The organism is Paenibacillus sp. Soil750 (assembly GCF_001428045.1).
Lineage (GTDB): Bacteria > Bacillota > Bacilli > Paenibacillales > NBRC-103111 > Paenibacillus_E > Paenibacillus_E allorhizoplanae.
On record NZ_LMSD01000019.1, the window covers coordinates 1 to 57,671 of the forward strand.

Below are 57,671 nucleotides of genomic sequence, written 5' to 3' on the forward strand. Positions count from 1 at the left end.
TGTCTTGATTCGCTCATGGAAAGTGTCTTGATTCGCTCATGGAAAGACACCTCTTAGTTAATAGTTAAGATTATTATCACTTCTACACTAAGAGACGTCCACTATTAATTCTAAGTGCAAAAAGGTAGTTATTTTCTGCATATTCGCCTGTACTGATGAAAATGGGTGGAATTAACTACGTATTATCCAGTTATTTGATTATAAGGTGAAAATATTGAGGATTTAACTGTACTTTTTCCCTCTAATTGGCTGATCCGGGGCATTAGCAGCTATAACAGTGGGGGAGAGAAGAGAAAAAGAGGGAGTGGTTTGGGGAATTAAGTGGGATAGGAGTAGTAAAGGTAAATCAGTAGTAAAGGTAAATCAGTAGGCTAGGAGCAGGATGGTAGCGGGAAGTGAGTGGGTGGTCTAGGAGTAGCTAGTAGTGGGAATTAAGTGGGATAGGAGTAGTAAAGGAAATCAGCAGGCTAGGAACAGAATAGTAGCAGAATAAATGGTCTAGGAGTAGCTTAGAGGGGGAGGAAATGAACTTCATCAATGCAAATAAGAGCGGATGATCCGCTCTTATCACACTCAACTAGTTCGTGCTATCCGCCAAATGCGTCGCGAAACGCCTCATTCAAGGTTTCCAGCTCTACGTTCCATATAGGAGCGACCTCGGGCGCAACATGTTCGCCGAACCAGTCAGCTAGCAATCGACGGTTGCTGCCATTTTCGACGATGAAGGGGAGATTGAGCATCACTTTTTTCACGTAAATGGTCTCGGCAGACTTGATTTGCTCGGGCGTGAGCCATATTTTTAACCGTTTAATGGTCCGATATAGCTCCTTGTTGCAGGCTCTCCGAATGGCACGAGCGTTGGGGAGTTGCTGTTTATGTCGTTCACTTTGTTTCTGATACACCATACAGGGATCGACGCTCCTCTCTCTGTTATGTGTATGCACAGAGAGGGCGGAGAGCGACTAGGGACAAGAATCTATTGCGCCCAAGTTCGTGGAGTATGGGTATGCTTCGCCTTTGCCTCGCGCGGCCCCATATAGCTCATCAGTGCTGGCAGCAGCATGCCTCGAACGAGGAAGGTGTCGATGAGAATACCAGCCGCCATCGCGAAACCAAACAGCAGCAGCTCCTGCAACGGCTGCGTCATTAAGACACAGAAGGTCGCCGCAAGCACGATGCCGGCCGAAGAAATGACGCCGCCCGTTAACGCCGCGCCGCGTTGTACAGCCTCTCGCCAAGGATGGCGCTGCGCTTCCTCTTGCACCCTAGACACCAAAATGATGTTATAGTCTACGCCTAACGAGATGAGGAAGATAAAGGTGTACACGGGCAGACGGTAGCTGAAGGCATCGTGTCCAAATCCGAAATGAAACACACTCCAGACCACTCCCATTGTAGCCGCGTAGGATAGCAACATAGTAGCCATCATGGTAAGCGCCAATCGAAGGGAGCGGGCTTGCCAGATCAGCATAACGGTAATCAATAACGTAATGAGTGAGAAAATAACCAACGTATCCCGCTTATTCAGGGAACGGACATCAAGCTGTTCCGCCGTTTGCCCTGCGTAATGCAGAGTGAACTGGCCGGTCTCGAAGCCACTCTGCCCAAGCAAGGCTTCGCTATCCTTGCGTAAGCCGGAGATCACCTCTAGCGCAGCTTGATCATAGGGATTCATTGTCAGAATCAGCTGGAACTTCATCGTATGCTTAGGTAAATTGGCATTCGCAGAAGTGAACTCAACTTGATTGACCCCCGGTGTTAGCGAACTAATCCCCTCCTGCTCCCGGATAAGCCCGGTTAGTGTATTCATTTTGCTAATAAATGCCTCATCCCAAACGATTTCTTTCTTCGACTCCAAAAGAACAGTGACTGGCGCTAATTGCCCAGGAGGAAACTGCGCCTCTAACGTGTCAAAGCCTTGTCTAGAAGAAATATCGCTAGGGAAGGATTTCATGAGATTAAACGAGTAGCGCATACCGAACGTAGTTAGAGCAGGTGCTACCAGAACGATAATGAGCACGAGAGCGGTTATCCGCGGCTTTGAGGTAACGTGAGTACTTACCCAAGCCCAGAAGCCGCGAGACTCTTCATTCAGATGGGCCACTTCCGAACGTGGGATAAACGGCCAGAAAGCTCTTCGCCCAATTAAGGCAAACATAGCAGGAATTAACGTCAGTCCACCGAGCAAAATAACCACCATCGCAATTGAAAAGACTGGTGCAAAGTTATGATAGGGCTTGAACACAGCTGCGAATAACGTGAGCATGGCAATGAGTACGGTGCCGCCGCTGAAGAAAATCGGTTCAGCCACGTTGGAGAAAGCCTTCGACATCGCCTCGTACTTAGAATCCGTTGTCCGCAGGGCGGAACGATAGCGCGCAATAATAAATAAGCAGTAATCGGTCAACACAGCGAAAAGTAAGATCATCATGATGGAGAGGGATTGCTTCTCGACGAAAATCCAGCCCATCTTGCCTGCTAAGCCTATGACTCTATCGACAACTGCATACACCATGCCTGCGATAACCAAGGGTAACAATGCCAACAGCGGTGATCGGTATATGATGATTAAAATGATAAGAATGATCCCCAGTGTGGCGAGCATTAGCACAAAATCGGCCTTTTTGAAGAGCATAATGGTATCGGATGAGATGCCCGCGGGACCTGTGATGTCAAGCTGCACCGTCCCTAAGCCAATCTGATCCGATGTTTGACGAATCTGTTCGAGCGTATCATAGACAGGACCAGATGCCAGATCCTTCTGGAGGGAGAGCGTTAACAAGAGCGTTGTACGATCTGCGGAAAATAAGAGCTCTTGCTGCGCCGCGGGCATTTGATGAAAAGGAAGAGAACGTGTGACGTATGCCGGTTTCTGATCAGAAGCCAGCCACTTACTTATGCTAGTTATAGCGCCACGTTCAGCATCCGTGATAGGTTGCTCGGAATGGAACACGAGGATAGCAGTTAAGCCGTCCGAGGAAGGATAGGCCTCTTGTAATAACTGTTTAGCTTCTTCGGATAGTGTATGGCCAGCTAAGCTGCCTTCACCGCCGCTTTGGGCGACTTCTTTGGAAGATGGCGCAAATGCGCTTAATAAAAGGATAGCAGCTAGCCAGCTGATGAGTACAATTTTGACTCCTTTGGAACTGCTTACGAACTGAGCAAGACGTGTTAATGCATGTTTCATAGCAGGTTCATTCCCCTCTCCTAAATCTACTTCAAATAGTAGGAGAGGAATATGAACGGATGATGAATGCAAGATTACATTCGGGGTAGGTGGACAGTGAACGTTGTCCCTTTGCCGAGCTCACTCTGGACATGAATACTGCCACCGTGCAGTTCGATGATTTTTTCAACAATCGATAAACCAAGGCCCGTGCCCGTACTGGCGCGGTTTCGGGAGCGATCCGCTTTATAGAAGCGGGTGAAAATATGAGGCAGCTCCGACTCCGACATGCCAATCCCTGTGTCGCTCACCACGACGGTGACCTCCATCTCTGATGACTGAATCGCAATGTGTAATGCGTCATGAGGACGAGCGTATTTGATACCATTCGTAATAAGGTTAAGCCAAACCTGATGCATCAATTGGTGGTCGGCCGAGACGTCAGTTTCCGGTAGATCTAGTTCGATGTCGAGCGCCTTTTCCGACCATTGCCACTCCGTATGAATGAGAATTTGGCGGATTTGTTCATCCAGCCGATACATAGTGCGCTTAACTACATGACTCTCTTTATCTAATGAGGCTAGCGTTAGCAGCTGTTTACTGAGGGAGGACAATCGTTTGCTTTCGTCTAAAATGATATGAAGATAGCGCTCCTTCTCTTCTTCGGAGGTCGTCTGATCCAATATGGATTGGGCGAAGCCTTGAATCGAGGTTAACGGAGACTGGATTTCATGGGAGACATTGCCCACGAATTCCTGTCGCATAGCTTCTACCTGTTTGAGCGATTGCGCCATGAAGGTAAAATCTCGTGCAAGCTCCCCGATTTCATCTTGACGGGAAACATCCATCGTCATCTCGTAACTGCCGCCAACGATTCGTCGTGTGGCTTCTCGCAATCTTTTGACAGGCTTCACGATGAATTGGGAGAAAATAATGATAAGAACGATGCTGAACAGGAAGGTAAGTCCGAGCAGAAAAGCCATCAGCACGCGCACGCCGCCGATCTGCTGTTCCAGATTAGGCCGAACAAACAAGGCATACGTTTTCCCCTGCACCTGAACAGGGACACCGATGCTGTTGCGCAGGCTATTTTCAAAATAGCCGATCACCATCAGAACATGCCGCTCCTGCAGCATACCACGGTACGTTTCTCCCGCTAAAACACGCTGAATCTGTTCCGGATCGAACTGCGTATGTTTATATGGCGTCCCATAGAAGGTCCCTGTCATCTGGTCATTCACGACATACAGCTGGAACCCCATATTGGCGATATGAGTGAAATACGTGGCAGGCTCTACGTTGGGCATTTCTTCGTAAAGAGAGCGGATTTCGGTTGTGATTTTCCAAATTTGTTCCTCGTTCTGATCCCTTAATTTCGTTAGATAATACCAATTCGAAAGAAAGAGTGCGAGTACCGAGCTGACCATGGCGATGAGAATAAACGTAACAACGATGCGAAAATATAATGTTTTCACCCTTCCGTCACCTCAAGCTTGTAACCAAGTCCTCTTACTGTCGTAATCATAAAGTCACTTGTTTTCTCATAAAAACGCTCCCGCAGTCGCTTGATATGAACATCGATGGTTCGGCTGTCACCTTCATAATCCGTGCCCCACAGCATGTGAATCAGCTGCTCACGCGTGAAAATGCGCCCTGGATGACTCGCCAATTGGGCGAGCAGCTGAAATTCTTTGAGCGGCAGCAGCAGCGTTTCACCTGCGATCGTGACTTCATAGCTTTTGCGGTTGATGACCGTTTGACCAAGTGTAATCATCTCCGAAGAAACCAACTGGTATCGCCGCAATAAAGCACGCGTACGGAAGAGCAGCTCTTTCGGCTCGAACGGCTTGACCACATAATCATCGGTGCCTGAGGCGAAGCCTCGCTCTTTATCTTCAATCTCACCTTTGGCGGTCACAAGAAGAACCGGAATATCGTAGTGCGCGCGGATTTCCGCACATAGTTCCAAGCCGTCACGCAGCGGCATCATGACATCAACAACGGCGAGATGGATTTGTTCGGTTTCCAGCAGCCTCGAAGCTTGCTCACCGTCACTTGCTTCAAAGACCGCATACCCTTCTTTGGAAAAAAGGAAGCGCATGAGCTCGCGAATATGGGCATCGTCATCGGCGACGAGTATATGTGTTTTCATTGGGGAAGCACCTTCTTCATTGGGAATCAATTGAGCTTGGCCTCAGTGTAAACGAAAAAAAACCTTAATGCCACTTCTGATATCGAGTCGCCTGCTGGTGACGATTCGAGGGGCAGAAGGTAGCATAAGGTTTCGCTGGAATAAAACAGAACCAGGGAGGTTTCTAATAGACCTCGATATAGCCGATCATCGGACCATTATGCGCCATATCGGTATGCGTCATACAGATGAGGCGATACGTCCCCGCTTGGTTGGCGGTAAAATGAACGATGGTTTCTTTGCCTTTTTTGATCTCACCGCTGATATTGAGTCCTTCGATGAAAAAGGGGTGACTCTCGCCATTGATGCCAAGGATGCTAAGCTTGATACGCTCGCCTTTCTTAACAGCAATGGTGCCAGGGTCCCAGCGGTAAGCCTCGATGGTTTTGCCATCAGCTGTGGTGGATTTGAACTCCCCAACAACCATGTGAATGGTGCGTTCTGATGTGGGTTCACCTAAGGTTGGCAGGATGTTTTCCCGATTTAGATACACCCAACCGATAAGAATAAGTAGAAGTGCGGCTGATAGCTGATAGAAATGTTTGCGTTTGACAATCCATACTCGGGACATAGGGTCCGCCTCCTGTACAAGGGTCTTGTACATCTTATGCGGAGGCTTGTCAGCGCATGAATTGGAATTACACGGAACGTGTCACCACCACTTCGTGGGATAGTGGGCTTTGGTTGCCCGGTGATACCCGCAGGCAACGAGCACGATCAGCGCTGCGCCGAGCAGCACCGGCGTAAGCAGGAAGCTCCAGCCGGCGCCGGTGAGCATCACGAGCAGCGGGTCAGCGCCTGCAGGCGGATGCAGCGTTCGCGTCAGCTGCATGAGCGTGATGGCGGCGCCGACCGCGAGGGCGAGGCTCCACGCGTGCACGCCGAACGCGGTGAGGGCGCAGAGCCCGACGAGCGTGCTCAGCACGTGGCCGCCGATGAGGCTGCGGGGCTGAGCGAGCGGGCTCTGCGGGAGCGCGAAGGCGATGACGCAGGAGGCGCCGAAGGGGGCCATCAGCAGCGAGGTGCGAGCAAAGTCGCCGAGTAAGCTGCACAGCAGGATGGCGATGAAGCCGCCGATGCCGGGGATGAGTTTGATGAACATGGGAGAGAGTTGTAGTCGAAGACGAGTGAACATGTGGGGTGCCTCTTTTCTTTGTTGTTTTTCCCATTTTCTTTAATGGTTTTCTCATTATCATATGGTATCATGAGAATATGTATTTGAATAACGAATGATTATGATATCTGACATTTGATAATCCGATGGGTGGTGTAGGGGCGTGTTGGAACAGCTGGATGGGCGGAGCATGAAAACTTTCATCACCGTGATGGAAGAAAAGAGCTTCAGCAAAGCCGCGCTTAAGCTTGGTTATGTACAATCCACGGTGACGATGCATATTTTGCAGCTGGAGCAAACCTTGGGACAATCTCTCTTTACACGGTTGCCGCGTGGCGTTGAATTGACAGCGGCGGGCCGAGAGGTGGCGCCTTTTGCGTATCGATTCTTGCAGTTGGGAGAATCCTTGCAGGAGAAACTAACGGGCTTACAGGAGCCCAAAGGTGTGGTGCGACTGCGCGCGCTGGAATCGTTCTGCGTGCCGCATCTACCGATGATGCTGCCGACGTTGTTCGAGCAGTTTCCGCACATACAGCTGCAGCTGGAAACGGGCTTTCAACGCGACATTGTTCAGGAGGTGTCAGCGTTCCGTGTGGATTTGGGCATTGTGCCGCGGGATCCTAAGGTGCGCAATCTCACTTTTACCCCGCTGCTCGAGGATGAATTGGTGTGGGTAGGGGCTCCGGCGCTAGTGAAGCGCATCGAGCTGGAAGGCTGGGAAGCGATCGCACAGACACAGGTCATCGGCTTTGGCAGCCGCTGCATATATCAATCTTTGGCTTCCCAGGTACTGATGACGGACAAAGGGCTCTCTACGTTTACCGAAATGGCCTTCGACAGTACGGAAATGCTCAAACAGACGATGATGTGCGGCATGGGCCTCTCCTTGCTGCCTGTCACTGCTGTTCAGAAAGAGCTTGAAGCGGGTCAGTTGCTTCGCGTTGCGTCGGAGACAGCGATTCCGTTGGAACATGGGCTGATTCACCGTGCAGGCAAAGAGCTCAGTGCACCTGTGGAAGCTTGCAAATCGCATATTTTGGCTTATTTCAGCAATGAGTTGCATACAAGTAGAGGATAGCGGCATGTCTATGATAGAATGTGGATGAGATTAGAATGGGTAACACGTACAAGTTAGACCTCATAGGGGAAGTAATAGGCATTTAATAGGAAAAACTACAGCTAATTATGAGGATTTCAACGGAAAAATTAGAATATATGGAAAATACCCAGCTATTTTGCGGATTATAAGTGATTTCGAGAGGAATAGGCGAATTTAGATGGATAAAATCCAGCTATTCTCTTTCTTTTGATCCTATGGGCCCAATTAGATGTACTTTTTCCAGCTAAGTAAGTAGCGAATGTAAGGGAAAGTGAAGCGAAGAGAGGGTTACGGATGAGTGAGTTAATTCATAGTGTTTTGGTGTATTTGGAAGGTTTGGGGTACTGGGGAATATTCCTTGGACTCATGTTGGAGGTCATTCCGAACGAATTGCTTTTAGCCTACGCAGGGTATCTCGTATCCAAAGGTCAAATTAACTTCGTAGGTGGTATGGTTTGCGCGGTTATCGGGGGGACGTTGGCCCAAATCGTGCTATATTGGATCGGGCGTTATGGCGGCAGGCCTTTTCTGGAGAGATACGGCAAATACCTGTTGATCAGCAAGCATCATATCGATGTGGCGGAAAGCTGGTTCAACCGGTACGGCACGGGGATGATTTTTACAGCGAGATTTATTCCGATTGTGCGTCATGCGATCTCATTGCCAGGCGGTATGGCGAAGATGCCTTTGGGTAAATTCTCCCTTTACACGGCATTAGCTTTAGTTCCTTATTCGTTCTTATATATTTATTTGGGCATGAAATTGAAGGACAACTGGGAGACGATTGGCGAGTACGCGGGGCCTTATATTAAACCATTGATTATCGCTGCTGTCGTGCTGACGATCCTGTATGCGGGCTATCAATTTTATCTCAAAAGAAAAACGAAAGTCTAGTAAGGTTGATTTGGCGGTTTCGCCTTGCTTTTGATACAATGAATGAGAAATAGGATGATCCTGGGAGGATGACAACGATGGGTGCAAATCTTGCTAGTAAACTGGGTACAGGCTTGAAGCCGAAACAGTTTATCGAAAGTATGGAAAAAAATAAGGAGCAATTCTTAGCGTATTATGATGGCTTTGCTTGGGACAATGAAGAGGATAAGGAATATTTCGAATCCCTTAACAATCGCGATGATCTTCGCTGCTTGATTATTGCTGCTGACTGGTGTGGCGACGTTGTTCGCAACGTGCCTGTTGTTTTCAAGGCTTTGGAAGATAGCGGCATTCCAACGGAAGTTCTTATCATTGAACAAAACTATGATGTCATTGATCAGTTCCTGACAGGCGGCGGACGTGGGATTCCAATCGTCGTATTCACGGATACTGGCGGCTTCTCACTTGGACACTGGGGACCTCGTCCGAAGAACGTGCAAGCGGTTATGACGCAATTCAAGAAAGAAAATCCAGATCGCGATGCGGCAGATTATAACGAAAAAATTCAAGTAGCCAGAGCCGAAATGGGTCGTCAATATGGCGAAGGTAACGGATATCATGCTGTTATTGTGAAGGAACTTCGTTCATTGATCGAATCGTTCTAAAAGGTGAGGGTGGCATCACGATGATCAACATTCAATCCTTCGTCCTGGGTCCGGTTCAGACGAACGCGTACTTACTGTCGAATCCAGAGACGAATCAAGGTATTATTATCGATCCCGGTATGAATCCGAAGTCGCTGATCAAAAAAATTGCCGACATGGATATCGTGGCAATTCTCCTGACGCATGCGCATTTCGATCACATCGGTGGCGTTGACGAGATTCGTAAGCTCAAAGGCTGTCCGGTGTATATTCACGACCTGGAAGCCGATTGGCTGACGAATCCGAAGAAAAATGGCTCCGCTCGCTGGCCAGAACTTGGGACTTTAGTTGAGACGGACCCGGCAGAGTTCGCGCTGGATGAGGGGCAAGTGCTGGAGTTCCTTGGCATTAAGCTCAAAGTGTTCCATACCCCAGGCCATTCGCCGGGCAGTGTGAGTTTCCTATATGACAAACACCTGTTCAGTGGTGATGTGTTGTTTAAACTATCGGTCGGTCGTACCGACCTGCTTGGCGGAGACGACAATACCCTGCTGGATTCCATCCAGGATAAGCTGTTCCTGCTGGATGACGACGTCATCGTCTATTCGGGGCATGGCGCCAAGACGACGATTGGCTTCGAACGCGAGAATAACCCATACGTGTAATTATTTGAAGGACTGCTTCCTCTGATGAGGGGGCGGTCCTTTTTTTGTTTTTGGCTGGGGAAGAGGAGTAAGTCGAAATAATCGACTATCTCCTGATTGTGCTCGTTCGCCCATGACACCCACCCAATTTATTTATAAACTGGGTATTTACCGTGTGCAACGTAGGTGCTTCCCCATAGACTGATGTTGTAAGCTATTCACCCAACTCCAACAATAACCTTTGAGTTAACCGTAAGCTTGTGAAAGTCCCTTTGGGGAAAATTTGAAGGAGGTGCTCTTCCATGGAATATGTTAAAGTTCCGAATTACCCAATGCAACCAATGCCAATGCCAATGCCAACCCCGATGCCAATGCCAATGCCTACACCGCTTCCAGCGCCAGCGCCAATTATGCAACAACCGATGCACAATAATATCCACCTGCACGCGTCCTACCAACAAACTGAATTTGTGTTCCCGAAACCGGTTCATACGCAAGCTGTTGCTTGTCCACCGAAAAACAATTCAGCCGCTAGTATCCTAGTACTTTTCATTTTGCTAGTTATTATTACACGCAGCATTTGTAGATATTAATTTACGGATTGCTCGGGTAAGAAGAGAGGTAATCCCACGAGGCCTAGGGGTCTTGGTGGGGTTGCCTTTTTGGGTTTGTGAAAAAAAGGATTGTCTATTACGATGAAGTCATGTAAAATTCGTCATGATTACAAACAATTTCATAAACTAGCTTAATAGGTGCTTTCCGCTGAATCTAGCGGAAGCTTAATAGGGAAGTTCGGTTCAATTCCGATGCGGTCCCGCCACTGTAACGCTGAGCTAACAATCATAGCCACTCTCGATAACAAGAGGGGAAGGAGATTGTACAAGCGATGAAGCGAAGCCAGGAGACCTGCCTGATAAGTAATTTATTTTTTTTCTCACGAGGATGGGAGGAAGATGTTTCTTTGCATTTGCCAAAAAGAATGGTTAATCGTTGGATTAACACGATTCTTACAAAGACATCTTTCCTCTAGAAATCGGGGAAAGGTGTTTTTTTCGTTTATCTACTATTTTAAGGAAGATGAAGGTGATTGGTTTGTTCAGTTTGATGAAAAAAGGGATTTCTGCTCTTCTAAGTTTGGCACTTATAACTTTATTGCTCGTTCCGCAAGCTGCTAGAGCCGTTGATTCAGATCCAAGTACGAAATTGGATACCATGATCTCGGATACCGTCTCATTTTATGAGCAGAATCGATCTGAACTTAATTCTTGGTGGCAGATGGTGGCGCTATGGGGAGCAGGGGAAGATCTGCATAGTAGCAAATGGACGCTGCCTTCTTGGGAACAAAGTGATCCTGGTGATTTATTAGCTACTGACAGTAGTACATACCATATCAATTTAATATTTGGATTATTGGCTATGAATCTTGATCCTTCCCATGCATGGGAAACGGATCGTAATTTGTACGCAGAGTTAGCAGCTCAGCAAAATCCATCAACAGGTTCCTTTGGAGGTTCTAATCGACAGATTTGGACGATGCTTGCTCTGGATACAGGCAAGAAAAGGGGACATAACGTTGGGAGCTGGAACGATGCAGCCAAAGAAAAAGCGTTAAGTTATTTACTTAGTTTACAATTGTCTGATGGCGGGTTTGCTTTCTTTGGAAGTGAATCGGATACAGATATTACAGGGATGGCGCTGCTAGCACTTGGCAATTATCAATCCAATAGCGCAGCAGCAGCTGCAATAGAACGTGCAAAAATGTTATTGAAGGAAAGGCAGCTAGACAATGCTGGATTTAATTCCGCGGGTCAATGGGGTTACGGCGACAACTCGAATAGTTGGGCCACATCGGTATCAGGTTTGGTTGCAGTTGGAGAAGACATGTTGTCCGCAAATTGGGTCGTCAATGACCGGACTGTTGTTGATGCCGTATATAGTTTTCAACTGCCAAATGGAGCTTTTACTTGGAAAGTAGATGCACCTAGCCAAAACTTGATGGCAACGGAGCAAGTGTTAATCGCTCTAACGGATATTCAGCAGGGGAAATCAGTTTGGCAGCGTTTAGCGGATAAGCCAAATTTAACTACCGTACAAATAAACGTTAATGGTATTAATAGTCCGATACTGCCACAAGAGTCGATAACTGCAGCAGTCTATGGCAGTCAGCCGACGGCCATGGATGCTTTGAAACAAGTACTTGAGAAGTCCAACATCAACTTTGTCATTCAAAACAGTAGTTATGGCCCCTATCTCTCCTCAATTGCAGGTCAAGCTGCAGGAACTCTTGGCGGATACGACGGTTGGATGTACAAAGTTAACGGGGTATCACCGCAAGTCGGTGCAGCAAATTATATTTTAAATGACGATGATATCGTTACGTTTTATTATGGGCGTTGGCCTTCCATTGCGATCGCTTCGAATACGAACATCGGAATACTTAACCCTAGTTTGCAGATTAAGCTAGTCGGCGATACGTTCACTTCTGGTGCCAATACGGCAGCAAATTGGAGCTTCGATTCTGGCACTACAGGATTGACGATTGATCATATAACGCAAGAAAGCAATCAACAAGATCTTGTTATTACTTTTGCAGGTCAAGGTCAAACAGGAACTCTTAAGCTCCAAGCATTGCCAGCAGCCTTGGTTAGTAACTCGGCAAGTAATAAGTTGACCATTCATAATGTGAGCACTTCGGGTGATCAGATTGTCAATGTTGGCGCAAATGAGTCCAATGTAACCTTCTCGACAGATGAAAATGATCCAGCGACGAACAAAATTACTCTTTCATTCACGACACCATTTTTGCCAGAGGTTATTGCTAAACGAGGCAGTACGGAGTTAGACATACCGGCTTATACAGAAGTTACATCAGTTGCGTGGAATAATAAGATTCAATTGCCAAGCATTCTGAGTACAACCGATAATTCTGTAACGAATAAAGTAAGCGGAGTACTTACCGGCAGCGGTAGTAGACTAGACAGTATCGATTCACGCATTAAAGTGGGTGGTGATAGCCGCATCCAGTTTAATCAACACGTTACACTGAAATTGAAGGGGATGGGTGATCGTAACGCCGGTTTCATAGATGAAAACGGTAATTTCACTGCAATACCTAAATATGACAACAGCAACTATCGAAACGATGATGTGTATGCTTACAGTGAGAATGGCGATTTAATTATTAAAACGAAGCATTTCACGGAGTTCTTAGCCTTTAAATCGACGTTAGTAACAGTAACAGCGCCTGGTCCTGGTGGTGGATCTGGACCTAGTACTACACAAAAGGTTACACTTTCTGTTGAAAAACGCTCTCTGGGTGAAGGAGATATCATTGCTCCAATAACGGTTAATTTGCAATCTGGCGATACAGCGTTTACGTTGCTACAACGGGTACTTGTTACCCAAAGTACAGCTCTATCTTATACAGGTTCAGGTGCAAGCATCTATGTACAATCGATTGATCACTTAGGGGAGTTTGATAAAGGACAGCTAAGTGGTTGGATGTACTCCGTGAACGGGGTCTTTCCAAAATACAGCGCGGGTATCTACACATTACAGAATAACGACGTTCTTCGTTGGCAGTACACGAAAGATCTTGGGAAAGATATTGGTGATGCCTATACCCCGCCAGTAGGAGGGGGGAGTGGTAACGTTGTTAACCCTAATAACCCTAATAACCCTGGTAAGCCTGCGGAACCAAACGAAGAAACCAAAAACACGCTGGAAGCAGAATATGAAGATGCTGGTGCTATTTCCAGTTGGGCACAGGATGCTGTAGCAAAAGTCACTACTTTGGGATACATGGAAGGAACCGGAACTAATTTCGAGCCCAAACGTGAATTAACGAGAGCAGAGTTTGCTGCGCTCATCGTCCGTTATACAGGAAGCGAGTTAGTAAGCGGTGGATCAGATTTTGAGGATGTTAGCACAGAAGATTGGTATTTTAAGTATATAGTAACCGCGAAATCGAAGGGATTGATCACAGGGATTTCAGCCCATGCCTTCGCACCGAATCAAACGATTTCCAGACAGGAAATGGCTGTAATTCTGGGTCGTTTACAAGGTGTTGCGATGGAGGGACAGATATCGGTTGACCTTAAAGACCAATCATTTGTTGCTGACTGGGCATTACCATATGTTAATCAAGCTATTAAATCCGGATTATTAACAGAGGATAACGGATATTTCAACCCGTTACTTCCTGTAACCAGAGAGATGGTCGCAGTGGTTATTATGAGACTGCACGAGCAGAAAAAGTAGAACGGGCTTTTAACAAAGAAGGGGAGAAATCCTCTTCTTTCCCAGTCGGATGCAATTGCGCATTTGGACATAAAAAACAGCACCCCCCATGGTTAGTTACTAACCAAGGAGGTGCTGTTTTTGTTTTACGAAACTAACCCATACTTTTCTTTTATTCGATCTAATTTTTCAAGCATAGGTCGTGCTAGGAAATATAGGAATATGACAGTTGCTATGGCATGAATCAAATCGAATGGAACTCCTCGGATACATGCAAGTGTAAGTGCGCCAATTGTGGGTTTTGATCCTGTCATCACGACGGAAGAAAAATTCATGATTATGCCATAAATGAGAAATGTCGCTGATCCTCCAAATACACAAAGAGCAATTCTGTTTCTGCGTAGAATACCTTTTTTGAACAGTGCTCCAGCAAAAAATCCAATGATCCCGAAAGCGAACATCTGCCAGGGTGTCCAAGGCCCTTGACCAAAAAAGTAATTTGATACAAAACCTGTGACTGCACCGACTAGAAAGCCGGTTTCAGCCCCTAATGCGATACCGGAAAGAATAACAATCGCAACAACGGGTTTAAATTGAGGAACCATGAAGAATGCCATTCTGCCAGTTACGCCAATCGCACATAGCACCGCTATGACGACAAGTTCTCTCGCCTGTGGCTTTCGCCCCTCGAAAATCATCATGAAAGGTAGTAAGGTTTCCAAAATGATAAGCATGCTAATAAAGTAGTATTTTCTATCGTCCAAATAATAAATGCCAAACCAAATAGTTAATGGAATTAATAAAAGAATCATGAGCATGGCAGTCAATGTGCGTTTGGAGAGACTTCTTTGTTCGACTGGTGTTTGCTCATTAGGGACTGATACGGTTGAGATATCGCTATGTTTACGGAACGATGGAGGTAGTTGCACCTTTGGTTTTGTGTCCACCTTATGCATTTCTTCATTGCCATTAAAGGCCTTAATGATGTCATTGGTTGTAATGGCTTTTGGAATCAAATCTCTGGCCATTCGGCTTGCAGAAGTCGTATAAAAGCTATTTCCAGCAAAGAATTCCTGGGGATTGCCCTCGGATACGATCGCCCCGTCAAAGAACATCGCACACCTGTCAGCAAAGCTAGCGCAAAACTCGATATCATGACTGACCATAACAATGGTCGTTCCTTGTTGTTTTAAATTGATTAAAATTTCGGCAAACATCAATTTGTAATGTGCGTCTAGACCTTTCGTCGGCTCGTCCAACAGAAGAATGGCAGGTTGAAGAAGTAAGATCTTAGCAAGAGCGGCACGTTGTTGCTCCCCTCCAGACAAATCATAAGGATGTCGGTCGAGAAGTTGCTGTAACATACATAACTCCGAAACTTCATCGATACATTGTTGCCTATATGCCATGTCCAGCTTGCTGCCGGATAGCATCTCCAAAAGATCAGCTTTAACTGTTTTTTGTACAAAAAGTGCTTGTGGATTTTGAGGGAGAACGCCAAGGAAACCATTGAATTTCTCACTGTCCGAATACTTGTCAATGGGTTTCCCATTCATCAGGACAGTTCCACGATAATGTTTGCGAAGTCCAGATATCAGAGAAAGGGTGGTCGTTTTACCAGTTCCATTACCACCAACAATTGCATAAATTTCACCTGGAAATGCACGTAAGCTCAGGCCTTTCACCACATCAGGGGAACTTTTTTCATATTTAAACCATACTTCGTTTAACTCAATTGTCGGTTCTGCCCTTCGCACTGGCATGTCAGCAGTTTGAATGTCTTTCTTGAATGTGTGATTCTGTGCAAGAACATGTAAGAATTCTCTACCTTCACGGACTGTAATGGGGCAAGGGAGCTGGTTCTCAATTCTTGCATACACACGCATGGGAGTAGGCATCGCATAAAACATGTCGTGCTGCATATCTCGAAGTTGTTCACCGACTTCCTTCGGTGTTCCAGATATGAGGATTTCACCATTATCCATCACAATTGCGCGATCTGACAGCGGAAGGACCTCTTCGAGTCGATGCTCGGATATGAGAATAGTGACCCCAAGTTCTCGGTTGATTTTCCCAATGGCAGCTAGAAATTCTGCTGCAGCAATAGGATCGAGTTGACTGGTAGGTTCATCCAATATCAATATTTTCGGCTGCATGGTCATAATGGAAGCCAGATTCAGCAGCTGCTTCTGTCCGCCGGATAAATCGGTAACTGGTTTATGAAACCACTCCTGTATGCCGAAGAAGCTGGCCATTTCCGCTACACGCCGCCGAATCTCAAGGGTGTCGTAACCAAGGCTTTCAAGCCCGAAAGCAAGCTCATGCCAGACCTTGTCTGTCACAATTTGATTGTCGGGGGATTGCAGCACATAGCCGATTTGAGCGACTTGTATACGTCTGTCTAGATGTTCAAGGGGCATTCCATCAAATAAAATCTCGCCTCTTCGTGCTCCGTGCGGTGTAAGATCTGTTTTCAAATGTCGTAAGAGGGTTGATTTGCCGCAGCCTGACTTACCACAGATGGTAATAAATTCACCTTGTTTTATAGTCAAAGTTACGTCACTTAACGCATTCCCATGGGATCCAGGATAGGAGAATGTTAGTTGTCGGATTGTAAAGACTTCCATTTGATATCCTCCGAAATATTAATAATAAGCGGTATTGCGCATAGGAATGCATAAGTCGTAAAGACACTGATACTATAAATTGAAAGCCCTACACCTCGCATGGAAGGGAAGTATCGGAAATACATAGCCTTCGTAACAGCTCCTATTAGGATATAACCTCCGCTTACGACCAGAGCGATTAGTGCAGTTTTATCGCGGCTATCCCATGTAAATATTGAAAATGCGGTTCTTCCCTGTAATCCGTACCCTCGGCTTTTCATCGAATCTGCGGTTTCAATGGCATTTTCAAGCATCCAGGTCACCATGATAGATAGAATCCGAATACCATGCTTGATTCTATGAATAAGACTACCTGTGGATATATCCCGACCGATACATTTTTGGGCATTAGAAACGATGGTAATCTGAGCCTTAAAGCGGGGCACAAAACGCAGTACCATCGAAAAAATGAGCGATAAAGCAGGAATGATTTTTCCAAACAAATAAATAAATTTATCAGAAGTCATGACAGCGTTATAGCAAGAAAACCAACAGATAACGGAAATGAACATGGTTGCTGCTGCAAGGCCATAGGTAATAGATTCCAGGGTTAGCGGATTGCCGTTATGCAAGTACGTTAATATCGTAACCCCTTCGTGATTAAAGGCAGGATTAATAAGCGCAGTTAGGATAAGAAAAGGAAGCATATAGACGAAGTTGAACTTGATTGCTTTCTTTCCGTTCAGATAGATGGAATAGGCAAAGGCCAAGCTAAGAGAAATAACTAGGCTTACTGGATGCATGAAAATCATTGAGAACAAGATTACGCATGTAAAATACAAAAAATTGACTAGGGGGTGGAAGCTTGCAAAGGAATCCCTCATTGCTTGCCACCGCCAGTTGAATTATACGTATCCCCAACGTCACGTCCTAAATCACACGTGTATACCCACTCAATGACATCGCCCTGTTTCAGCTGATACCGACTAGCTCCATAATTAGGAAACCAACCATTCACTTTATACATCCAACCGGATAGCTCTCCACAATCAAATTCATACAAATTATGGATACCTTCAATATAGGCTGAATTGTAAATAGGGGTGTTCACAAATTCCATATGAATTTTATTCTTCTTCATCTCTCTTTGTAGGACGTTAAATACGGATTCTCCCTCATAAAAAGTAACCTGTTGTGATTTGAAAATAATGCCATCTTTCGGCACAAGCTCAACCTTTTCAGGATCAAGCAATTTTATATTATTTAGAATCGTTAGGCAGCTCACCGAAAGCGTCACTGTCATTTGTTTGTCAGTGATTTTCGTGTTCTGCGGCTCAATGGGAAGTGGTTTTCCTTCAGGAACAGGTTCGGTAAGGTATTGGTCCTTGCCCGTCTTAGGGTCTATTTCCATAGCTGGACTTGCGATTGGTTCGGTTGCCTTGGGTAGATCTGGTTGGCTGAAATCCCCATCTTTACCCGACTTAGCGGGGGTCTCCACAGCTTGAGTTGAGGCAGGTGGCGACGCCACAGTCGGACTTGCCACCGGTGTCTCGGTACTTGAAGATGCATCGGGTGATGCTGTGGGAACTGGCGATCGTTCAGAGCTCGGTTCAGTCACTGCGGGTGATGCTACTGCTGGATTACTTGTTTCTAGGGCGAAGGTGGACGTCTGATCTGCTTGCTGCCGCGGCTGTCCGCTGCTAAGGTAGGCAATGACGAGTACGGTTAGTATAAGTACTGCGGCAATGAGTTTATTTTTCGTTAATCGCATTAGTTCGCCTCTTTAATAAGTTTAGCAGCAGAGAGTAAGCGGTAGAGCATCTCGGCTATTTCAGCTCGTGTGACTGCTGTAGTAGGCTCAATATTCAGCATATCTTGGGATAGAATATGTTCTCGATAGCAAAAAGCTAGCGCATCCCTCGACCACTCGGCTGTTTGTGTGTAATCTCCAAATTGAGCTAACATATCTCGCGTTTCAACTGTGTTCAAATGGGTATCCATGCCAGTGAGCTTAGCTGCGTTGGCGATCATGACAGCAGCTTCCTGCCTTGTAATCGTACTGTCCGGTGTAAAAGTGGTCTCTGACGTTCCGCTTACGATGCCATAAGAATAAGCTGTGCCTACATAGTCGGTATACCAGGCTGTAGCAGGGACATCATGGAATTTAGATTGCTTTTGCATAGGTAGGCCTAAACTTTTGGTTATAATGGTTGAAAATTCGGCACGCGTCATTGTTTGATTAGGTGCGAACTCAGTGTCAGTCATACCGTTAATAATTCCTCTAGATGCAAGGGATGTAATGGCTGCTTGATTTGTATGGTTAGCGATATCAGAGAAAGTCTTATTCGCATCGATAACAGGCATTACTTGTATATCCTTGTGTTTGTTTAGTAAGCCGTTATTGTTGTCAGGTGTTGCTGAGGTAGCTTGCTTGACATCGTTCATTCTATACAAGCTGCTCTTATTCGTGAGGATTCTTTGTACATTCACAAGCCCATAAAATGCCTGCTCTGTCGACATCCCCGTTACTCCACTGCCGTCAGAAGTATGCTTAAATCCCTGTCCTTTGGAATAAAAGGATAGCAAATCATCAACAACGGTATGACCATTCTTAATAAAACGACTATCTTCAATAGTGATACCAAGCTCACATAGCGCCATCAGTACCTGCACGGTGCTCTCTGAAGTTTTCGCGCCCCAACTTGCGTAGCCGCCTTCGTTGTCCTGTAATTTGGAAAGAAGGTTAATTGCCTTTTCCGTAGCTGTTTTTACTATCGTATCATTTTGATATTTGGCTAGTGCCTGTAAGGCCATGCCCGTAATATCAGGATCTGCCGACACACCCGAAAGTGCAAATCCGCCATCCTGAAGCTGATTCGATATGATTTCATCTATATACATGTCTCGGGTAGCCTGCGTTTTGGCGGTTGGATTTACCGGTATATTGTAATTGCCGCTGTCGAGGGAAATTAATGCAAATATAGGACCATTGATACCTTGCCAGATGGTTTTATCAAAGTCCCCGAGCGGTGTAAGCAGATTATAACCTGCAACATGGGTGGGATCTGCGCCTATAGCGGTTAAGGCCAAAATCAAGCGGGAGTATTCCGTGTACTTTTTATCGTGAAGGTTGCCTTGTACATCTTTGACATAGGTTTCAACACTTTTATAATAATCGTCGTAATAGCTTTGAGGTACGTTATAGTTGGAGCGGGCAAGCCCGATAATTGCCCATTCACCGCCTATAGAGCCTACCTGGGGCTTCTTGATAGTTTCAAGTAAATACGCAGCTGTAGACTTTACAGCATCGTCCACAGCCGAATTCGAGTTAGCGGATACACGAACGATGCTTAGACTGCTTGCAAATAGGAATAGAGCCATGAATAGGGTGAAAATCCTATAGGTTAGTTTCATTATTGTCCTCCTAGTAAAATGATAGGGATGATGAGCATACAAAAAAGCCCTTGATTTGAAAGAATCAAGGGCTGTGATGTCAATATTGGTCGTAGACAACAAAAAGGCACCCCCTCCATCGTCCGTAGAGTTTGTGAATACACATTAAGGCTGGTCTCCTGACTCATGCGTCAACGCTTCTCTAACCTTCCCGGTATAGGAATACCAGTGGCAATTCATAGAGTCGCTCTTCATTTACAGTGGCGGGACCGTGCTGGATTTGCACCAGACTTCCCAATTAAGCATTGCTTATTCATAATAAGCATGCACCTTAACTATCAATTATTTAATTAGTCTAATCATATAGTCAGTTCAATTGTTTGTCTATGGAAGTTTAGTATGGATGTGGCTCGTATAGATGTCATTCAAGATACGGTGATTCACATAATTTGTGTTACAATATTCAAAATTAAGTAAGCTGCTGGTTCGGATTATAGTCGAAGGAGGGATATCCATGACTTTACAACAATTAAAATACGTAATCGAGGTAGCAAATCGCGGATCTATTAATGAGGCTGCCAAAAGGCTGTTTATTTCCCAACCTAGCCTTTCAAATGCGATTCGGGAGTTGGAAGAAGAAATTCAAATCGCTATCTTTGAAAGATCAAATAAAGGGATATCACTTTCCAAGGAAGGTGTTGAATTTCTTAGTTATGCGCGGCAGGTCGTCGAGCAGGCAGAGTTATTGGAAAGTCGATACCTGAATGCGAAGCCTTCATCGCAGCATTTTTCTGTGTCGACTCAGCATTATGCTTTTGCGGTAAATGCGTTCGTAAGTCTTGTTTCGGAGTATGGTCAGGATGAATATGAGTTGGCTTTGCGAGAAACCAAAACGTACGAAATTATTGAAGATGTCAAAAACCTGCGCAGTGAGATTGGCATCTTATACTTGAACGAATTTAATGGAAAGGTCATAAACAAGCTGCTTAAAAGCGGGAATCTGCAATTCAACAGTTTATTTATCGCCAAACCGCATATTTTTATCAGCATTAAAAATCCCCTCGCGAAGCAATCCATCGTGACCATTGACCAGCTGCAAAACTATCCGTATTTGTCATTTGATCAAGGGGAGTATAATTCCTTTCATTTTGCCGAAGAAATTCTCAGTACGATGTCACATCAGAAAAGCATCCGTGTGAATGACCGGGCCACACTCTTTAATTTGTTGATCGGTTTAAACGGATATACCATATCTACCGGGGTTTTGAGCTCAGATTTGAATGGAAATGAGATTATTCCCGTACCTTTGGATTGTGACGAAACGATCAATGTCGGGTGGATTTCCCATAGCCATATTCCGCTATCTAAGCTCGGTGCAGCTTACGTAGCAGCACTCCAACAGGCAATCGATCCCATGGCATTCTGATATAGTTTTAAGCTATATCTAGATATAGATAATTCCATTTACGTTATAACTAATCCTCTGTGATATCTTTGGTGTAACAAATTATTGCAGAGGAGTTTTGTCAAATGGTAAGAAGCAGTGTATTGGGATATCCGCGTATTGGTGCTGACAGGGAATGGAAGAAAGCACTTGAAGCCTTCTGGGCAGGCAAGCTTGAAGAATCAGAGTTTGAGTTACAGCTGCAGGAAATTCGTTTAAATCACTTGCGCAAGCAGAAGGAAAAAGGCATCGATCTTATTCCGGTTAACGATTTCAGCTATTATGATCATATCCTTGATACAGCTGCTATGTTTGGCATTATTCCTGAACGTTTTGCTTTTGAGGGGGGCGCAGTGCCCTTGTCAGTCTATTACGGAGTTGCCCGAGGAACGAAGGATGCTACAGCAAGTGAAATGACGAAGTGGTTCAACACCAATTATCACTATATTGTGCCTGAACTGACCGGAGCCTCTCCTGTCATTACGGAAAACAAGCCTTTAACAGCCTACCGGGAAGCGAAGGAAAAGCTCGGAATCGAAGGAAAGCCGGTTATCGTCGGTCCTTTAACTTTCTTGAAGCTATCCAAAGGATACAGTAAATCAGAAACGGACGCTTGGTTGAGCCGATTGACACCGCTTTATGTACAGATCCTTCAGGAGCTTGCAGAAGAAGGGGTTCAATGGGTACAGATCGATGAACCAATTCTCGTAACGAAGTTAAGCGATGAGGACATGGAGAGACTTCAAAACATCTATGCAACATTTGCCGCAGCTGTGCCAAACCTGAACATCATGTTGCAAACCTATTTTGAATCGGTAGATCGCTACGCTGACATCATCTCTCTGCCGGTGAAGGGGATTGGACTGGATTTCGTTCATGGTTTGGGCGCTAATGTACAGAACATTAAAACGTTCGGTTTTCCTGCAGACAAGGTTCTGGGTGCAGGCGTAATTGATGGCCGTGGTATCTGGAAAGCATCGATTCGGGAGAAGCTTGAGCTACTGGATGATCTCACTAAGCACGTTACAACGGAAAATCTGGTTATTCAGTCGTCGAGCAGCTTACTCCATGTTCCAGTAACGACTGAAAGAGAAACAAAGCTTACATCTGAGCTGAAGAATGCGCTAGCCTATGCGGAAGAAAAGCTGGATGAACTTGTTCTAATCACGAAAGCAATCGCTTCGGGCAAAGCTGGGGTACTTGAAGAAATAGAACAATGTGATCGCGCCATCCAAGCACTTCAACAATCGGATGAGCGTAACCGCAGCGATATTCAGCAGTCCGTAGCTGCACTAAGTGTTCAGCAGCCAGAACGTTCCCGTCCTTTTGCTGAGCGTCATGTCGCACAACAAGCGAAATGGCAATTGCCGCTTTTCCCTACAACGACTATCGGTAGTTTCCCGCAGTCTGCAGAAGTTCGTAAGGCGCGTCAATTATGGCGTAAAGGCGAATGGAACAATGAGCAGTATGCTGCGTTCATTCGTGAGCAAATCGATGTTTGGATCAAGCTTCAAGAGGAAATCGAATTGGACGTTCTTGTGCATGGTGAATTTGAGCGTACCGATATGGTCGAGTTTTTTGGAGAAAAGCTTGCAGGATTTGCATTTACGCAAAATGGATGGGTGCAATCCTATGGTTCCCGTTGTGTGAAACCGCCGGTGATATTCGGGGATGTAGCCTTCACAGGGGAAATGACTGTTGAAGAAACCAAGTATGCACAGTCACGCACAAGCCGTCCTGTTAAAGGCATGCTGACTGGACCGATCACCATTATGAACTGGTCGTTTGTCCGTGATGACATTCCTCGTGAACATATCGCCTACCAACTTGCGTACGCGCTTAGACAAGAAGTAGAGGCACTTGAGAGTGCTGGTATTGGCATGATTCAAGTTGACGAGCCTGCCGTTCGCGAAGGTTTGCCGCTGAAGGAAGAGGAACAAGCCGGTTACCTGGCATGGGCTGTTAAAGCGTTCCGCATCGCGACATGCACCGTACAAGACACAACACAAATTCATACACATATGTGCTATTGCGAATTTCATGACATGATTGAATCGATCGAGGCGATGGATGCCGATGTCATTTCAATCGAAACATCACGTAGCCATGGTGAATTAATTCATAGCTTCGAGTTGAATACCTACAAGCTGGGAATTGGATTAGGCGTATATGATATTCACAGTCCACGTGTTCCAAGTGTTGAGGAAATGACAGCCATGATCGAACGCGCCCTGCGTGTGCTGGATCCTAAGCTATTCTGGATTAATCCAGATTGCGGTCTGAAAACGCGCGGACTCGAAGAGACGGTTGCTTCCTTACGCAACATGGTGGATGCTACTAAAATTGCGCGTGACAAGCATGCTGCTCTCGTATAAATCATTTGAAGCGATATGGAACCAAAGACCAACAAATCGATTCTAAGGAGTTAGCGAAAGTGATGCATACATTGATTACAACGAGGTTCGTAAATTAGCCTTCAAGCATAAGCCTCGCATGCTCGTGGCTGGTGCCAGCGCATATCCACGCACGATCGATTTTGAAGCTTTGGCTTCTATCGCGAATGATGTGGGCGCGTTGTTCTTCGTGGACATGGCGCATATCGCCGGACTTGTTGCGGCAGGCTTACATCCGAACCCGGTGCCACACGCGCATTTTGTTACGACTACTACGCATAAAACGCTACGCGGCCCACGTGGCGGTATGATTCTTTGCCGCAAGCCTTGGGCGGCAGCGATTGATAAAGCGGTATTCCCTGGTACGCAAGGCGGACCATTGATGCATATCATTGCTGCGAAAGCTGTCGCTTTCGGTGAAGCACTCGAACCAGCTTTTAAAATGTATGCTCAAAATGTTGTAACGAACGCCAAAACATTATCAGAAGAGCTCCTAGCTGAAGGTGTTGATCTTGTATCCGGAGGTACGGACAACCATCTGATGCTCATCGACCTTCGCAGCCTCCATATCAGCGGTAAGGATGCTGAACACTTGTTGGACGAAGTAGGTGTAACGGTTAACAAAAATGCGATTCCTTTTGACCCTGCTAAACCGATGATTACAAGCGGGGTTCGTATCGGTACTCCGTCTGTTACTGCCCGTGGCATGGACCAGGCAGCTATGAAAACTATTGCTAAAATCGTCGCTTTAACATTAAAAAATCCATCGGACACAGCTGTGCATGAACAAGTACGAGGTATGGTAAAAGATTTAACTGCGCAATTCCCGCTTTATCCGGGCTTGAGCTACTAAATTCAGTGAATTTAGTTGGGAAAAGTATTTGATCTTTGGATCAAATACTTTTTTTGTTTCCCTCATAATGTTGACTTATCGGAATGAGCGGATTGAGAAGACGATCACATAAGTAAGGGATTGGTGGTTATTGTGAAGTATGAGTTCTCGGGTGCTTTGCCAAATCAAAAAATCATACTATCAAAGGAATGTCTCATTGAAGAAGCTAACTGTGTCCTGATTTTCGCCTTCTATCAAGGGAAGTTGGTTCTTGTTAGACATCATTCTCGCGGCTGGGAATTACCTGGAGGAACTAGAGAAGGAGGCGAGTCGATTATACAAACGGTAATCAGAGAGATGTATGAAGAGGCGGGAGGAGAACTCGCTTCGATTGAAACGGTTGGACAATATTTGATTTTTGAAAAGGACCATCTTGTATACGTGAAAAATATATATATTTCAAAAGTAAGTATGCTGAGGGAGTTACCGGTTGGATATGAAACGAATGGTGTCATGCTGTTAGATACAATTCCGGAGCAGTTTGAGATCATGAATGACCCAATATTTAGTTCTTTGATGAAGGACAATGTTTATTTAATTGTCTCCGAATGGATAAAGGATCATCGCTTTACGACATAAAAAGCAAAATAACTAAAACCGCAAAGTAACGGTATTTTTGCACAAGATAGCGTCACAATTGTAATCGCATTCTTGGTATGCTAGGAGCAACAAATGTCAGGGAGATGAAATAGATGCTGAAGGTAGCAATTATCGGTGCTGGCGCGATCTCGAAGGCGCATATTGAAGCTTATTTGCAATTTCCGGAGCGGTGTACAATTGTCGCGATTAGTGATATTTATGAGGATAAAGCACAGGAGCGCATTGATCAATTTAAGCTGGATGAAGCGAGAGCGGTAAAAGATTACAAAGAGCTGCTGCTGGAGGACATTGATCTCGTCTCCATCTGTACACCCCCGTACACGCATGCTTCCTTGACGGTTGAGTTTCTAGAAGCAGGCTCACATGTGATGGTGGAAAAGCCAATGGCTTCCTCGCTCGAGGAGTGTGATTTGATGAATGCTGCTGCCAGCCGCACGGGTAAGCTTCTATCCGTTGTGGCACAGAACCGCTTCAAGACGCCAATGATGAAAATGAAATCCGTCCTGGAAAGCGGCCTGATGGGCAAAGTCGTCCACGTCCAAGTTGATTCCTTCTGGTGGCGTGGCCATTGTTATTACGACCTCTGGTGGCGTGGCACGTGGGAGAAAGAAGGCGGCGGCCCGACGCTGAACCATGCGGTGCATCATATCGATGCCATGCTTTGGATGATGGGCAGTCCGACGGAAGTACAAGCCTTCATGAGCAACGTGTCGCACGATAACGCCGAGGTTGAGGATCTCTCGATCGGAATGCTTCGCTTCGCGAACGGCTCTCTAGGGCAAATCACGAGCTCAGTCGTCCATCATGGTGAGGAGCAGCAGTTGATTTTCCAAGGTGCGAAAGCACGTGTATCTGCGCCATGGAAAGTGAAAGCATCGAATTCAACGTCGAACGGTTTTCCAGAGCCGAACACGGAACTGGAGGAGCAATTGCAGACTTTCTACAACCAACTCCCAGAAGTCATCTACGAAGGACATGCTGGCCAAATCGACAATGTGTTAACCGCGATTGAAACGGGTGCACCCGTGCTGATCGATGGGATTAGCGGTCGTCAAACGTTGGAGCTTATTACGGGGATTTACAAATCAGCGAGCACAGGCGAGCTTGTGAAATTCCCACTTGATGCGCAAGACGCGTTCTATACGAGAAGCGGTGTGATGGCGAAGGCGACTCATTTTTACGAGAAGAGCACGTCGATCGAGAATTTCGCGCCACAGACGATTACTACGGGAAGCACTTTTAACTAACATCAGAGGAGACTGACGATAATGCAAAAAAGCGACGGCATGAATTACGCACCACAAGGAAGTTTTAACACGGTTTGTCAGCCAGGGGAGTTTATTTTTGCAGCAGCGGCGCTTGATCATGGGCATATTTATGGGATGTGCAATGGTCTGCGGGAAGCAGGCGGGGAATTGAAATGGGTGTACGATCCGGATCCGGCCAAAGTGGATAAATTCCTGAGCACGTACCCAGGTGTACGTGCGGCAAGCTCGTTGGAGGAGATTCTAGGCGATGCCGAGGTAAAGCTTGTGGCAGCTGCGGCGATTCCTTGCGATCGCGGGCCGCTTGGATTGCGCGTGATGGATAGTGGAAAGGATTACTTCACGGACAAGGCTCCTTTCACAACACTTGAGCAACTGGAAGAAGCACGTGCGAAGGTAGCCGAGACAGGACAGAAATATGCCGTCTATTACAGCGAACGTTTACACGTAGAAAGCGCAGTTTATGCTGGCCAATTAATTGAACAGGGCGCGATTGGTCGCGTTCATCAAGTCATTGGATTAGGGCCTCATCGCATTAGTTTGTCGAGTAGACCGGATTGGTTTTTTGAGAAGGAGAAGTTTGGTGGTATTTTGTGTGATATTGGGAGTCATCAGATCGAGCAGTTCTTGTATTTTACGGGGGCAAAAGACGCGAAGGTTGTACACAGTAAAGTTGCGAATTACAATTACCCGCAGTATCCGAGTTTTGAGGATTTCGGTGATGCTACTTTGGTCGGGGACAATGGTGCAACCGGCTATTTCCGAGTGGACTGGATGACCCCGGACGGTTTGAGCACATGGGGCGACGGCCGTATGACGATTCTGGGCAGCGACGGGTACATTGAGCTTCGTAAATATGTCGACATTGCAAGAGAACAGACGAGTAATCATGTGTACCTCGTGAACAAGGATGGGGAGCAGCACTTCGCCGTCAGCGGCCAGGTTGGTTTCCCTTACTTTGGTCAGTTGATCTTAGATTGCTTGAATCGCACGGAAGTCGCGATGACGCAAGAGCATACCTTTAAAGCAGCGGAGCTGTGCCTTATTGCCCAGCGCGATGCTATGATCATTACGGCAGCTGAGTAAGAGTGGCCTCGTACTGCTTCTGTAGTTGCTTGCGGTACTGGTGCGGCGTAATGCCGATATGGCTTTTGAACATTTTGCAAAAGTAAGAGCAATTCGTCACACCAATCGCCTCGCCAATGCGAGCGACCGTCTGATCTGTTGACATAAGCAGCTTAACGGCCTGCTGCATTCGGCGAGCAGTTACATAATCGGAAATGCTGGTACCTGTGCACTCGGTAAACAGATGGGACAAGTGGTAAGGGGAGAGATGCAGCTCAGCTGACATCTGCTCCAAACGCAGTGGTTCGGTGTAGTGCTCCTCCAACCAGCTGAGAATGCGCTCGGCTTGATGGGTTTTGCGCGTAGGGCCAGAACGAATCTGGCCATCGTGCTGCTCCCACAGCGGCATAAAGCTTCGGAAAAAAGCGATGAGAAAGAGGGAGTACTCCTCTAACTCATCGTTTTTATTTATAGAGGGCTGCTTCGTTTCTAAGCTTTGGAATAGTGAATGAAACTGATCCACCTCGTTTAGTCCATAGAGACAAGGGGCATGCAGCGTGCTGGTATGGATATGCTTGAAAAAAGCCAACAATCGCGGCCAGTGCGCGAAGTAGGATTCATAAACAGATGGTTCATATTGAATAACAGTGCGCGTGAATGGCGTCTCAGGGTCTACCTGAATATGGTGCAGCTGATAAGGCTGAAATACACATAACATCCCGGAGGTTACTTCATAGCTCTTCTGATCAACAATCAACGTGCCGTGTCCCTTGTGAACAATTAAGATTTCTATCCCTTGATGGGCGTGGAACGTGCCCTGAAATTGCTCGGATCCAATGGTTTCTCTCTGATAGGCAAAATAGAGTGGATTCTCGTTCAAACCGATATTTAGAACATAGGACATCAGGTCACTTCCTTAGCAATACGTAGGGTTTTAGACGCTCGATACAGCCAAAGTATACAGGAATGAAGCCGTAATCGGCAAGGCATTAGCTGAAGAACTAGCAGCGAAATGAACTCGCTGTGGTTAGAGCTGCTGGAATGGTTAATGTGGTTAAATATATTGGAGTAATTGGGATCACGTCCAAGACATCTGTCTTGGGCTTTTTGTCGTGCGTGATTCCTTGAATTCCATCTGCATCACCTTCTAATCCATTTCTAATTTTCAGATGAGAGAATGTGATCTAAGGAAAGGAGGAACGCATTTGTGCAAATATAAACAATTAGTTGTTTCACATGATAAACCGGTTATATTTCTGGATAAACGCAATCGTCCTGTAGGGACGAAGGAGTCGTTTATTGTATGAGATGGTTACGGGGCAACGAGGGTCTTACAGCACTTCTATTTCTATGGCCAAGTCTGGCCGGATTTGCAGTGTTTTTCTTGATACCCTTTGGGATGGGGTTTTATTACTCGCTCATGGACAGCCCTGTGGATGGCTCATTCGTGGGGCTAGAGAACTATCGCGAGCTTCTGGGAAATCCGATTTTTCGGCGAGCAGCCGTGAATACAAGTTTGTTTATGGCGATCTGTGTACCGCTTAACATGTTGATTGCACTAGGATTGGCTATGCTGCTCAATAGAAAGCTGCCGATGCGCCAAACGTTCCGGATTTCGTTCTTGAGTCCGCTTGTTGTGCCGGTGGCCTCGGTGGTGCTGGTATGGAATGCCCTATTCGACCTTCATGGGACGATTAATGCCTGGCTAGCAGACTGGGGAATCCGTCCGCATGACTGGATGGAAAGCGAGGCCTCCTTATACGTGCTTATTCTTGTTTATCTGTGGAAAAACATCGGCTACAATATGATCCTCTTCTTAGCGGGTCTTCAGAATATTCCAAACGATTATTACGAGGCAGCGTCGATGGATGGAGCCGGTAAGTTCCGACAGTGGCGATCGATTACTTTGGTGTATTTGACGCCAACGGCTTTCTTCGTTTTCATCATGTCGATGATTAACTCTTTCAAAATGTTCCGAGAGACCTACTTAATTGCCGGAAATTACCCCGATGAAAATATTTATATGCTGCAGCATTATATGAACAACATGTTCAAATCACTGGATTATCAGAAACTTACTTCTGCTGCATTTTTAATGGCAGTGGTGATTGTACTACTCGTCTTGACGTTATTCGTGGTGGAGAGGCGCATCAGCAAATCACTCGGATAACGGAGGATAGGCGCTTTGAAAGGAGAACCTGCATGCAAGACATTCGCTTAAAGCCGCTTACCGTCCGCGTAGGGCGGAAGTCTGCACGAATCGTACTCATAACCGTGCTCACCGCGCTGATGGCGGGATTTCTGTTCCCGATGGCGCTGACCATTGCGAACTCGTTCATGGCGGAAACAGAAATTTCAAGTAACTACGCTGCCCTTTCGGGAGACATGGATGATGGTCAATTCATCACCATGAAATGGATACCTGATCGTGTTACCTTATCCCAATTCTACGCCGTATTGGTTGGCAGACCGCAGTTCCTATTCATGTTCTGGAACTCGGTGAAAATGACCTTGCCAATCATTGCAGGTCAACTGCTTGTGGCATCGCTAGCTGCGTATGCTTTCGCCCATTTGCGTTTTCGTTTTCGCGAGCCGCTCTTCTTCCTGTACATTGTCACGATGCTGATGCCCTTTCAAGTCACGCTGGTGCCAAACTTTATTGTCGCGGAAAAGCTCGGACTACTGGGTTCGTATGGGGCGATTATCTACCCTGGTATCTTCAGCGCCTTTGGCGTGTTCCTGTTGCGGCAATTCATGATGGTCGTACCTGTCAGCTATATCGAAGCAGCGCGTGTAGATGGGGCGAGCCACTTGTACATATGGACAAGAATTGTGCTGCCAATGTGCGGGACCGGCGTAGCGGCACTTTCGATCCTCGTCTTTATAGATAACTGGAATATGGTGGAGCAGCCGCTGATTTTCTTAAATGATGCGATCAAACAGCCGTTATCTGTGTACTTAGCCGTCATTGGTGACGAGGAGCGAGGCATTGCCTTTGCTGCTTCGGTGGTGTATATGCTGCCGCCACTCTTGGTTGCGCTGTATGCAGAGAAGTATTTGGTCGAAGGTATCCAGCTCTCAGGTATTAAGGGATAAGGACGAATGGATCTATACATAGGAGGAACGTTGTATGGAAGTATTAATGGCCGCCGCCGACGGCGAACGCGCCAAGAAGAAAGGAATCCGAAAGGCCATCTTTGCTTTTATTATCGCTATGGTGGCATTAACATTTTTCTCCAATACTTTGCTGGGCATATCGCTGGCTGAGGTAACGGTGGAGAAGTCTGCGGCAGGCACGTTGTCACACGAGGTGATGGGTTCGGGGACTGTCGAGTCGGCGGAAACTGCAGATGTCTATGTGGAGACTAACTGGGTAGCAAGCGAGGTTCTAGTGAAGGTCGGGGATAAGGTGAAGGCTGGCCAAGAGCTCGTGGTTTTTAAAACAAGAGAGACAGAGGATTCGTTGAAAGACAATCAAGCGCGATATGCCCAGAAGCAGTTGAGTTTGGAGAAGCTCCAGGAAAACTATCAGGAAACTTTCCGCAGCAGTGATGAGAAACTCATGCGCAGCACGGCCCGTGATATCGAAAGCACACAGCTGGACATGCAAATCCTAGAGCGGCAAATCGCGAATCAACAGCGTCAGCTTAAGGAATTTTCTCGCCTCACGGCACCTGTTGGCGGGATCGTAACGGCGGTTAATGCCGTTAAGGGGGCGCCGGTTCAGAGCGGGAAAGCCGCAGTGAGCATCGCCGATTTGTCCAAGGGTCAGCAGATGAAGTCAACCATTGACGATGCTAAGGCGCCTTATGTAGCTGTGGGAGATAAGACGGAGCTCATTTTTGCCACATTAAACAATGCCAGAATTCCAGCGCAAATCACAGATATTCGGGATGCGGTGAGTGCTAGCGGTCAGTCAGGTGAAAAGGGAAAGGAACTGACATTCACACTGAAGGATGATCGTTTGAAGGGCGGGGAAACAGGCGAATTCGATATTGTCAAAAAAACAGCCGCATTCCGCTCACTCCTGCCTAACGATGCTGTGCGGGAGGATGATCAAGGGACTTATGTGCTGCTCTTGAAGGAGAAGAAGGGTCCGCTTGGCACAGAGTACGTTGCACAGCGCGCGAATGTCCAGATCGGAGATGCGGATGATATGAAAACATCCATCGAGAATGGCGTTACGCCGCTCGATAAAGTGATCGTGTCCAGCTCGAAGTCAATTGCAGATGGCGACCGTGTCCGTGCGGATCCATAAATGAGAGGAGAGCAGGATATGCAGCGTTCCCGATTGGCCGCATGGATGGTATTTGCTGGTGTGCTGTTGTTGCTGGTCAGCAGCGGATTAATTGCTTCCGTCGTCAGCGACTGGGAGCAGGCAAACGGTGCTCACGGCGTGCAGCAGCTAACAGTGAATGAGTCTGCTGCACGAGTAAGCCCAGTTGGCTCCGCAGGCCGAGCAGGCTTGTCCTTGAAAGATGCGGAGCTGTTGACGAAAAAATGGGCGCCGCTGCCCATTGCCTATACAGCGAGAGAGCAAACTCGCGCGGTATATGGCGCTGCGAAGCTGAATACCGATGTGTTCGGTGTGAACGGCGTCTACACGGATTTTAACGAGATGAAGCTGAAGGCAGGTGCTTCGTTCGGGCGAAACTCGGTGGAAGAGCACAGCCGAGTAGCTATCGTGAGCGACACAGTTGCTCAGCAGCTATTCCGCGCCAATCTAGTCGTAGGTAAAACGATTGATCTCTTCGGCGTGAATTTTACAGTCATCGGAGTGTTTGACGATGAAGGCTCGCTGCTTCGGCAGATGTCCGACGATGGCAGCCCGAATGTGTTGATTCCTGTCACGACCTTGTTCGATGTGCAACCGAATGCAGTCATTGAGACGATTCAAATGGCAGCTAAGTCTAACGCGGTTGACCGCGGAGAAAGTCAAGTAAGGGAAGCGCTCAGAGGAATCGGTCACAATCCTTCGCAATTCAACATCGTCAACCACGAGCTTGCTTATACGCGCATGACACAGTGGCGATTCATTCAATTGTTTGTCTGTGGGATGATCGCGATTTACTTGCTCGTGCGGTTGATGGCACGGCAATTATCTGTTATGCAAACGGTTCTAAGAAGCAGATTGACTAGAGATAATTGGACCGATGTGTTGATTCACGAGCGAAAAGCATTGCTGTTAATTACGCTCGCTATACTCGGCATGGCCGCCTGCATCATGGCTCTCTGGATCGGCATCCGGTTTCACCTCTACATTCCGTTGGAATGGGTGCCAGAACAAATTATTGATGTTTCATTTTATATGGAAAAGCTGAGAGGCCTTTGGCAGCAAGAAGCGGTACAGATGGGATATGTCCCATCGCCCCAGGAGCTTTTGACGGACGCCGCTAACCATCTTACAGACAGGTTGTTTATCGCTGGCATGTTGTTAGGCTTGCCGCTGTTTATGCTGGGTGCCCGATTATGGGCGCTGGAACGAGTGCCTGTATATGCCCAACTGCAACGTGTGTTTATCTATGTGCCAGTTGCAGCTGTTATTATTTTCGCCATTGCCCAGTGGGCGGGGTTGTCTTACCAGATCGAACCGCTGGATTATGCGGTAGTAGGTGCGCTATGCACCGTTGCTATGATTCATTTTAACCCATCAGAAGGAGTGGAATTTTCTTATGCACAAACTCACAGTTAAACAATCGGTTATTGCTTGCTCGCTCGTTTCTCTCTTATCTCTTACAGCCTGTTCGTCCAATACGACGACTACGACAGGTGACACGGGAAGCACGACAACACCTGCTACAGGGAATAAAACCGTTACTTTATCGGTCATGACGTCAGATCGTTTTCTCGAGCTAGCCAAACAGAAGTACGAGGCCCTGCATCCAGATACCAAAATCAACATCAAGGAGTATGAGGCTGCACCTCAAACGGCGACTGGACAGGGGCAAGGACAAGGCCAACAGCAGCAGATGGTAATGGTGAAGAAGCCAGATCCGAAAAACATCGAGAAATACGCTAGTTCGGTCGGCGCAGAGCTTATGAGCGGCAAAGCATCGGATGTGATCGTAACGAGTGGACTTCCTTTTCAGAAATATGCGGACAAGAAGCTGCTAGAGAACATTAGTGACCTGATGAGTAAAGATGCTTCATTCAAAAAGGACAACTATTACGCAGGTATTTTTGATGCTATGAAATATAACGGTTCCTTATACACAGTCCCTATTAAAGTGGGATTAAATATGTGGATTGGTAATCAAGCCCTATTGAGTGGTCAGCAGGTCGATGACGGCAAATGGACTTGGGCGGATTTTAAGAAACAAGCCAGCGCGTTAGTCTCGGATAAAAATAATGACGGCAAGCCGGACACGTATCCGCTCGGTAAAATTGAGCCTGACCAGTTGATTACCTCCATGCTGAACAGCAGCTTCTCTAAATTCGCCGATGTTGGCGCAAAGAAAGCGAAGTTCGATTCACCAGATTTTATTAACATGCTAAAGCTGGCAAAATCCTTGTATGACGATAAATTGATTCTTGCGGACAACTCGGACCCTGACAATGTTGTGTTCCAACCTAAAGGGAACGTGCTGATGTACATGGATATGTATATGATGCCAAAGATGAATTTTGATGGCAAGGGAGCTTACTATAACCTGCCTTCCGAGAGCGAAGCCAAGGGAACGCAGTTCACTTCCTCGCTTCCACTCGCAATCAATAGCAAGTCAGCCAACAAGAAGGAAGCTTGGGAATTCGTGAAGTATTTGCTGTCTGATGAGATGCAATCGTCCAGAGAGTTGAGCGGGATTGCGGTCAACAAGAACGGAGCTAAAGCGCAAATCGACTTGTTAAAAACATTGGGTACAGCCGGTGAAGGTGGCGCTGGCAAGAGCATGAAACTTAACATCAATGGCAAAGCGATGGCTGTTACGCCTCCTACAGAGCAAGAAGCTGCCGCTATAGAGAAAGTGTTAAACAACATTAGTGTAAATGGTGAAAGCGATCCGAAAATTACGAACATCGTCGTAGAAGAAACAGCCCCATTCTTCCAAGGTCAGAAGTCGGCTGAGGAAGTTGTGAAGGTGATTCAAAACAAGGTTAGCACGTATTTGCAAGAGTAACATGAAGTGCCGATCATCTAAGGAGGATGTTGTCATCATGACGATTCGTCATCATCAAATCATGTATTTGCTGCTGTTCCTCCTCCTAAGCAGCGTAGTTTCCCCCGTTTCGGCTTCGGCCGATTCTGGGGGTGCTGCGTCTTCTTCCGTGGAGTCAGCGAAGGAGCTTGTCGTAGGATCAACATCGCTAGGGAAGGCTTCCATCGGCGGGGATAGTTACATGGAAGTCACGGATCTCATGCTGCTGCCTGGCGATCAGGATGGGATGGTTACCTTCACGGTGCATGTCCATAACGGCGGTGTGAGCGAGTTGTCTTTCAAGAATTATTGGGTGCGTCTGCAGTCCAAGGCTGGAAGTACCTTTACAGCCAACCAGTTAGCGCAGAGCGGTGATACGAACCGGATCGCACCAGGTACAAGCGAGACGTATAGCTTTTATGCGAAAGTAAGTGCTTCTACCGAGCTTCAAGATCTCGTTATTAAGCTCGTTCAGTTGGATTTCTCGGTGTCTGGCTTTGAGCGAGTGGTGGGTCAGATGTCTCCTTCTGCGGACTACAGTGTGGTGACACCAGTGGGAGCGAATCGTTCGGTTCGAATCGACGGTACGCCATTCTACACGAACATTCATCGGACGTCCATTAGTCGAAATGAGGATAACTATTTGCCATCGATCTATTTTGAAATGGAAAATAAGGGGACAGGTAGCATCAAGCTGCCAGATCTGAGCTATTTCATTCGGACGGCCCAGGGGCACATGTATCCGCTACAAGCTACGAAAGTGGGTAAAGGCATGGAGCTGCAACCTCTAGCTGAAAAGGAAGGGCTGCTCAGCGGGTCTATTCCTAGGGAAGCGGGAGCGGAGGGTTGGCAGCTTGTCATCACGGAAACGACGACCACAAGTGACGGCAAAAGCAGCTTGAAGCTGCCGGTCGCTTTTTTCGAAATGCCGGAAGCTGTGGAAGTTGAGGTTTCATTGGGTAACGACTACGAATTCTCCAACAAGTCAGGCACCTATACCGCACGGTTGACATCTCTGCAGCGATTGCCATGGGAAGATCAAGACATTTTGGCGGCTAATATCACATTGACCAATAAAGGGAATCAGGCACTGCCCATTCCAGATCTGCAAGGTTATTTTGAACTAGATGATGCGGTTACTGTCGAGGCGAGCTTAATCCGGACAGACCGTGTGATCAGCCTTCAGCCAGGCAAAGAGATCAATCTACAGCTAGCGGGGAAAATACCGTATACGAGCGATTTCAAGGACTTGAATCTTGTTTTGCAAGAGAAGGCTGCAGATAACGAATTGAGCGATTTGCTCACGTTTCATCATAATAAAGAGCTGATGGGGATGAAAATGATTCCTACTGATGGAACGAGAACACTGACAGATATTGGTCAAAGTGCTGCTTATTCTGTTCGCTCCACTCAAACATTCGAAGGTGAAGGTGCTGATTTATTCACGGTTCAGTTGCGTGTTGAAAATTTGGAGAAGCGGTTCACTGATCTGCGGAAGCAGGTTGCCCAATTTAAGGCGGAAGACGGCACAGTGTTCCCTGCGCATATGACAGCGATCAACACTAAGATCATACCGGGTGGCAAGGCGCTTATCTATATCTATGGTACGATCCCGAAGGGGTATAAAACGGCAGACTTGCAGCTTATTCTGGGGGATGCGGCAACGTTTCAAGCCACAGGATCGGGTAAAGGAACCAGTGAAGACGAGGCGGGCTACGTTAACGCTGCTTCCTTCCAATTACCGGATGAAATCGAAGAGCCGAAGAATGGCTTCGCTGAGCTGGATGTGTACCCGTATACTCTTACTTTAAGTCATATTGGGACACAGATTAATTTTGCACAAGGAACCGTCATGCTTGATTTCGACTATGATTTAAAAAGGGATACCTTCGTGGAAACAAGCATGAAGGACCATTCGTTAATTGTTGAGCTGAGAGACGAATTGAGTGAGAGTGGGAAGGAGATTATCGTGAGCCAAACGTATGAGCTGGATGGGACGGATCCGATCAAATCTCTGCAAGTAGGCTTCCACGATACCACGATCACGTACACGAACAAAGATACCATTTATAAAATTCGTGATATGAAGTCGTATCAATTGAATGTCTACCACCAATTCCAAAATGGACAGAAAAAATTACTAGCAACCAAAGAACTAGATTGGTTTATTTATACAGACTAGCCTAAGCTAATTTTAAGCTAGCATTCATCTAATCCCTTTATACTGAAGCCATGTGTGAGGTTGCGGGTAACGCTTGGGAGGAAAGTTGATGAGAATACTCGTTGTGGAAGACGAGCTGCCTTTGCTGCAAACGATACGAACGTTGCTGGCGGAAGAAGGCTACCAAGTGGATGCGACAGCTTGCGGCGAAGAGGGCTGTTATTTGGCAGAGCAAGGCATCTACGATTTAGTCGTGCTCGACCGGATGCTGCCTGGGATGGATGGCGTCAAGATTGTACATAGTTTGCGAGCTAAGCAAGTTCTGACGCCGATCTTGTTTCTCACGGCCAGAGATAGCGTTGAGGATATGGTAAAAGGGTTGGATTCCGGTGCCGATGATTATATGACGAAGCCTTTCGGGGTACCGGAATTGCTCGCAAGGGTACGGGCGCTGCTGAGAAGGCGCGGAGGGATCGAGGTCGAAGATCGCCTATCCTACAATCAGCTTGTGCTGACAGGCAGAACGAAGGAAGTTGCGATTGCTGGGCAACCGTTGGAGCTGACACTGAAGGAATTCGAGCTGCTCGAATATTTGCTGCGCAATCGGGGGCAAATTCTGACGCGTGAGCAAATTTGTCTAAGGGTCTGGGGACTGGATTCGGACGTAGGGTCGAATGTCGTGGATGTCTACGTCTTCTATTTGCGCAAAAAATTGAAGCCCTTCGATTACGATCACATGATTCATACGATTCGCAACGTGGGGTACATTTTGAAGGAGAATACCTCATGTTCAAAAAGACCCGAATTCGTCTGACAGCGTTGAACGCGGTTGTTTTCTTCGTCATCATCGTCTGTCTGGGTGTGATCGTCTATACCGAATTGCGACATCAATTATATGCCAAAGTCGATGAATCGTTACAGCAGAGAGCCCAGCAGGATACACAGTTTTTCTATACCAAATCTCAAATGTTGAAGCCTAATCCGGATGATCCTGCAGATGGAACGATGAAGAAGACATTAATTCAGGTTCAAGGGATTGATCCTCGCGTGTTTTTGGTCATGTGGGATGATCAAGGGAACTCCTATCCCATATTAACCGGGGCAGGGATGCACAAAGAGGTGGATGCCTTCAAGCCTTATCGATCCCTCCCCATGCCTCAAACGGTTAACATAGCTAATCATTCATATCGTGTATATGCTGTTCAATACGAGCAGCCGAAACTGATGAATCTGAAAGTATTGACCGATATTTCCCAGGCGAAGGGACTAGATGCCATCACACCCTCAACGATTTTTACCGATGCTACGACCAAGATCGTATCCATTCAAGCCATAAGCCTCATCGACTCGGAGCAAAATATGTTGAAGCAATTGTTCGAGCTTATTTTGATAGGAATCGTGATAGGTGGCGCTATAACAGTATTGGCGGGGATGTATCTAGCCAATCAAGCGCTGCGTCCGATTAAGCAGTCATGGGATAAACAGCAACAATTCGTTGCTGACGCTTCCCATGAGCTGCGGATGCCGTTATCGATTATTCGGGCGAATGTCGAGCTCGCTTTCCGTCATCCGGATCGCTCGATTCTGCATATGAGTGAGCCGTTGTCGGTGGTTTTGGAGGAGTCGAAGCGTATGGGCAGGCTGACGGAACAGCTTTTGACGCTGGCGAGAGCGGATTCCAATCAAGAGGAACTCATGCTGAAGCCGTTGCAGCTGTCAGAGGTTATCCACGAAGTCGTGCAGAAATTCGAACCGTTAGCGGAGCTGAAGCAGCAGAAGCTGGAATCGGATGTCGAGAGTGGGATTGAATTGCTGGGGGATGCCGAACGGATCCATCAGCTGCTAGTTATTCTGCTCGACAACAGCATGAAGTTTACACCTGCTGACGGAACGATTCGTGTCGTTGCTCGGAAGAAGGGCAACGACATTGAGTTGGTGGTAGAAGACTCGGGAGCTGGGATATCGGCAGAGGATCTGCCGTATATCTTCGACCGCTTCTATCACGGCGACAAGTCGCGGACGCGCAGCACGGGGGGCACGGGACTCGGCCTCGCGATCGCGAAGTGGATCGTTGCCAAGCACGGCGGAGAGATCACCCCGTCTAGCGTGCTGGGGCAGGGAACGAAGATGATGCTTCGCTTCCCGGCGTTGCAGCGGCGGGGTTAATATGTTGTGTAAGAGAGCCGATCCTGTGGATCGGCTTTTTTCGTACATCACTCCTAATTTAAATAGGACATGATGTGTAACAGGCTGACTGCGAGCTTGGGTAGTTGTAGTTATAGTAGCAGTAGCAGTAGAAGTAGTGTGCTGTGTGCTCAGTTGAGTAGCTAGTTTTCAAATAACTGTAAAATGTACAGCTAATTTTGCCGTATCACCTAAGTTTTACCAAATAGATGGAAAAAGATCAGCTAATATGACCGAGATGGGCTGTTTGGTGTATTTGGCGGAAATTAACAGCATAAAATCCATTTATTGCTCCAAAATGGGGAGAATCAGCAAAATTAGCTACATTAACTCCATTTATTTGTTTAGTGCGGCGGAGAAAAAGCCGGGCAATCGAAGCTGCTTTTAAACTACACGTGCTTCGCTCCGCCTATTATTTCCGTTTCCTATACTCACTGGGGGTCATCCCTTTAATCCGCAGAAATGTGCGTGAAAATGTGGGGTAGGAGGAAAAGCCAGACTCATACGCTACCTGTGAAATAGGAAGATCGGAGGAATTCAATAAACTGCAAGCATGACGAACTCGAAGTTCATGTAGAAAGTCGACGAAATGAATGCCAAAGGTTTCGCCGAAATGTGTACTTAACAAGGTCGGATGAATGTGAAATTGTTCGGATAATGATGTTAAGGATAAAGGTTCCAAGTAATGATCGTACACATACTGGATGACGGACCAAATACTTTTCCTGACAGCGGAAGACTGTTTCACTGAATGTGTGGATTTGTTGTTATCTCTGCCACGGACAAATAACGATAATGCTTCCAGCAATAGAGCTCTGAGCATAATTGGCTTCCAGGTTAGCGATGAATTGTGTTCCTTGTATAATTTCTCCCACAGTCGCAGGCTTTCCTCATAAGCTTCGCCTTGTAATTGAATATAGGTCGGTTGGGCGCTATCGAGGCCGAGAAACAGATCATGCAACCCCCAAGCGGATTCGGGTCCAGTGGTAATTAGCTTCATGTCAAAATTACAAATGTACATCGATAACGTCTCATCAACGTCGGCTCGGTACTCGTGGATCTGATACGGAAGCAGCAAGACCATCGTGCCGGGCAGCATTTCGTGCTCGACTCCGTTTATCCGCTCTTTTCCTTTGCCTTCAAGCACTAATGAAAATTCAATGAAATCGTGACGATGAGCGGAGACAGAGGTATACTTCTTCTGTTTCATATGAAATGGAAAATCTGTATCGATATTCGGGTATTCGAAAAGATATTGAGGGTACATTAGGTTCTGTTTCACCTCCTGACCAAAGTAGCTCTATTATATCTGTTCCTATTTCGTAAAGAAATGATAGGATTTATAAAAAAATGAAATATGAGCCGATCTCCTCCGAGCTACAATACAGGCATAACGTAACTACTATTATGCGCGGGCAGCGCGAAGGAGAGAACGAACACCATGAACACGACAATGACAAACAGTAAATCGTTTCGCGGGATTTTCACAGCACTTCTGACGCCAATGTTCGAGAATGGCGACATTGATTTCCAGTCTCTGGCTCGGTTGGTTGAGCATCAAATCAAGCAAGGTATCCACGGCTTTTACGTTGGTGGAAGCACGGGAGAAGGATTTATTCTGACAAGTGAAGAGCGTCAGCAGGTGTTGGAGGCGGTTGTCAAGGCTGCGGCAGGTCGTGTTACAATTATTGCCCATGTCGGCAACATTAGTACAAGAGAATCGATCAAGTTGGCCAAGCATGCTGAGCTCCAAGGCATCGATGCGGTATCCGCGGTCGTGCCGTTTTATTATAAAGTAACGATGAAAGAAATTCGTGAGCATTACGAAGCGATTATGGCAGCTGTGTCATTGCCAATGATCGTTTATCATTTCCCAGGAGCAACGGGAGTTAACCTGTCGATGGACTTCTATGAGGAGATGAGCCGTAATCCGCAGTGCATTGGTGTGAAATTCACATCGCTGAATCTGTTTGAAATGCAGCAAATTCGTGCTCGTTGCGGACAGGATTTCCTCATTTATAACGGACATGATGAAGTGTATACAGGCGGTGCTTATGCAGGTGCGGATGGTGCCATCGGAAGCACGTTCAACATGATGCCTGGTTTGTTTGCAGAGATGTTTAAGATTATCTCATCGGCGGAACAGCCTCCAATGGCTGATCTGCAGGCGATGCAAGCAGAAGCTAATGAATTAATTGCACATATGATTCAGTTCGATGTCATTGCTTATGAGAAATACATGCTGTATCTCCAAGGCGTCTTATCTACGCCGACCGTCCGTCAGCCGTTGAAACAATTTACAGCGGCAGAGCGCGAACGTATCGAACAATATTATGCACAGAGCGATGTACTGCGTCGTCACGGACTCGTTGTAAAGACAGAGTGTTAGGAGGGAACTGCCTTGATTTTGGACTCGATTAGCCATTGGGAGAACAATAAGGGTCAATACGGCGAAGTTGTACGTCGAGCACTTACGGTTATCTCTCATTTGAACGTCACTGACATGCCGTCTTTGCTCGAAATAGAAGGAAAGAGAATGTATGTGATGAAGCAAACGCCTACGACAGCTACTTTTGAGGAACGGCTTGCCGAGAGTCATGTGCAGTATGCGGATATCCACCTTGTTGTGGAAGGGGAGGAGTGGCAAGGCTTCGCCCCTGCCTCTCCTCATAACAGCAGCGTGGAAGATCGATTGGAAGAGAGCGATTACGCGTTATTCGAGCAAGTCAAGAAGGAGTCGCGCGTTCAGCTGCTGCCGGGTGATTTTAGTATCTTTTGGCCTGGAGAAGTTCACCGTCCGAACTGTCATCCTAAGGGTGTAGTTCCTTTAGTGAAGTTAGTTGTGAAGATTCATCGCGATATATTTGAGTGAAACGAAACGACATCCCGATCATGGTTACTGCTGAGCACAGTCGATGATCGGGATATTTGTAGTTAGGATCAGCGTAATTCATAAAGAAATGATAGAATTTATAAAAAAATGAAATATAGTCGGCTGCACTGCAAGCTACAATACAGTCATCATAACTTTATGAAACCGCTTACTTATAGTTTTATTTGAAAAGGGAGGTGATTGGTGTTCATTCCATGTGGACGGACCCATTCGTAATCGCGATCATGGTCGGCTACAGCATCTAAATTAAAGGAGCGTGTAAAGATGTTAATAAGTAAAATAAACAAGCTGTTTTTCATGGTAGTAGCGGTTATTTTAATTGCAGCAGTTGTACCCGTTAATTCGGGCAATGTGGCAAGTGCGGCTACCCCTTTTTATGATGAAACCATTCTTTTTGAGTCGACGGTGGATGGATACGCCCAGTATCGCATACCAGGTGTCGTCGTCACCGGTAACGGGACCGTGATCACTTACTCGGAAGCAAGGAAGACGACGTCCGACTGGGCAGATATCGACATTTATATGCGAAGAAGTACAGATGGCGGAGCTACGTGGCAGCCCAGAGTCAAGCTCGTAGATGGTGTGTCTACAACCAATACGATTAACAATCCTGTCATGATTGCAGAAAAGAACAGCGGCACTGTCCATTTCCTCTACTGCAAGGAATATAATCAAGCTTTTTACAGAAAGAGTACGGACAATGGTACTACTTGGTCGACTCCTGTGGAAATTACTTCGGTCTTCAACCAATACAAATCAGAGTTTAACTGGGCAGCCTTCGCAACGGGCCCTGGTCATGGTATTCAGCTGGATAATGGCAGGCTGCTTGTACCTGTCTGGCTTACGTTAAACACCACTCACGCACCCGGTGTGGTTTCCACCATTTTCAGTGATGATGCCGGAGTTACTTGGCAGAGAGGTGACATTCTCTGGGATACGCCGGATATCCCAAGTCCCAATGAAACAACATCCGTGCAGTTATATAACGGTTCCGTTATGCTCAATATGAGAAACAGTACCAAAGTGTCTCCACTGCGTTCTGTCGCAACAAGTCAGAACGGGAACAGTGATTGGTCTACACCAGTCTTGGACAATGAATTGAATGACCCGAATAATTATGGAAGCATTGTACGATTTACAGATCAACACGAATACTACAACAACAGACTCCTGTTTACAAATACCAATAATCCAAGTGATCGATCCAATTTGACGGTTAAAATGTCGATGGATGAGGGAGATAGCTGGACTTATTCCAAAGTGATCAGCCCGACAGGCGCAGCCTATTCCGATCTCGCGGTTAGTAATGATAAACAGACGATCTATTGTTTTTATGAAAAATGGAACGGTACGCTCAAATATCATTATTTGGTTTTGGCTCGTTTTAATTTGGAGTGGCTATCCGATGGCGAGCAAAGTCTAGATCCGTTATCAGGTCCTTCCCCAACTTATCCGTCCATTCCAACCGTGGATGTGAATGAAGAGTGGAGCAGCTTGTCAGGGTGGACGACAGCTGGAAATGCCGCAATTAGCCCCGCGGGCCAACTGAACCTGTCCAGTAACAATAGTGCTACGTCTTCCGTTAACAGAACGGATATTAGCATTCCTCAAGCTTACACGCTCGAATTCAAGGCCAAAATCGATGATTTCAGCAATAGCCCAATAGGGATAAGCCCCTATCCAGCATCTTTGGCAACCAAGGTTGGGGATGGCCAATATAGGCTGATGCTGGATTTCAGGACGGATGGCATCTATGCAATGACCAATTATGGTGTGTGGACGCAGATAAAAGCGGTGACGCTCACGAACAGCTGGTATGCATGGAAAGTCATCGTAAATCATGGTGTGGCTGAAGTATACATGGATGGCGTGTCGCAGGGGAAATTCGCGATGCAGTCGGGCAACTATGGTGATGTGTTGCAGCACTGGGTTGTAGGCACTAGCACGGATGCTGTAAATGCACATGTCGAATACTCCAAACTGTATACAGAAGCGCCAGTTGTAGGGGATGTCGCTGTTGTCAATGTCGATGAGCAGTGGAACAGCATGTCAGCCTGGACTACAGCTGGCAGCGCGCAAATCAGTCCAACAGGCCAGCTGAACTTATCCAGTAACACAAGCACGAATACATCTGTGAGCCGAACTGATCTCAGCATTCCACAAGCTTATACCCTTGAATTTAAGGCGAAATTGGATGATTTCAGTAATGGCACGATTGGGGTTAGTCCACATCCGGCATCTTTAGGGACGAAGATTGGTGATGGGAAGTATAGATTGATGCTAGACTTCAGAACGGACGGCATCTACGCTATAACCAATTACGGCGTCTGGACACGAGTCAAAGCAGTAACATTGAATAGCAGCTGGCATCTATGGAAAGTAAGAGTGAATGATGGATATGCCGAAGTCTATATGGATGGGGTGTTCCAGGGGGAATTCGCCATGCAGGCTGGCAACTATAGTGATGTTGTGACACATTGGGTTCTTGGCACGAGCACGGATGCCGTGAATGCACATGTAGAATCCACAAGGCTGTACACAGAATTGCCTAGTTCCGCTCCAGTGGCATTCCTGAAATTCGATGAAACAAGCGGTACAACAGCGTCAGATTCGTCAGGCAACGGAAACACAGGAACGGTGATTAGTGGCGCGGTATGGGCGACTGGCGAGGCAAACAATGGGCTGACATTTGATGGAACCAATGATAATGTAGATGTAGGAAACAAACCTAGCTTGCAGTTTGGCAAAGGTGATTTTACAGCGTCTGCGTGGGTGAAAACCGATACTGTAACCGGTAATCGATTCATTTTCTGGTATGGGGATGTGGGGACAGCAGTTCCATCGTGGTGGGTACGCATGGATGCCGGCAAAATTGCTTTCCAACTCGATGGCACATCGGCGCCTACCGGTAATTATATGGCTACGGATACGGCCGTGCTGTCGGTTGGCACATGGACGCACATCGCCGTAACGAGGGAAGATTTAATTATAAGAATCTATGTGAATGGCGTAGAAGCTAAGGGTGTCTATACAAGTAACGTACCCGATGTAACGAGCGCGTCTAACGGTCTTTCTATAGGGAAGGATAAGAACGGCACCACGCGTTACTGGGATGGCATGATAGATGAAGTACGCATGTATGATAGGTCCTTAAGCTCCAAAGAAATACAAGGATTGTATAATCAATAAGGAAATAAGGCGTATGCCAAGTGCGGTGGAGAAGTGAGGTCGACTTTCGTCGGCCTCACTTCTATTTGACAAAATTCAGGAGGTGAAGGGGCTTGTATAAGCTGCTTATTGTTGAGGATGAGGAGATTTTTCGGACCGTGTTGCCAACCATTATTGATTGGAATTCCCTTGGATTCGAAGTAGCAAGCGTTTGTGAAAATGGATTCAAAGCGCTGGAATTCTTGAATAAAATAGAAGTAGATGTCATTCTGACCGATATTCGTATGCCGGTGCTTAATGGCCTTGAATTAGCGATGGAAGTAAGAAGCAGGTTTCCAAGAACGAAGGTCACGTTATTTAGTGCGTTTAATGAATTTGATTACGCTAGAAAAGGTTTAGAATGTGGGGTTTATGGCTATATTTTAAAATCCGACGGCGAGGATGAAATTGTTCATCATTTTACCAAAATAAAAGAAGTGCTGCATAAAGAAAATCGGATTCGTATCGATAGCGAAGATTTTTGGCGGCAGCGGGAGACATTTTTTAAAGCGATGCTCGATCGTCCTTTAGACATGGATGAGCAAACGATGGCGATGAATCAGAAAATGGGTATGTTGAGCGACATGAAAGAGTGCCGTCTTGCTTTGATCCGAATAGATGAATTTAAGCATATGAGCTTTTATTCCGGGGCAGACAGAGTGCGTAGTATTCAGGAGCTCATCCGAGGTTATGTATATGAACATATCGAAATTCCTAATAAAGGGATCGTTATATCATTGAACGAGATGTTGTGTGTGCTAAGTACACTTCCTGAATCCAATTTTGTGCAAATGGTCATGGAAGTCTATGAGAATCTAAAGGAAGAGCTGAGCTTATATAGAAAAAATGAAGAAGAAAGCCTAGAAATCTCATGTGTGATTGGAAGTCAGGCAACGAATGCCCAAGAACTTAGTACAACTTACAATACGCTGAGATCAGCTTTCTTAAATAAAGCCTATGCGGGCAACAGTATTATCCATTACACAGGGCAAGAGGCTAACAGTAAGCGGATATTCACCTTCGCGGAAGAAGAGAAAATGATGAAAGAGATCGTGCTGCTCGTTAACGGCAAAGCCCAGGAGAAACTAATTGAATACCTGGAAACACTCAAAAATGACTGTATCGCATTCCAATTAACGGATATGGATATGATTTCAGGTTTTGCCGTTAAATTAGTTTTGGCGATATTCAACACATTGGGTGAAATGGGGAGAAAGTCAGATGCTTTCTTAGAAAGAACGAACTATTTAATCAAGGAAATTGGTTATTGTGAAACGATTTCAATGATGTTCAAGAAATTGGAAGCGTTCACCATAGAGGCGTTTGAGTTACTTAATGAAGAGAACAGCATGAAAAACAGAAGAATTGTAGATGAAGCTCTAGCCTATATTAGGAAAAATTATGCCGAGCCTATAAGCCTTGAGGAATTAGCAAGGTATGTCAATGTTCACCCTGTACATCTTTCCAGGCTTTTTAGTAAGGATCTAGGCCATACCTTTAAATATATTCTCACGGAAGTACGCATGGAAGAAGCCAAACGATTACTAAAGGATATTTCCTATAAGGTATATGAGATTTCAACATTGGTGGGCTATGAGAAGCCTCGTTATTTTAGTGAACTTTTCAGAAACGTTACTGGGTTTACGCCATTGGAATATAGAGAAAAATACAAAGGGTAACCTTGAATGGATGAGGGATCTGTATGCTGCCATTTAACTTTAAAAAGTCATTGGAAAAGAAAATTATTCTAACCGGTATTATCTTTTCTGTGATCTCTATCGCGTTAACGACCCTAACTTGCAATCTGGTCACCAATCGGTTTATTCTAGATCAATTTGAACGCGTTAATGAAATAGCGACAGGCGCTGCCGTAGAAAAGGCGAATACGTATCTGGCCGAAATTGCCAATACAGTGAGTTTGTCGATGAAAAACGAGTTTTTTGACAGGATTATTAGTTCTGACGAATCAGACCCCTATGAACTGATAAAAGCCCAGAAGGACTATGAGGAATTTCTGAAGAATCTGATCTTAACGAATGATAAAGTCGATTCCGTACTTGTGGTGGATTATGATCGAAATATTTTTATTAAGGCTAATAATTCGGTAGGAAAAGATTATGACAAGTACGGTACTGCCGAGTTTTATAACACATTAAAGAAACCATCGCTGCACAACGATCAAAGCCAGTTTTTCCTTGACCGGTATACGGAGGGGAATTATGAACGATTAGCGATTATAAGTCCTGTATTTGAGCCCTATACCAATGAAATCAAGGCATATATGGTTGTGGTGTTGAGTAACAAGCTTATAGATGAAATGCAGTTTGCAGGGAATGGGATTTTTATTACGGATCATGAAGGGAACTCAGCAGAGGTCTCCAACTTGCAACATGCAGGTGAACTCACAGAGCAGAAATATTCATTTAAGAATTCGCTCAATTTTGAAGGTTGGACAATTACCAATACGTTTACATTTGATAAGCTTCAGCAGTCCATCACGAACAATCTTCATACGAATTTGAAGGTAGGGGTCATTTGCCTGCTTGTATCGATACTTGTGCTCGTTATCACAGGTAGGAAAATTGTTAAGCCTATTAAACATATGGAACAACAGATCAATTCGCTGAACCACAGCTATATTGAAAATAAACCAATCACCTTGTCTAAGCGGAGAATAAGCTTCAAATTGACGCTGCTGCTTCTGAATTCCTTCATAGTAGCCATTCCAGTTATCTTGATAACGGGCAGCTCCTACGTATCGGCCAAGAACACGGTTGAAAGCAAGGTCGGTTCTGTCTTTGAATATAGTGCTCAAATTCTCTATCAACAGATGAACTTTGTTTACAATAACTATAAGAGGATGACGATCGAAACATCTTCTTTCAATGATAAGGTTCAAAAGCTGCTGGATGTCAGCACGTCCGCTGACGTTGATCAAGAGATTCGGGATGCGATGAATAATATCATTCTGTCCAGAAATTTATTTGATAAAGGCATATCGAATATTACCATTTACAATGTAAATGAGCGTTTGGTTTATTCGTCTACGTATGGAAGACCATTCATGATGCGACCTGATGCCAAAACAGATTTGGATTTTGTGCGTAGTCATTTTAGTACGTTATTATGGCGAAGCTATACGGATTCTCCCTTTAATAAGAAAGGCATCCGGATCGGCATGCAGATCAGAGGGGTTGCCGATGGCATTGAGGCTGGTAAGCTGTTAGGGTTTATCTTGGTTGATTTCAATGGTGAAGACATAGAGAAGATGTTGAATGTGTTTGTGAAGTATAGCTATTTGGATGTATACCTTGTTGATCCAACAGGGAAGGATATTTTCAGTGATATCGGTCGAAGTCAAAAGGGGAGTTTGTCTGAGGTATTAACAAATAATAAACCTTCCTTCGAGAACAATGAGAGGATCTCCTTTCGTGAAGGCGGTAACAATTTCCTTATGATTTCAAAGTTCTTTGATGAAAATCAATGGAGCTTAGTATTTCTATTGAAGAACTTTAATGAGAATGAATACCTCCTTATTTACAGTATCGTGGTTCTCTTAGGGCTCATCATCATCACCTTCGGGTTCTCTTATGGATTCTCTTCAATGCTCTTATTGAACATATCCTCCTTGCTAAAAACGGTAAGAAATGTGAAAAGAGGAAATCTCCTAGCCCGTTTTAAGAGTACCTCTGTGGATGAAATATATGAATTAGGCAATAGCTTTAATGAGATGCTTGAGCGTATTAATCTGTTAATTGAAGAAAAGTTTATATCTGATGTTATGGTCAAGGATGCGGAGCTTAGGGCGAAAGAATATGAACTGAATCTTCTCCAGTCGCAGATCAACCCTCATTTCCTTTACAATACGCTTAAAACAGCGCAATATATGGCGTTTGCTAAGGATCCACGAACGGAGAGAATGATCAAACTGCTAATCGCCTTGTTTAAGACCAGTATTACACGCGGAGAGAAAGTGGTACGGTTAAGCGAGGAAATTGAGCATGTGAAAACCTATGTAGAAATACTGCAAATGCGGTTTGGGGATAAAATTAAGCTCATTTATGATGTGAGAAAGGACATGTTGGCTATTCCGGTTCTGAAGCTGACGCTGCAACCAATTGTGGAGAATGCCATTTACCATGGTCTGGAGGTAACAGAGCATGGCGGCACGATTGTCATAGAGGTTAGAGAAACGAAAGAAAAGCTGGAAATCACAATTAAAGACGACGGTGTCGGAATGTCAGAAGCCAAGTTGTTGGAAATCAAGGCGACACTTGTAGGGAAAACAAAGGGAGAGAGCATTGGAATTACCAATGTTCATGAACGCATTCAACTGTATTTTGGAAATGATTATGGGATTGACGTAAATAGTACCTTAGGAAAAGGCACGACGGTGATCATTCATTTCCCTCTAAACGGGCAGCAAGGTTACTTAGTATAAGTAGCCTTGCTTTTTTTTGTCATGCAAAGAGGTTAAAAAAACGAACCAAATGTTATGTTTGAGTCATACTCAGTACACTTGTAAACGCTTTATAATTAACTCATAAAGTACCGCTAGAAGATGTCCAATATGAAAATGTTAAGGAGTAGAGAGATGGATACTGACGTAAGAAAAATCTCCAACCTGTATGTGAAGAAAGATACCAAGGAGCATCGTTACAAAAAAAATGTGAAGCTGATATTAAAATATAAATATATGTATCTCATGCTCATCCCGCTGCTCATCTGGTATCTAATCTTCTGTTATGTTCCTATGTACGGGATCTCCATGGCCTTTCAAGACTATACCATGAGTAAAGGATTCTTCCACAGCCCCTTCGTTGGATTGAAGCATTTCAAAGAACTATTCGGTGAGGAAGATTTCTGGCGAGCATTTTGGAATACCGTGATCATTGCGGTGTATCGGATCCTTACAGCATTTCCGATCCCGATCGTCATTGCTTTGCTGCTAAACGAAGTCAGACATCATAAATTCCGTAAAACGGTTCAAACGATTATTTATTTACCGCATTTTATTTCATGGGTTATCGTAGCTTCCATCTTTATTACTTTTTTCAGTCCAGAGACAGGCATGCTTGCAGCTTTTTTCAAAGATGGAGCTACGGATTTGCTGACAAATCCAAGTGCATTTAGACCAATTCTCATACTAACCGATATTTGGAAAGAGGCAGGATTCGCTACCGTTATCTATGTTGCAGCTATGGCAAGCATCAATACCGAGCATTATGAAGCGGGTGTTATGGATGGCGCCGGAAGATGGTCCCTGATGTGGCATGTAACCATACCTGGCATTCGTAATGTCATTCTTATCATGTTTATCTTAATTATCGGTAAAGTCCTGACTTGGGGCTTTGATCAAGTGTATAACTTCTACAATCCAATGGTCTATGAAACGGGCGATATTCTGGATACCTACATTTTCAGGACCGCGCTAGGAGATAACAAATTTAGTTTTGCAGCCGCAGCGGGCATACTGAAATCTGTCATATGCGCAGTCTTGCTGATCGTGTCAAATCGGATTGTAAAAGCATTTGGTCAAGAGGGCGTTTATTAACACCGAGAGGAGTTTAAGTCATGTACGTACAAAAAAGATTTTCAGTGACTGATATGATCATCTATCTAATGCTCGGTCTATCAGCGCTTATCGTCATTTTGCCATTGTGGCGAATATTGATTATATCCTTTTCTTCGCAGGAGGTATATTTAACAGACCCGTATCATCTCATTCCGAAGAGTTTCAGTCTAACCGAGTATAAGCGAGCATTAGGCAGCATTGGTGGCATTGTAAAAGCCTTATTCCGATCCGTCGAAATAACAGCGCTTGGCACAACGATCAGTATGATCCTTACCAGTTGTGGTGCGTATGCACTATCCAAGAGAGAATTGCCAGGCAGAGCCATGATATTCCGTTTAATCGTGTTTACGATGTTTTTCAGTGGCGGATTGGTGCCATTCTATGTCCTAGTTAAAAATCTACACCTTATCGATACCATTTGGGCGTTGGTTTTACCTACGGCAATTTCAACTTACAATTTGATCATTATGAAAAACTATTTTGCGAGCATTCCACCAAGTCTAGAAGAAGCCGCAAAAATAGATGGATATAACGATCTACAAATATTGTTTAAAATTATTATTCCCATTTCGATGCCTGTATTTGCTGCAATTAGTTTATTTTACGGTGTCGCCTTATGGAATGACTACTTTTTAGCAACACTATTTATCAACTCCAACGATATGTTTCCACTTCAGGTGTTATTAAGGCAGATGATTATTCAAGATATGGTTACCGCTGAGGTGGGTGTCATGACCTCGGGTTCTAATATGGAGCAGTTTAAAATGGCTTGCATTGTCGTTGGGATGATTCCTGTACTTATGATTTATCCACTTATTCAGAAGTATTTTACAAAAGGTATCATGATGGGTGCAGTGAAGGAATGATGGCAATCCCCCATTTGGTGGATGACATAAATAAGATCATATACAAGGTTAAAAAGGGAGAGGTATAAGATGACAAAGTTTAAGATGATCATGCCTTTATCTATGTCCATGCTGCTTGCGGCTACCGTATTAAGCGGATGCTCGCAACAAGATCAGCCAGCAGCAACTACAACAGCAACAGCCAGCAGCCAAGCCAAAGATCAAAAAGCGAGTGAACCTGTTCCGATTCGTTGGGTTCGCGCTGCCAATGAGCAAGATCCACAAAAGGACCGCATCCTTCTTGAACTTCAGAAAAGAACGAATACAAAGATTGAAATTGTAAGTATTCCAAGTGATCAATTTGCTAACAAGCTTAACCTCATGATGGCATCGGGAGAAAGCTTTGACCTAGCTACTGTTGACCCTGGTAAGACGTTAAATGAATGGGCGAAGAACGATCTTATCATTCCCTATGATGAGTACTTAAAAAGCGGCAAATACCCAAATATCAACGCTATTGTAAATTCTGAGGTTTATAAAGGTTTTAAAATAGATGGCAAATCTTACTTCAAACCGCTTGGGCTTGCTCCTATGCAGTGGGGCTGGATTATTCGTACCGATTGGTTAGAAAATTTGGGATTAAGCATGCCTACGACACTCGATGAATTCTATAACGTAGCCAAAGCATTCAAGGAAAAAGATCCCGATAAGAATGGAAAAAATGATACCTATGGTGTTTATACAAGGGCTAGTGGAATGTCCGATCCTTCCATTACGCAACTTGCGCAGTATATTTCCAAATCGTTTGCTGTAGCAGGTAGGACAGACAATTGGGTGAACCAGAAAGATGGAAGCATCACCAGATATGAAGTTTCACCTCAAGCCAAAGATGCAGCTGCTTTTTATAGAAAACTTTTAAAAGAAGAATTGATTAATAAAGATTGGCTCAGCTTAAAGCCAGATGGTGCCCAAGGACCTGAATCGGATGATTTTGGCGCAGGCAAATACGGGATGGCAGCTACAACGAAGCCGGACTTATTCTTAGAAAAGGCGAAGGCCGTTAATCCGAACGCTAAAATCGCTTATCTTCCACCACTTAAAGGTGGGGATGGTGTACCAGCGAACTTAGGGCACTCCGGTGGTTTCTGGAGAGGGAATGTCATTCCAAAAACGTCCAAACACCCAGAAAAGGCTATGGAGCTTATGGAATATACCCTAACGCAAGAAGGTAGAGAGCTAACCGAGTTCGGAATTAAGGGAATTCACTTCACAGATGTGAAAGAAGTAAACGGCAGTAGAGTGTATACCATTAATAAGGCTGAGGCTGATAAAGACTGGGATACTAAAAAGAATGGTTATCTGTACCCATTAGCTTGGGGCGCAATGAACTATTTTGAATATGCTTACATTCCGATCAAGGAAAAAAATTATAATTATGACGAAGCATTTAAGAGCTTACAACCATGGATTACGAACGAAATGGCAGAAGGCAAATTTCCAGATTGGTTCGCTACCAACGCTAAGTATGCAATGGCTCCCCCTTTAATGAACGTTTTTGATGACAAAATGCTAGGAGATCAAACAAAGCTGAGATCGACCTTTGGAGAAGGCTGGTTGAAAGCGATCATGGGCGATAACTTTGACGCTGCATGGGACGAACTTCAGAAGAAGTGGCTGGCAGCAGGCGGTCAAGAAGTGATTACCTACGGACAAGAGTTTTACAAGAAAAATAAATAAGTTTTCATAGAAGCGGCCAGATGCAAATTTGGTTGCTTCTACTTGACCATTTATGCGTTGAAGCGTTCGCAATTGAGGGGGAAAACCATGTATAGGCAAGGAGGATTGTTAGCCATATGAAGAATTCTGTTATTGCACCATTTTTTGATGAAACGATCCTGTTTGAAGCGACTGTCGACGGCTATGCCCAATACCGAATTCCAGGCATCATTGTTACCAGTAACGGTACCGTGATCTCTTATACGGAAGCAAGAAAGAAGACATCCGACTGGGCGATCATCGACATTTACATGAGAAGGAGTATGGACGGCGGAAACACATGGCAAGAAAGAGTCATGCTGGTAGACGGCGTGGCGACCGGAAGTACGATTAACAATCCAGTTATGATCGCGGAAAAGGCTAGCGGCACCGTACATTTTCTATACTGCAAGGAATATAATCAAGCATTCTATATGAAAAGCGTGGATCATGGTACGACGTGGTCATCTCCTGTGGAAATCACATCGGTATTCGATGCGTTCAAATCCGAGTATGCTTGGACGGTCATCGCAACAGGGCCAGGACATGGCATTGGGCTGGGCAATGGCAGGCTGCTCGTACCTGTTTGGCTTTCCTTGCATACTTCCCATGCACCAGCGGTCGTTTCCACCATATATAGTGAGGATGGCGGAGCATCATGGCAGCGGGGAGAAATCGTCTGGGACACACCGGATATTCCGAGTCCTAACGAAACCACAGCGGTACAGTTGTATGACGGTTCTGTCATGCTCAATATGAGAAATGATTCAGGTTCCATGATGCGCTCGGTATCAACCAGTCCGAATGGATTCAGTGGATGGACGGCGCCGACGCTAGTCTCACATTTGCCAGATCCCAAAGTATTCGGCAGCTTGGTACGGTTTACGGATCAGAGCGAGTATTATAGCAACAGGCTGTTGTTCTCAAATGCAAATAATCCAGCTGGCAGATCTAATGTATCTGTGAAGATGTCCATGGATGAGGGGAATTCCTGGACCTATGCCAAAGTCATTGCTCCTGAAGGATCCGCTTATTCGGATCTTGCTGTCAGTCCCGATAAGCGAACCATCTATTGTTATTATGAGAAATGGCACGGCGAGCTCAAATATCACTACATGGTATTGGCGAGATTTAACTTGGAATGGTTGACTGATGGGGAGCAAGCTCTTGATCCGTTAACGGGTTAGGAGGAAACATATCGGTGAGTGATGAAGGGTAGCTGATGAGTTTTATGGTGACCACCTCGGTTATCCGGACCAAAGTATAATTACACGGACGCTGCTAGTATAATTGGTAGTAGAGGGAGGGATTACCCTGTACGAATACAAGTATGTCGAAACGTCACTAGGTGGATTTTTTAGCTCGGCGAAGCATCGCGAAACCATTGATGAGCATGCCCAAGAGGGATGGCGATTGGTGCAGGTACTGCCAACTAATTATAATGGTCATGGGAAGCCCATGGCCTATGAAATTATTTTTGAGCGGAAACTTGGATAATGCTCCGATTATCCGCAATAACCCCCTTCTCAAGACAAGGGGGTTTATGATACACTCAACTTGTCTGACAACCTGATAAGTTAACGAAAGAAAGCGGGGCTTCTCCTTATGAAGGTTTCCTTATTTATTACGTGTTTAAGTGATGCACTATATCCGAAAGTTGGCGAAGCAATTGCACGTCTGCTTGGGCATTATGGCGTCCTGTTAGAATTGCCGACGGTGCAAACGTGCTGCGGCCAGCCTGCCTATAACAGCGGCTACTGGGATGAGGCGCGAGCAACAGCGAAGACGATTCTTACCGCATTTGATGATAGTGACTTTGTGATTTCCCCATCGGGCTCATGCACGTATATGATTCATCACTATCCGAATTTATTTAAGGATGAACCGGAGTGGTTGGAGAAAGCCACGCAGCTTCAGAACAAAACGTATGAATTTACACAGTTCCTCGTCAATGTCCTAAATATCGAAGACTTGGGTGCTGTGTTCCCACATAAAGTTACGTATCACCCGTCCTGTCACGGAAGCAGGTTGCTCGGCGTGAAGTCAGAGCCACTCGCACTCCTCCAAGGCGTCAAAGATCTGGAGCTAGTGCCGCTTCCTTTTGCAGAAGATTGCTGTGGATTCGGTGGAACCTTTGCAGTGAAGATGGCGGATATTTCTGGTGCGATGGTGCAGGAGAAGGTCGATCATGTGAAGGAAACCGAGGCTGAGGTGCTGGTCGGTCTGGATTTGGCTTGTTTGATGAATATTGCGGGCAATTTGCGCTATCGGAATGAGCCGGTGAGGGTGATGCATCTGGCTGAGCTGCTATATGAAGGGGTGAAGCGAGCATGAGTCACACGACGAGTAAGTCAACAGTTAAGGAGCGGGCAGACCTCGCGCTGAACGACGAGTTTCTGCGCAAAGCGGTGAAGTTTACGACAGAACGGCTTCGCGGCGGTAAACTGAAAGCAGCAGCTGATCACGGCAATTGGGACGATTGGCGCGAGCGCGGCAGACAGATTCGTTTGCACACGATCGCACATTTGGACTATTACTTAACGACGTTTGCGAACAATGCGAGAGCAAACGGGGTTCATGTGCATTTTGCCGATACGGATGTCGAGGCTGTTCAAATTTCCTTGGAAATCGCGGCTGCCAAACAAGCCAAAACTGTCGTTAAATCCAAGTCGATGGTGACGGAGGAGCTGCATTTGAACAAGGCGCTGGCTTCCATTGGCGTTGAAGCGATTGAGACGGATCTAGGCGAGTACATCATTCAACTGGCGGACGAAACACCGTCCCATATCATTATTCCAGCGATTCATAAAAATAGATATCAAATCGCCGACCTGCTCTCCAAAGATGCTGGGGAGACGTTGGCTCCCGACACGACGATTCTGGCTGGCTACGTTCGCAAGAAATTAAGAGAGAAATTCCTTGAAGCGGATATCGGGATGACGGGTTGTAATTTTGCCATTGCGGAGAGCGGATCGATGGTCTTGTTCGAAAATGAAGGCAACGCCCGCATGGTTACAACGGTGCCCAAGACGCAAATCACGCTCATGGGGATGGAGCGTATTATCCCGACGTGGGCGGATCTTGAGGTCATGGCGACCTTGCTTCCACGTTCAGCAACAGGGCAAAAGCTAACCGTCTACATGTCCGGCATCACTGGTCCGAGAAGAGATGTAGATGCGGATGGGCCGGAAGAGATGCATATCATCATCGTCGACAATGGACGCTCGCAGCAACTCGGTGATCCTGAGTTCCAAGAGCTGCTTAACTGCATCCGCTGCGGTGCTTGTCTGAACGCCTGCCCGGTGTACCGCCATATTGGCGGCCATGCCTACGGCGGTACGTACAGCGGCCCGATCGGCGCGGTGCTTACGCCAGCTCTCAAGAAAAACGTGGCGGAATGGGACGACATCGCCAATGCTTCAAGTCTTTGCGGCGCCTGTTATGAGGCATGCCCAGTGAAGATCCCACTGCACGACATGCTCGTGTCGCTGCGCCGCCGTAAGGTCGAAAGCGGCCATGGCGATAAGATCGAGGCCGCAGGTATGAAGGGATTTGCTGCGTTGATGGGGAATTCGAAGCGTTTCAACGCCGTGCTCAAGCTGGGCAGAATTGGTCAAAAGCTCGTTGTTCGTGACGGCGGCATCCGCCTGAAGGTAGGACCGCTCAAAGGGTGGAACTCCTACCGCGTGACGCCAAGCCTGCCGAAGGCATCCTTCCGAGATGGCTGGAAAACACTCGAGCAAGAAATTCGCCATGGTCTTACAGAGGCTGATCCTGCGATTCAAGCAAGATTAGCAGAAGCACTGGCTGCACGAGGCAAAAAGGGAGGACATCATCATGGCTAAACGCGACATAACGCCAGAGTGGCAGGAGAAATTAACGAAGCTAGACCAGCAATCGCTGGTTGAGCAGGAGCGTTTCATCCAGGGCATCGCCCAGAAGTTAGGGCGCGCTCGTGTGATCGAGAAGCCGGCTCACCCTTTCCAAGGGGCTTCGGATAGCTGGAAAGCATTCAACTGGTCTCCAGAAGAACGCATCGAGAACTTCACGGCGAACTTCCATGCCGCAGGCGGGCACGTCGTCCGTGTACCTTCGATGGAAGCGGCGAAGGCAACCATCCAAGAACTCGTGGGCATGTTAAGTGTTAAACGAGTTATCCATCAGGATCAAGCGGAATTACATGCGTTGGAACTAGAAGAAGCTCTTCCAGACGTAGACCTCTCGATCTGGAACACCGATGAGGATACGAACTGGAAGGCCAGCGCAGCGAATGCTGATCTGGGGATTGTC

General features: G+C 46.0%; 44 protein-coding genes, 1 pseudogene and 2 riboswitches (1 of these 47 running past the window's edge). Of the genes and pseudogenes, 33 read left to right on the forward strand and 12 right to left on the reverse strand.

What is annotated here, in order from left to right; translation table 11 throughout:
- Positions 1 to 587 precede the first annotated feature (587 nt).
- From ASL11_RS19510 to ASL11_RS19535, 6 genes are all read right to left on the reverse strand, one after another.
- The gene (locus tag ASL11_RS19510; protein ID WP_056618386.1) at positions 588 to 905 is read right to left on the reverse strand and encodes a hypothetical protein; all 318 of its coding nucleotides are present in this window, start codon (positions 903 to 905) and stop codon (positions 588 to 590) included.
- Positions 906 to 976: 71 nt separating this feature from the next.
- On the reverse strand, positions 977 to 3,187 hold the full coding sequence (locus ASL11_RS19515; protein ID WP_056618390.1) for an MMPL family transporter: 2,211 nt from the start codon (positions 3,185 to 3,187) through the stop codon (positions 977 to 979).
- Between the two features lie 74 nt (positions 3,188 to 3,261).
- A complete protein-coding gene (locus tag ASL11_RS19520; RefSeq protein WP_056618395.1) occupies positions 3,262 to 4,641 on the reverse strand; it encodes a sensor histidine kinase in 1,380 nt (459 codons plus the stop codon).
- Positions 4,638 to 5,318, reverse strand: a complete 681-nt coding sequence (locus tag ASL11_RS19525; RefSeq protein WP_056618401.1) for a response regulator transcription factor — start codon at positions 5,316 to 5,318, stop codon at positions 4,638 to 4,640. The genes ASL11_RS19520 and ASL11_RS19525 overlap by 4 nt, the downstream gene beginning before the upstream one ends.
- Positions 5,319 to 5,481: 163 nt before the next feature.
- Entirely contained in the window at positions 5,482 to 5,928 is a 447-nt protein-coding gene (locus ASL11_RS19530; protein WP_056618407.1) for a cupredoxin domain-containing protein, read from the reverse strand.
- Between the two features lie 81 nt (positions 5,929 to 6,009).
- Positions 6,010 to 6,492, reverse strand: a complete 483-nt coding sequence (locus ASL11_RS19535) for an HPP family protein (protein WP_056618409.1) — start codon at positions 6,490 to 6,492, stop codon at positions 6,010 to 6,012.
- A gap of 169 nt (positions 6,493 to 6,661) precedes the next feature.
- On the opposite strand from ASL11_RS19535, the gene ASL11_RS19540 reads away from it, so the two are divergent.
- The 6 genes from ASL11_RS19540 to ASL11_RS19565 all read left to right on the forward strand — a co-directional run bounded on the left by ASL11_RS19540 (position 6,662) and on the right by ASL11_RS19565 (position 13,991).
- On the forward strand, positions 6,662 to 7,549 hold the full coding sequence (locus tag ASL11_RS19540; protein WP_157256975.1) for a LysR family transcriptional regulator: 888 nt from the start codon (positions 6,662 to 6,664) through the stop codon (positions 7,547 to 7,549).
- Between the two features lie 315 nt (positions 7,550 to 7,864).
- Positions 7,865 to 8,464 (forward strand): DedA family protein, encoded by a 600-nt coding sequence (locus tag ASL11_RS19545; RefSeq protein ID WP_056618418.1) that lies wholly within the window; start codon positions 7,865 to 7,867, stop codon positions 8,462 to 8,464.
- Positions 8,465 to 8,541: 77 nt separating this feature from the next.
- Entirely contained in the window at positions 8,542 to 9,108 is a 567-nt protein-coding gene (locus ASL11_RS19550) for a thioredoxin family protein (protein WP_056618420.1), read from the forward strand.
- Between the two features lie 20 nt (positions 9,109 to 9,128).
- Positions 9,129 to 9,752, forward strand: a complete 624-nt coding sequence (locus ASL11_RS19555) for an MBL fold metallo-hydrolase (protein WP_056618423.1) — start codon at positions 9,129 to 9,131, stop codon at positions 9,750 to 9,752.
- Between the two features lie 281 nt (positions 9,753 to 10,033).
- The gene (locus ASL11_RS19560) at positions 10,034 to 10,324 is read left to right on the forward strand and encodes a hypothetical protein (protein ID WP_056618426.1); all 291 of its coding nucleotides are present in this window, start codon (positions 10,034 to 10,036) and stop codon (positions 10,322 to 10,324) included.
- Positions 10,325 to 10,464: 140 nt separating this feature from the next.
- Positions 10,465 to 10,659, forward strand: a riboswitch (cobalamin riboswitch).
- A 149-nt stretch (positions 10,660 to 10,808) separates the two neighbouring features.
- Positions 10,809 to 13,991 carry a DUF4430 domain-containing protein gene (locus ASL11_RS19565; RefSeq protein ID WP_082595606.1) on the forward strand — a complete coding sequence of 1,061 codons (3,183 nt, stop codon included), beginning with the start codon at positions 10,809 to 10,811 and terminating at the stop codon, positions 13,989 to 13,991.
- Positions 13,992 to 14,116: 125 nt separating this feature from the next.
- Here ASL11_RS19565 and ASL11_RS19570 read toward each other — a convergent pair whose 3' ends face one another.
- The 4 genes from ASL11_RS19570 to ASL11_RS19585 form a co-directional block, all read right to left on the reverse strand.
- A complete protein-coding gene (locus ASL11_RS19570) occupies positions 14,117 to 16,597 on the reverse strand; it encodes an ECF transporter S component (RefSeq protein WP_056618432.1) in 2,481 nt (826 codons plus the stop codon).
- Positions 16,570 to 17,388 carry an energy-coupling factor transporter transmembrane component T gene (locus ASL11_RS19575; RefSeq protein WP_235550516.1) on the reverse strand — a complete coding sequence of 273 codons (819 nt, stop codon included), beginning with the start codon at positions 17,386 to 17,388 and terminating at the stop codon, positions 16,570 to 16,572. The genes ASL11_RS19570 and ASL11_RS19575 overlap by 28 nt, the downstream gene beginning before the upstream one ends.
- Positions 17,389 to 17,456: 68 nt before the next feature.
- Complete coding sequence (locus ASL11_RS19580; protein WP_056618439.1) at positions 17,457 to 18,347, reverse strand: DUF4430 domain-containing protein; 891 nt, start codon at positions 18,345 to 18,347, stop codon at positions 17,457 to 17,459.
- A complete protein-coding gene (locus ASL11_RS19585) occupies positions 18,347 to 19,990 on the reverse strand; it encodes an S-layer homology domain-containing protein (protein ID WP_056618442.1) in 1,644 nt (547 codons plus the stop codon). Before ASL11_RS19585 ends, ASL11_RS19580 begins: the two co-directional genes overlap by 1 nt.
- A gap of 131 nt (positions 19,991 to 20,121) precedes the next feature.
- Positions 20,122 to 20,318, reverse strand: a riboswitch (cobalamin riboswitch).
- 165 nt (positions 20,319 to 20,483) lie between these two features.
- On the opposite strand from ASL11_RS19585, the gene ASL11_RS19590 reads away from it, so the two are divergent.
- The 6 genes and pseudogenes from ASL11_RS19590 (at position 20,484) to ASL11_RS19615 (ending at position 27,649) form a co-directional block, all read left to right on the forward strand.
- The gene (locus ASL11_RS19590) at positions 20,484 to 21,395 is read left to right on the forward strand and encodes a LysR family transcriptional regulator (RefSeq protein ID WP_056618445.1); all 912 of its coding nucleotides are present in this window, start codon (positions 20,484 to 20,486) and stop codon (positions 21,393 to 21,395) included.
- 104 nt (positions 21,396 to 21,499) lie between these two features.
- Positions 21,500 to 23,788: a 5-methyltetrahydropteroyltriglutamate--homocysteine S-methyltransferase gene (gene metE / locus ASL11_RS19595; RefSeq protein WP_056618448.1), complete on the forward strand. Its 2,289-nt coding sequence runs from the start codon at positions 21,500 to 21,502 to the stop codon at positions 23,786 to 23,788.
- A 46-nt stretch (positions 23,789 to 23,834) separates the two neighbouring features.
- Positions 23,835 to 24,659, forward strand: a pseudogene (glyA, locus tag ASL11_RS19600) (serine hydroxymethyltransferase); the annotation flags it as partial.
- Positions 24,660 to 24,791: 132 nt separating this feature from the next.
- Complete coding sequence (locus tag ASL11_RS19605; RefSeq protein ID WP_056618452.1) at positions 24,792 to 25,277, forward strand: NUDIX domain-containing protein; 486 nt, start codon at positions 24,792 to 24,794, stop codon at positions 25,275 to 25,277.
- Between the two features lie 113 nt (positions 25,278 to 25,390).
- A complete protein-coding gene (locus ASL11_RS19610; RefSeq protein WP_056618455.1) occupies positions 25,391 to 26,545 on the forward strand; it encodes a Gfo/Idh/MocA family protein in 1,155 nt (384 codons plus the stop codon).
- Positions 26,546 to 26,566: 21 nt separating this feature from the next.
- Complete coding sequence (locus tag ASL11_RS19615; RefSeq protein ID WP_056618459.1) at positions 26,567 to 27,649, forward strand: Gfo/Idh/MocA family protein; 1,083 nt, start codon at positions 26,567 to 26,569, stop codon at positions 27,647 to 27,649.
- Here ASL11_RS19615 and ASL11_RS19620 read toward each other — a convergent pair.
- Positions 27,633 to 28,532, reverse strand: coding sequence for an AraC family transcriptional regulator (locus ASL11_RS19620; protein WP_056618463.1), 900 nt, complete (start codon positions 28,530 to 28,532; stop codon positions 27,633 to 27,635). The genes ASL11_RS19615 and ASL11_RS19620 overlap by 17 nt on opposite strands.
- A 399-nt stretch (positions 28,533 to 28,931) precedes the next feature.
- Between ASL11_RS19620 and ASL11_RS19625 the strand changes: the two genes are divergently transcribed.
- The 8 genes from ASL11_RS19625 to ASL11_RS19660 all read left to right on the forward strand — a co-directional run bounded on the left by ASL11_RS19625 (position 28,932) and on the right by ASL11_RS19660 (position 39,088).
- Complete coding sequence (locus ASL11_RS19625) at positions 28,932 to 29,798, forward strand: carbohydrate ABC transporter permease (RefSeq protein WP_056618466.1); 867 nt, start codon at positions 28,932 to 28,934, stop codon at positions 29,796 to 29,798.
- A gap of 32 nt (positions 29,799 to 29,830) precedes the next feature.
- Positions 29,831 to 30,724: a carbohydrate ABC transporter permease gene (locus tag ASL11_RS19630; RefSeq protein ID WP_056618469.1), complete on the forward strand. Its 894-nt coding sequence runs from the start codon at positions 29,831 to 29,833 to the stop codon at positions 30,722 to 30,724.
- 34 nt (positions 30,725 to 30,758) lie between these two features.
- Positions 30,759 to 31,886 (forward strand): efflux RND transporter periplasmic adaptor subunit, encoded by a 1,128-nt coding sequence (locus ASL11_RS19635; protein WP_056618474.1) that lies wholly within the window; start codon positions 30,759 to 30,761, stop codon positions 31,884 to 31,886.
- An 18-nt stretch (positions 31,887 to 31,904) separates the two neighbouring features.
- Positions 31,905 to 33,320: an ABC transporter permease gene (locus tag ASL11_RS19640; RefSeq protein ID WP_056618477.1), complete on the forward strand. Its 1,416-nt coding sequence runs from the start codon at positions 31,905 to 31,907 to the stop codon at positions 33,318 to 33,320.
- Positions 33,301 to 34,743: an ABC transporter substrate-binding protein gene (locus tag ASL11_RS19645; RefSeq protein WP_056618480.1), complete on the forward strand. Its 1,443-nt coding sequence runs from the start codon at positions 33,301 to 33,303 to the stop codon at positions 34,741 to 34,743. Before ASL11_RS19640 ends, ASL11_RS19645 begins: the two co-directional genes overlap by 20 nt.
- Positions 34,744 to 34,780: 37 nt before the next feature.
- On the forward strand, positions 34,781 to 36,943 hold the full coding sequence (locus tag ASL11_RS19650; protein WP_056618483.1) for a hypothetical protein: 2,163 nt from the start codon (positions 34,781 to 34,783) through the stop codon (positions 36,941 to 36,943).
- Between the two features lie 88 nt (positions 36,944 to 37,031).
- Complete coding sequence (locus ASL11_RS19655; protein WP_056618486.1) at positions 37,032 to 37,736, forward strand: response regulator transcription factor; 705 nt, start codon at positions 37,032 to 37,034, stop codon at positions 37,734 to 37,736.
- A complete protein-coding gene (locus tag ASL11_RS19660) occupies positions 37,709 to 39,088 on the forward strand; it encodes a sensor histidine kinase (protein WP_056618489.1) in 1,380 nt (459 codons plus the stop codon). Before ASL11_RS19655 ends, ASL11_RS19660 begins: the two co-directional genes overlap by 28 nt.
- A gap of 430 nt (positions 39,089 to 39,518) precedes the next feature.
- On the opposite strand, the gene ASL11_RS19665 is transcribed toward ASL11_RS19660, so the two are convergent.
- The gene (locus tag ASL11_RS19665; RefSeq protein WP_056618492.1) at positions 39,519 to 40,373 is read right to left on the reverse strand and encodes an AraC family transcriptional regulator; all 855 of its coding nucleotides are present in this window, start codon (positions 40,371 to 40,373) and stop codon (positions 39,519 to 39,521) included.
- Between the two features lie 174 nt (positions 40,374 to 40,547).
- Between ASL11_RS19665 and ASL11_RS19670 the strand changes: the two genes are divergently transcribed.
- The 13 genes from ASL11_RS19670 to ASL11_RS19730 form a co-directional block, all read left to right on the forward strand.
- On the forward strand, positions 40,548 to 41,495 hold the full coding sequence (locus tag ASL11_RS19670) for an N-acetylneuraminate lyase (RefSeq protein WP_056618495.1): 948 nt from the start codon (positions 40,548 to 40,550) through the stop codon (positions 41,493 to 41,495).
- Between the two features lie 12 nt (positions 41,496 to 41,507).
- Positions 41,508 to 41,978 carry a YhcH/YjgK/YiaL family protein gene (locus ASL11_RS19675; RefSeq protein ID WP_056618498.1) on the forward strand — a complete coding sequence of 157 codons (471 nt, stop codon included), beginning with the start codon at positions 41,508 to 41,510 and terminating at the stop codon, positions 41,976 to 41,978.
- A gap of 285 nt (positions 41,979 to 42,263) precedes the next feature.
- Complete coding sequence (locus ASL11_RS19680) at positions 42,264 to 45,188, forward strand: sialidase family protein (protein ID WP_056618501.1); 2,925 nt, start codon at positions 42,264 to 42,266, stop codon at positions 45,186 to 45,188.
- 92 nt (positions 45,189 to 45,280) lie between these two features.
- Positions 45,281 to 46,885 (forward strand): response regulator transcription factor, encoded by a 1,605-nt coding sequence (locus ASL11_RS19685; RefSeq protein WP_056618504.1) that lies wholly within the window; start codon positions 45,281 to 45,283, stop codon positions 46,883 to 46,885.
- Between the two features lie 23 nt (positions 46,886 to 46,908).
- A complete protein-coding gene (locus ASL11_RS19690) occupies positions 46,909 to 49,647 on the forward strand; it encodes a cache domain-containing sensor histidine kinase (RefSeq protein WP_056618507.1) in 2,739 nt (912 codons plus the stop codon).
- 153 nt (positions 49,648 to 49,800) lie between these two features.
- Positions 49,801 to 50,760 (forward strand): ABC transporter permease, encoded by a 960-nt coding sequence (locus tag ASL11_RS19695; RefSeq protein ID WP_063795630.1) that lies wholly within the window; start codon positions 49,801 to 49,803, stop codon positions 50,758 to 50,760.
- 20 nt (positions 50,761 to 50,780) lie between these two features.
- Complete coding sequence (locus tag ASL11_RS19700; protein WP_056618511.1) at positions 50,781 to 51,647, forward strand: carbohydrate ABC transporter permease; 867 nt, start codon at positions 50,781 to 50,783, stop codon at positions 51,645 to 51,647.
- Positions 51,648 to 51,716: 69 nt separating this feature from the next.
- Complete coding sequence (locus tag ASL11_RS19705; RefSeq protein WP_056618513.1) at positions 51,717 to 53,363, forward strand: extracellular solute-binding protein; 1,647 nt, start codon at positions 51,717 to 51,719, stop codon at positions 53,361 to 53,363.
- Positions 53,364 to 53,479: 116 nt separating this feature from the next.
- On the forward strand, positions 53,480 to 54,568 hold the full coding sequence (locus ASL11_RS19710; RefSeq protein ID WP_056618516.1) for a sialidase family protein: 1,089 nt from the start codon (positions 53,480 to 53,482) through the stop codon (positions 54,566 to 54,568).
- Positions 54,569 to 54,671: 103 nt separating this feature from the next.
- Positions 54,672 to 54,878, forward strand: a complete 207-nt coding sequence (locus ASL11_RS19715; protein WP_235550517.1) for a DUF4177 domain-containing protein — start codon at positions 54,672 to 54,674, stop codon at positions 54,876 to 54,878.
- Positions 54,879 to 54,986: 108 nt separating this feature from the next.
- On the forward strand, positions 54,987 to 55,715 hold the full coding sequence (locus ASL11_RS19720) for a (Fe-S)-binding protein (protein WP_056618519.1): 729 nt from the start codon (positions 54,987 to 54,989) through the stop codon (positions 55,713 to 55,715).
- Positions 55,712 to 57,226 (forward strand): LutB/LldF family L-lactate oxidation iron-sulfur protein, encoded by a 1,515-nt coding sequence (locus ASL11_RS19725; RefSeq protein WP_056618522.1) that lies wholly within the window; start codon positions 55,712 to 55,714, stop codon positions 57,224 to 57,226. The genes ASL11_RS19720 and ASL11_RS19725 overlap by 4 nt, the downstream gene beginning before the upstream one ends.
- Positions 57,219 to 57,671, forward strand: the 5' portion of a protein-coding gene (locus ASL11_RS19730; protein WP_056618525.1) for a LutC/YkgG family protein. The gene runs 288 nt beyond the window's last position; the window shows 453 of its 741 coding nt (coding positions 1-453); it begins with the start codon at positions 57,219 to 57,221; its stop codon lies beyond the right edge, outside the window. The genes ASL11_RS19725 and ASL11_RS19730 overlap by 8 nt, the downstream gene beginning before the upstream one ends.

Bases quoted from the DNA above. Each gene is read 5' to 3' on its own strand.
- ASL11_RS19510 (WP_056618386.1), bottom strand. From the start codon at position 905: ATGGTGTATCAGAAACAAAGTGAACGACATAAACAGCAACTCCCCAAC.
- ASL11_RS19515 (WP_056618390.1), bottom strand. From the start codon at position 3,187: ATGAAACATGCATTAACACGTCTTGCTCAGTTCGTAAGCAGTTCCAAA.
- ASL11_RS19525 (WP_056618401.1), bottom strand. From the start codon at position 5,318: ATGAAAACACATATACTCGTCGCCGATGACGATGCCCATATTCGCGAG.
- ASL11_RS19530 (WP_056618407.1), bottom strand. From the start codon at position 5,928: ATGTCCCGAGTATGGATTGTCAAACGCAAACATTTCTATCAGCTATCA.
- ASL11_RS19535 (WP_056618409.1), bottom strand. From the start codon at position 6,492: ATGTTCACTCGTCTTCGACTACAACTCTCTCCCATGTTCATCAAACTC.
- ASL11_RS19540 (WP_157256975.1), top strand. From the start codon at position 6,662: ATGAAAACTTTCATCACCGTGATGGAAGAAAAGAGCTTCAGCAAAGCC.
- ASL11_RS19545 (WP_056618418.1), top strand. From the start codon at position 7,865: ATGAGTGAGTTAATTCATAGTGTTTTGGTGTATTTGGAAGGTTTGGGG.
- ASL11_RS19550 (WP_056618420.1), top strand. From the start codon at position 8,542: ATGGGTGCAAATCTTGCTAGTAAACTGGGTACAGGCTTGAAGCCGAAA.
- ASL11_RS19555 (WP_056618423.1), top strand. From the start codon at position 9,129: ATGATCAACATTCAATCCTTCGTCCTGGGTCCGGTTCAGACGAACGCG.
- ASL11_RS19560 (WP_056618426.1), top strand. From the start codon at position 10,034: ATGGAATATGTTAAAGTTCCGAATTACCCAATGCAACCAATGCCAATG.
- ASL11_RS19565 (WP_082595606.1), top strand. From the start codon at position 10,809: ATGAAGGTGATTGGTTTGTTCAGTTTGATGAAAAAAGGGATTTCTGCT.
- ASL11_RS19570 (WP_056618432.1), bottom strand. From the start codon at position 16,597: ATGGAAGTCTTTACAATCCGACAACTAACATTCTCCTATCCTGGATCC.
- ASL11_RS19575 (WP_235550516.1), bottom strand. From the start codon at position 17,388: ATGATTTTCATGCATCCAGTAAGCCTAGTTATTTCTCTTAGCTTGGCC.
- ASL11_RS19580 (WP_056618439.1), bottom strand. From the start codon at position 18,347: ATGCGATTAACGAAAAATAAACTCATTGCCGCAGTACTTATACTAACC.
- ASL11_RS19585 (WP_056618442.1), bottom strand. From the start codon at position 19,990: ATGAAACTAACCTATAGGATTTTCACCCTATTCATGGCTCTATTCCTA.
- ASL11_RS19590 (WP_056618445.1), top strand. From the start codon at position 20,484: ATGACTTTACAACAATTAAAATACGTAATCGAGGTAGCAAATCGCGGA.
- metE (WP_056618448.1), top strand. From the start codon at position 21,500: ATGGTAAGAAGCAGTGTATTGGGATATCCGCGTATTGGTGCTGACAGG.
- ASL11_RS19610 (WP_056618455.1), top strand. From the start codon at position 25,391: ATGCTGAAGGTAGCAATTATCGGTGCTGGCGCGATCTCGAAGGCGCAT.
- ASL11_RS19615 (WP_056618459.1), top strand. From the start codon at position 26,567: ATGCAAAAAAGCGACGGCATGAATTACGCACCACAAGGAAGTTTTAAC.
- ASL11_RS19620 (WP_056618463.1), bottom strand. From the start codon at position 28,532: ATGTCCTATGTTCTAAATATCGGTTTGAACGAGAATCCACTCTATTTT.
- ASL11_RS19625 (WP_056618466.1), top strand. From the start codon at position 28,932: ATGAGATGGTTACGGGGCAACGAGGGTCTTACAGCACTTCTATTTCTA.
- ASL11_RS19630 (WP_056618469.1), top strand. From the start codon at position 29,831: ATGCAAGACATTCGCTTAAAGCCGCTTACCGTCCGCGTAGGGCGGAAG.
- ASL11_RS19635 (WP_056618474.1), top strand. From the start codon at position 30,759: ATGGAAGTATTAATGGCCGCCGCCGACGGCGAACGCGCCAAGAAGAAA.
- ASL11_RS19640 (WP_056618477.1), top strand. From the start codon at position 31,905: ATGCAGCGTTCCCGATTGGCCGCATGGATGGTATTTGCTGGTGTGCTG.
- ASL11_RS19645 (WP_056618480.1), top strand. From the start codon at position 33,301: ATGCACAAACTCACAGTTAAACAATCGGTTATTGCTTGCTCGCTCGTT.
- ASL11_RS19650 (WP_056618483.1), top strand. From the start codon at position 34,781: ATGACGATTCGTCATCATCAAATCATGTATTTGCTGCTGTTCCTCCTC.
- ASL11_RS19655 (WP_056618486.1), top strand. From the start codon at position 37,032: ATGAGAATACTCGTTGTGGAAGACGAGCTGCCTTTGCTGCAAACGATA.
- ASL11_RS19660 (WP_056618489.1), top strand. From the start codon at position 37,709: ATGTTCAAAAAGACCCGAATTCGTCTGACAGCGTTGAACGCGGTTGTT.
- ASL11_RS19665 (WP_056618492.1), bottom strand. From the start codon at position 40,373: ATGTACCCTCAATATCTTTTCGAATACCCGAATATCGATACAGATTTT.
- ASL11_RS19670 (WP_056618495.1), top strand. From the start codon at position 40,548: ATGAACACGACAATGACAAACAGTAAATCGTTTCGCGGGATTTTCACA.
- ASL11_RS19680 (WP_056618501.1), top strand. From the start codon at position 42,264: ATGTTAATAAGTAAAATAAACAAGCTGTTTTTCATGGTAGTAGCGGTT.
- ASL11_RS19690 (WP_056618507.1), top strand. From the start codon at position 46,909: ATGCTGCCATTTAACTTTAAAAAGTCATTGGAAAAGAAAATTATTCTA.
- ASL11_RS19695 (WP_063795630.1), top strand. From the start codon at position 49,801: ATGGATACTGACGTAAGAAAAATCTCCAACCTGTATGTGAAGAAAGAT.
- ASL11_RS19700 (WP_056618511.1), top strand. From the start codon at position 50,781: ATGTACGTACAAAAAAGATTTTCAGTGACTGATATGATCATCTATCTA.
- ASL11_RS19705 (WP_056618513.1), top strand. From the start codon at position 51,717: ATGACAAAGTTTAAGATGATCATGCCTTTATCTATGTCCATGCTGCTT.
- ASL11_RS19710 (WP_056618516.1), top strand. From the start codon at position 53,480: ATGAAGAATTCTGTTATTGCACCATTTTTTGATGAAACGATCCTGTTT.
- ASL11_RS19720 (WP_056618519.1), top strand. From the start codon at position 54,987: ATGAAGGTTTCCTTATTTATTACGTGTTTAAGTGATGCACTATATCCG.
- ASL11_RS19725 (WP_056618522.1), top strand. From the start codon at position 55,712: ATGAGTCACACGACGAGTAAGTCAACAGTTAAGGAGCGGGCAGACCTC.